Below are 48483 nucleotides of genomic sequence, written 5' to 3' on the forward strand. Positions count from 1 at the left end.
AAAGAACCAAAAGCATTTGTCATCCGCGAAACCTGTTCACTTTCTGCACTTAAACGGCTTTCGTTGCAAAAACAGTCCATTTCAAAGATCCGGCAGGTTGCGGATGACGCTTCCGCGTATCAAATAAAATTTAGAGTTTAAAAATAAAATGCCAGTCAGTTTCTTAACTGACTGGCATTAAATCCGGAGATTGGCTTTGCATGAGGGCAGAGGAAACTTCAGAACAGATAAATCAGCCCGGCTGCGAGTCCGGTTAGCGCAGTAATGGCCGCGATTTTTTTAATCTTAGTTTCTAAATAGCTCAGGCACAGTCCCGTAAATAAAGCGGCAAAAGTCAGCGCGCCCAGCCAGTAGCTGATCATGTTGCTGACTGAACCGGATAAGATGCAGATCAGTAGGGCAATCAGCAGCAGGATCCAGCCGCAGGCTGCAGCGGCCCGGGTTTTTCCGGCGTCCAGCTCATGTCCAAAAATCTGCTTCTGATGCTTGGACATAGAACTGGCCAAGGCGAAAAATCCTAAAGCGCTGAGCGACCAGATCAACAGGAAGAACATCATGCTTCAGACTCCTTGGCCGCGGCTTTAGGCGCTCTGGCTTTTTTCACCGGCAGGCCTTTGTGCTTTTTCACTTTATAGAATGAGCAGGCGAACAGCGCCGCAAATACCCACATGGCCAAGTCCACGCTGGCAATCATCCATTGTCCATGCGCAATGCTGTTCCACAGCGCCTGACCGCCGGTCATAAAGTTGATGACGGGCAGCAGGGCAAAGGCCACCGTGGCCAGGGCTAAAAGTTCCAGCCAGGCTTGGCGGTGGGTGCGCAGCAGGGCGTAGACTAAAGTCAGCAGCCAGACAATAAAGAAACTGCGGATTTCCCATTCCAGGCGGTTTTCCAAATTCACGGAAATGAAGCGGTTGGCGTAGAAATAGGCTGCGCAGGCAATCGGCAGGCCAATGATGGCGGCCACATTCAGCACCTCAACGGTGCGGTAGCCGAAAGACTTATAGCCTTGTTTCTGCTGTTGCGGAGCGCGCTTCACGCACCAGAGAATCAGGCCGGTTGCGACCATCATGGTGCCGACGATGCCCGATAAAAACAGCAGCCAGCGCAGGGCGGTGGCCGCGCCTTGGGCCTCATGCAGCGAAGTGAAGACATTGTAAATGCCCATCGGAATAGACGGATTCTTTAAGCGGGCATGTTCATCGCTGATATTTTTGCCGGTTACGCCGTCATACTGCAGGCTTGGATAGATATTGCGGTGCGCCACGCTTTCGCCGTACAGGGCGCGCAGCTCCACTTCAGCCTGATCGGTATTCGGCGCAATAATCGTGATGCTTCCAATCGGATTGTTTTTCCATTCCAGCTGCGCATTGACCAGCATTGGGCTTAAATCGGCCAGCGGCGCAGGTTGGGCTTCCGGCTTCTGGCGTTCAGCGCCGCTGCCGCGCGGCCCATGCGCTTGAGCAGAGCCAGTCTGGCCGGCTGCATTATTGCCTTTGCCGTTTTCTTTCGCGCGGCCTTGCGTTAGGGCGCGGCTCTGCTCCTGCAGGAATTGCCCGCGGTTTTCATAAATCTGCTCAACGCCCCACGGCATCAGCATAAACATCAGCAGCAGCAGGCCGCTGAAAGTAATCATAATATGAAAGGGCAGGGCAAATACCGCAGTGGCATTGTGCGCATCCAGCCAAGAGCGCTGGCCTTTGCCTGAACGGAAAGTGAAGAAGTCCTTAAAGATTTTTTTATGGGTAATCACGCCGCTGATAATGGCCACCAGCATGAATAAAGTCGCGATTCCCACCAGCCAGCGCGTCCACAGGCGAGGCATGCCGTACAGTTCAAAATGGAAGCGGTACAGGAAGCTGCCGCCGCGGGTATCGCGCGCTTCCAGCACTTCACCGGTTGCGCTGTCAATGGTAATCCGCTGGCCGCCTCTGCGCGAACGCGGGTCTTCACCCTGTTCGCGGATGGTCAGCTGGGTGGTGTTCTGGCGCGCGTCCGGCAGCAGGATGTTCCAGCTTCCTGCATTCGGGTGGTTCTGCTGCAGATAGTTCAGCGCCACCTGCGTCTGCTGAATTTGCGAGGCCTGAGGCACAGACTGATGCAGTTCCGGCTTCATCCAAACTGTGATTTCATTTTGGAAGAAGCTCAGCGTGCCGGTCAGGAAAATTGCATACAGCAGCCAGCCTAAAATCAAGCTGGCCCAGGTATGCAGCCATGACATGGACTGGCGCGGCCCTTCCGCTTTAGCATCTGGACGCATGTTAATTTCCTACAGCTTTGAGTAATGCAAACAGCGCAAGGCAGGGCACAATAATGCCCAGGCTGGCTTTCAGGGTTTTATTGACCATAAAGACCCAGATAAAAGCTGCCGCATTCAGCGTGAAGGCGATCAGCGTGGCGCTCATGGCGGCGCTGGCGCGGTAGTCCACAAAGTATTGCGCAATCAGCATGGCGCTTAAGCTTGCAAGAACATAGCCGCCAACCAGCGCCAAAGCAAAGCGGTAAAAAATCATCAGGCGGTAAGCCAGCAGCGGGGCGCTTTCCTTGCGCTTGCTGGAGGATGCCGCCGCATCAGGCTTAACCGCCGCAGCATCTAGAGGAGGGCTGTTCATCATTGTAATGTCAAGTCTTCAGAAGGCTAATTCAAAAATAACGCAAATGATAACAATTAACATTTAGATTTGAAATATGCGGATGGAAAAAACCTTAAAATTTAAGAAAAAATAAATAAAATAAGGATATGCAGAATTCAGCGCATTTGGCAGCTGGGTGAATAAGGTATTGGAAGGCTTGACTTGCCGTGTAAATAATCCGCTTGAATCATCATCTGCGCAAGCATCGGCGGATTTTCATCTGGTCTTGCTCTGCAGATAAAAATATCTGCGGATAAAAAACAGCGGCCTAAGCCGCTGTTTTCTTGACGCTGAAGCATCAGCTCTCTTGCTGGATGCCTGCAACCAGCCAGTCTTGATCAGAACCGGCAGGCTTCACAAAGTGCCAGATTTCCGCAAAAGGCTGCGGCAGGCTGTTCAGGTCTTCACTCACAGTGCCGGTAAAGCGGACACTGACAACATGCTGGCCATTTTCAGTAGCGGAGTCTGCAACCATTGCATTCAGGTTGGAGAACTCAGCAACGTCCTGATCCTGATTGCCCATAATGTCATTGCGCATCGACTGATAAAGGTCAGGCGTTAAATAGCGCTGAATTTCCGCAATGTTGCTTGCAGAGTTCATGGACTGGATATGGTTGAAGCGCTGGCGGGCAATGCGCAGGAAGGCAGCAGGCTCTGAACCGTCCGGCAGCTGGCTGCCTGAATTGGTGTAAGCACCGCCGCCAAACGGCGCATTGGCTGCAGCGGAACCGCCTACAGACTGGCCAAAGATATTGCTGTTGTCTCCGGCAGGGCCGCGCGGCGCTGCATTTTGCTGGCCAAACGGCGCGCTGTTCGGCGTGCTGCTGTTTGGCGCATAGGGATTACTGGCTAGTTTTTTTTTTGCACCCATCTTGCGGAAAATAAAGAAGGCAGCGCCGGCAGCCAGCAGCATCCAGATCCAGCTTGGAATGCCGCCTTTTTCCTCTTCGGCCTGAGCCTGGGCTTCAGAAGCAGCCTGAGTATTCTTGTCATCCGCCATCGCGTTTGCAGCGACTGCGCCAATGGCAGCGCCCGCTACGCCGGCAGCGACCATGCCGCCGACATTAGAGCCGGATTTTGCCGGCGCACCGGCAGGCTGTTGAACTGGAGCGGCTGGACGAGGCTGTTGGTGAGGCTGAGCTGGAGCAGCTTGACGGCTCATGCCGTGGCTTTTGCCGCCGCCTGCGCGTTTCGCTTCTGCAGTCAAAGGCGCAACCAATAAAGCTGCGGTCAAAACACCCGCAATCAACCCACGCTGTCGAACTTCCATTAATTTTTCCTATCTGAAAATAAAATATAGCCCTGCATTTATGCAGGCATTTCCCCTGAATTTCAATACAAAAAGCGTACTTTTTCGTGAAAGTTCCGGAGAATTGGCCTAAATAAAACTAGTTCAGCTCATCGCTTAGGCTCATGGCTTCAGTTAAGGCTTCATGCAGGCGCGCAACCGAAATGATGTTGACGCCCGGAATCGGGCTTTGCGGCGCGTTGCCGCGCGGCAGAATAATATGCTTAAAGCCGTGCTTCACCGCTTCCTTCAAGCGTTCCTGCCCGTTGGGCACGGGGCGGATTTCGCCGGACAGGCCGACTTCGCCAAAGACCGCCAGCTGCTGCGGCAGCGCCTTGCCGCGGATGCTGGAAGCGCAGGCCAGCAGCACCGCAAGGTCAGAGCCTGTTTCAGTAATTTTCAGGCCGCCGACAATATTGACATAGACATCCTGCCCAGATGTCTGCACGCCGCCGTGGCGGTGCATCACCGCCAGCAGCATATTCAGGCGGTTCTGGTCCAGGCCTAAAGCCACGCGCCTAGGCTGGCCCTGCGAGTCATCGACCAGCGCCTGCACTTCAACCAGCAGCGGACGCGTGCCTTCACGGCTGATCAGCACAATAGAGCCGGGAATGGCTTCATCATAGCGGCTGAGGAAAATCGCCGACGGATTGGACACTTCGCGCAGGCCTTTATCGGTCATGCCGAAAACGCCCAGTTCATTGACCGCGCCAAAGCGGTTTTTCACTGCGCGGATCATGCGGAAGCGCGAATCTGACTGGCCTTCAAAATACAGCACGCAGTCCACCATATGCTCTAAAACCCGTGGCCCGGCCAGCGCGCCTTCTTTGGTCACATGGCCGACAATGAACAGCGATGTGCCGCTGTTTTTGGCAAAGCGGGTCAGCAGTGCGGCCGATTCACGGATTTGCGATACGCCGCCCGGCGCTGACTGCAGGGTTTCGGTATATAAGGTCTGAATGGAGTCTAAAATGGCCACAGCAGGGCGTTCGTGCGCCAAAACCTCGCAAATCCGCTCTACGCAGGTTTCCGCCATGACTTTCAGCTGATCGGTCGGCAAGTCCAGGCGCTGCGCGCGCAGGGCCACCTGCGACAGCGATTCCTCGCCCGTGACATACAGCGCGGAACTGCGGGCAGCCGCCATGTATGTTGCAGTCTGCAGCAGAATGGTGGATTTTCCGATGCCGGGGTCGCCGCCAATCAAGACCACTGAGCCGGTCACCAAGCCGCCGCCCAGCACGCGGTCAAACTCGCCAATGCCTGTCGCTAAGCGCGATTCACGCGAGACAGAAACTTTATTTAAGGTGGTGATGGCCGCCGCTTGGCCTGCATAGCCGCCGCCTGCGCCCATTTTCGGCTGCGCCCGGTGGCTCACTGCAGGGGCAAGGCTGACTTCGCTGAGGCAATTCCATTCACCGCAGTCCGTACATTGGCCTGCCCATTTGGGATGATCAGTCCCGCATTGTTCGCAGCGGTAAACAGTTTTGACTTTACTCATATAGCTTTTTATCTGTATAAGAAATTATGGATGGGGAGAATGTAGCAATAGCCGCCTGCAAAAACAATTTTTTGCCGGCTTTCCCACTATAATTTAAGTTGGCACGCAAACTGCTGACTTTTTCAGGGACAGAGCAAAACAGAAAAGGATACAGATGGCATTGTTTAAAAAAGCAGCTTAAAGCGCGGTCAGGCGTAAGAAATATTGACGAATCGTCCAAAAAGCTTTTTTTATTTTAATTTTTTGGGCTACTTTTAAATACTGAATTCTGAGAGACAAAATAACAATGTCAAATGAAAACCTCAGTTCAACTAGCGAAGATAGTGAACTAAAGCGAAGTTTATCCAACCGGCACCTGCAGCTGATTGCAATCGGCGGCGCGATTGGTACAGGTTTATTCATGGGGTCAGGTAAAACGATCAGCCTGGCTGGGCCATCTATTCTGCTGATTTACATGATTATTGGCTTCATGGTGTTTTTCGTCATGCGCGCGCTTGGCGAGCTGCTCTTGTCCAATCTGCAATACAAATCCTTCATCGATTTTTCGACAGACCTGATTGGCCCATGGGCCGGCTATTTTGTCGGATGGACTTATTGGCTGTGCTGGATCACCATCGGCATTGCCGACCTTTCCGCAATTATTTACTACCTGCAGTTCTTTAATGGAGGCAACCCGTTCTCGCCGGAAGAAGGGGTGATGATCAGCGTTGCTGCCATCGTCTTCATCATGGGCCTGAACTTGGTGACGGTAAAGCTGTTCGGTGAGCTGGAATTCTGGTTTGCTTTAATCAAGATCGTTGCCATTGTGGTGTTGATTGGCGTGGGCTTATGGATGATCTTTACCGGCTTTACTTCAACGGCCGGCGAAGTGGCGTCATTCACCCACCTTTGGTCGCATGGCGGGCTATTCCCTACCGGCGTAACCGGCTTCCTGGCTGGCTTCCAGATTGCCATCTTTGCCTTTGTCGGGGTTGAGCTGGTCGGCACCACTGCAGCGGAAACCAAAGATCCTGAGAAAAACCTGCCGAAAGCGGTGAACTCGATTCCCATCCGCATCATTGTGTTCTATGTGCTGGCGCTGGTGATTGTCATGTCAGTTACGCCGTGGAATAAGATTGATCCAAGCATTTCGCCTTTCGTGAACTTATTCAGCCAGGCGGGCATCGCCGCGGCGGCCATTATCATGAACATGGTGGTGCTGTCTTCGGTAATGTCCTCCATGAACAGCGGCGTATTTTCGACCAGCCGCATGCTGTTCGGCCTGTCGCGTGAAAAGCAGGGCCCGAAAGCCTTTGGCCATTTGAACAAGCGCGCAGTTCCCGCCAATGCGCTGTATTTCTCTGCAGTGTGCCTATTGCTGGGCGCAGCGCTGCAGTATTTTGTGCCGAATACGGTTGAAGCCTTCACATTGGCAACCACTTTATCGACCATTTTATTCATCTGCGTCTGGCTGATGATTATCTGGAGCTATATTGTCTATTATAAAACCCGTCCAGAGCTGCATGCGAAATCAACATTCAAGCTGCCGGGCGGCTTGTTTACCTGCTGGGTGCTGATCATCTTCTTTATCGGCATGATTTACGTGCTGTCTTTAGAAGCGGATACCATGAAAGCGCTGATGGTCAGCCCAATCTGGTTCATTGTCCTGATTATCGGCTACTTCGGCTTCTATAAGCCAAGGCATAAATAATACGGTCTTTGCCGTCAGAAAGCTGTTCCATCCGGAGCAGCTTTTTTTTGCGTCAAAAGCTGGCGCGCGGATGCAGGCTGCCATTTTCACGGCGCTTTTATCTGCATATAATGCAATGATCTAAGGCGCTTTTTTGAGCATGCTATGCAAAATTCATATCAAGCTGTTCTGCACAGTGTAGACGGTTATTGCGCATTAAAAATAGAAACTGAAAGCTGCACTTTGCGCGAAGTCTTAAAGCGCCATCTGGCGCAAAAAATGCAGCCCGCGCAGGACTATCTGCAGCAGCTGCACCGGCAGCGCCATGCCGATGAGCGTTTGCTGAATGATGCCTTGGCGCAGCCCGAAGCGGTCTGGCAAACTTTGATGGATCCTGAGCAGCATTTGGCCTATGCCATTGAGCTTTTTCAAAGCAAGGCTTTCATTGCCTTAGTGGATGGCCGGCAAATTTCCGATGCCGATGAAGCATTTTTATGGATGCCGCACTCGCAGATTCAATTCATTCGCTTGACGCCATTGGCGGGTCAATAATTTTCACTGGGGAATAATAAGATGCAGACGCAGCAGGAATTTGAACAGAAATTGCAGAATAATATCCGCATTGTACACATGGAGCACAATCAGCATTTAAGGGATTACCGCCAGCGCCAAATTGAACTTGCGCAGCAGCTGTCCGTTCAGGGCATTGCGGAAGCGCTGCAGCAGTTATGGTGTGATTATATTGATTCTTATGAGTCCAATATTCCCTTAGAGGAGCAGCATTTGGGCTTGTCGGCCCGGCTGCGGGCATTAGCCGATTATTACCGGCTGCATCCTGAGCAGCGGTCAGCCATACAGCGCATCTTCCGCCAGCTGGAAAAGATTGATCAGGCCTATGGCTTTGCCCCTTCTGTCGGCAGAGGCGTGAGCACGCTGAAAACCGCATGCGACGGCATTGACCAGTTTGATGCGCTGCAGAAACTGTGGCAGCGGGAACAGCCGCGTATTCCAGCAGCGGCTTTATCGGCGCTGCAGCAGCTCAGTCAGGCATCCTGCTATTTTCATCCGGACAGCAAGGGAAGCTATGCAGAGCTGAGAAGGCTTGCCGGCGCGCAGCTGGGCGCCATGCCGGATGCAGAGGCTGCCGGCCTGCTGTATTGGGTGATGCAGGCCTTGGTTGAAATTCAGCCGAAGAATTTACCGAGTCACGATGCGCCGCACAGCTTCTCTACGCTGCTGGAAAAAATGCTGGCGGCGCTGCTCGGCGCGGCTGTGGCAAATGAGCATGCTGCGCTTGCAGAAGCGGCTGTATTTATGTCCTTAACTGAACACTTTCATGTGCTTTTGCGCGCCATTCATGACCGCAAGCTGATTCAGCTGCTGGCTAAGCTCACTGCGCAAAAAGGCAAGAAAAAACAGCTGACGCCGGAAATGCAGTCTTTGCTGCTGAAGCTGGATTTCATCTGCCTGAATTTGAAGGGCTATTTTCCGGCTAAACAGCTCGAAAAATATCAGCAGAAAATTGCTGAAACCGCGGGCATCGCGCAGCGGGAACAGGCAGCGGCCTTAAGCCCGGCAGGCGCGGCGCATCCGGCGGAAACTGCTTATGCTTTGCCGTTTTCTGAAACTGAAGCCGCCGTAGGGGCTTTTATTCAGCAGGGCCGGCAGAAACTGGCGTGGGTGGCGCAGCTGCAGCGGGAGTTTGACGCGCTGCCGGCCGGTGAAAAGCATCAGTGGATGCAGTTCTGGCAGCATATAGACAGCCAAAAATCGGGCAAGCCCAGCAAAAAATGGCTGACTGAGGCGGAAAAGATCTGGAAAAACAGTGCTGTGGGCGAAAATTATCTGGCGCAGCTGCAGCATTGGCTGGGCGTCATTCAGAAAGCCTCACCGCGTGATACGCGCCCTTTTGATACTAAAAATGAAAACACTTTAAGAGGCGTGCTGTGGTTCAGCCAATTCCAGCAGCATCAGCAAGCGGAACTCTTGAGCCTGCTTAGCGGTTTCAGCCAGTTTTGCTGGCGTAAAATTGAGGGTGTTGGCGCAGCCAGCGCCGTAATTGGCGGCGTATGCCTGAATCTGCTGGCGCAGCGCGGCTTGGCAGGCCTTGCCAAGCTGAGCTTTCTGCAGAGAAAAATCCGCTATGAACTCGGGCAAAAACAGATCCGCAAAGCTTTAAATGAGGCGGCGCAGGCGAATGGCCTGAGTGCAGATGAAATTAAAGAAACCGTTGCTGAAGATTTTGGCTTTGCGGCCGGGCAAAGCGCTGCAGCGCTTTGGGGGGACTGCCAGCTGAGCCTGCATTGCAGCGGCGATAAGCGCTGCAGTGTTCAGGTGCAGGACGCGCAGCAGCTTTCCATCGATGTTTTGCCGAAAGGCATGCAAAGCTCCGGCATATTCAAGGATTTAAAGAAGCAGGCCCTTGCGGTTGAAAAGCAGCTCCATGTCTATGCGCAAAATTTTGAAGAAAACATGCTGCAAGAGCGTCAATGGCCTTATGCGTTCTGGCGGGAATACGTGATTGCGCATGGCTTGCTGGGCTGGATGGCCAGCCGGATGATTTGGCAGCTGCATTTAAGCAATGGCGCAGTGCATGCGGCTATTTACCATAATCAGGCTTGGCAGGATGCGCAGCAGGTACTGGATATTGATCCGGCGCAGATTGAAAAAGTCAGCTTATGGCATCCGGTTTTTTCAGCCGCCGCTGCAGTGAAGGCATGGCGCGGGTTTTTAATGGCGCAAAAAATTCAGCAGCCGTTTAAGCAGGCTTTCCGCGAAGTGTATGCGGTGAATGAAACTGAAGCGGCAGGCGCGCAATCTTTGCGTTTCGCTTACCATTATCTGCAGCAGCCGAAGTTTAAGGCGGTTGCCCATGCGCGCGGCTGGCATTATGACATTCAAGGCGGCTGGGACAATTTTAGCATGCCAAGCCGCTATTTCAGCCGGCAGAAAATTCTGGCGGCGCTGCGCATCGGCTTGCCGGAAGGCAATGACTTGATTGGCGCATCGGGCGTTTACCTCTATATAAAAACGCAGGAAGTTGTATTTAAAGCCGGGCAGGGCGCTGAACTGAATCTGGCGGAGGTGCCTAAGCTGGTCTTTTCTGAGGCCATGCGCGATATTGACTATTTCATACAGGGCTGCTCAATCGGCATGGATTTAGCGCTTGAGCTGACGGGCTTCCCGGATGAAATGCGCAATTATTATGCTTCAGGCTGCCGCCAGTCCAATAGCCAGATCTGGGCCAACCGCCATTACAGTCTGGATGCGGTTTTATCGCAGCTGGATATCGCAGCGCAGTGCCGCTTGGATCAGCATTTTGTGTATGTCACAGGCAAGCTGCATGAATATAAAATCCACATCGGCACTGGGCACAGCTTCATGTCGCCGAATGACCAGTTTCTGTGCATTGTGCCTGAGCGGAAAATTCAGGCGGTGCATGCCGCGCATCTGTTTCTACCTTTTGATGATGATGCAATGCTGAGTTTGATTTTGAGCAAGGTGCTTCTGCTCAGCCAGGATGACCAGATTCAGGATGCCTTGATTCAAAAGCAAATTAAAGTTGCTTAAATTTACAGCAGAATAGGATGAAGCCCGGCAATTCCTGCCGGGCTTTTCTTTTATCCGTGTGTTGATCACGTTATACTCGGAAAAATCGTTTCATCAGGTACGTTTATGTATCGCTTCATGAATTATAAAACCGCCGCGCTTGCGGCCAGCCTTTTGCTGACAGCCTGCGGCCAGTCCGGCGCTTTGCAGCTGCCTAATGATCCAAATTACGACAAGCGCGCGAAATACCTGCTTTATTCAGATGCAGAAAAGCCGCAAAAGGCGGAGGAAAACAGCGGACAGGCTCCGGCTCAGCAGCCTGCCGCCGCGGAATAACCGATTCAAGCGCTATACCTTAACTCTTTAAAGCAAGGATACATTCATGAGCTTCACCCGCATTAATGGGGTTCTGCACGCCGAGCAGTGTTCACTGCAGCAGCTTGCAGCGCAATATGGCACGCCGCTGTATGTCTATTCAAAAAATACTTTGGCCAAGCATTATTTGGATATGGACCGCGCATTCAGCTTTATCGGCCATCAAATCTGCTTTGCGGTAAAGTCCAACTCCAATCTTGCGGTTCTGAATGTATTGGCCAAGCTGGGCGCCGGTTTTGATATTGTCACCGGCGGCGAGCTGGCGCGCGTGCTGAAAGCCGGCGGGGACGCTTCCAAAATCGTTTTTTCGGGTTTGGGTAAAACCGAAGCGGATATTAAAACTGCGCTGCAGGCCGGCATTGCCTGCTTCAATGTGGAATCCTATGCAGAGCTGGACCGCATTCAGCGGGTCGCTGCCGGGCTTGGCAAGCAGGCGCCGATTTCACTGCGGGTCAATCCGGACGTAGACGCGAAAACCCATCCCTATATTTCAACCGGCCTGAAAGAAAACAAATTCGGCATTCCGTCCGACACGGTGTTTGAAACCTATCAGTACGCCGCTTCTTTGCCGAACTTGGATGTGATTGGCATTGACTGCCATATCGGTTCGCAATTGACGGAAACCCAGCCTTTTGTCGACGCTTTAGACCGCGTGATTGTCATGATTGAAAAGCTGAAAGAGCTGGGCATCAATCTGAAGCATATTGATATCGGCGGCGGCTTAGGCGTGACCTATAAAGATGAAACCCCGCCAACGGTTGAAGAATACGCCAATGCGCTGAAGCCGGCTTTGGAAAAGCTTGGCTTGAAAGTCTATATGGAGCCGGGGCGCAGCATATCCGCCAATGCCGGCGTGCTGCTGGCCAAAGTTGATTTGCTCAAGCCGACCAGCCACCGCAATTTCGCCATTATTGACGCTGCCATGAATGACTTGATCCGCCCGGCTTTATATGAAGCGTGGATGGACATCCAGCCGGTCACGCCGCGCACAGACACTGAAGCGAAGCAGTGGGATGTGGTCGGCGCAATCTGCGAAACCGGTGACTTTATAGGCAAAGAGCGCGAGCTGGCGCTGCAGGAAAATGACCTGCTCGCGGTGCTGGGCGCAGGCGCTTACGGCTTTGTGATGAGTTCGAACTACAACAGCCGCGGCCGCGCGGCCGAAGTGATGGTGGATGGCGCGCAATCTTATTTGATCCGTGAGCGCGAAACCATTGAGTCGCTGTGGGAACGTGAACGCTTGCTGCCAGAGGAATAATTCAGGATGCTATTGGAATTTACTAAAATGCATGGTCTGGGCAACGACTTTCTGGTGCTCGACCTGATCAGCCAGCGCGCTTATTTGGATGCCTTGACGATTCAGCGCCTGGCGGACCGCCATTTCGGCATCGGCTTTGATCAGCTGCTGATTGTTGAACCGCCGGATTTCCCCAATGCGGACTTCAAATACCGCATTTTCAATGCCGACGGTTCCGAAGTGGAGCAGTGCGGCAACGGAGTGCGCTGTTTTGCGCGCTTTGTGCATGAGCGCAAGCTCACCGCAAAAACCAAAATCAAGGTGCAGACCAAAGCCGGCATTGTAGAGCCGGAATTGGGGAAAAACGGCTGGGTCCGCGTAAACATGGGCTATCCGAAATTCCTGCCGGATGAAATTCCGTTTATTGCCGAAGAGCCGGAAAATCTGTATGACATCCGCTTGCCGGACGGCGAGCAGCTGACCATTGATGTGGTTAATATGGGCAATCCGCATGTGGTGACCATTGTTCCCGATGTCATTAAGGCCGATGTGGCGCGCCTTGGCCCGCAGCTGGAATCGCATGAGCGTTTTCCTGCCCGTGTCAATGCCGGCTTTATGCAGATTATTGACGATAAGCATGCGCGCCTGCGCGTATTTGAGCGCGGCGTCGGCGAGACTTTGGCCTGCGGCACAGGCGCCTGCGCGGCTGCGGTTTCAGGCATGCGCCGCGGCCTGCTGTCCAATGCAGTGGAAATAGAACTGGCCGGCGGCAAGCTGCAGATTGAATGGCGCGAAGGCGATGTGGTCTGGATGACTGGCCCAACCGCCAACGTGTATGAAGGCCGCTTGAACTTGGAATATTTCCAGGGCTGATGGGCTGGATATTGAAAAAGCGCTGTCATTCTGATGGCGCTTTTTTATGGGCGCGCTTTTTTCCTGCGCTAAATAGGCTATGCTGTGTCCATCTCCGCATTTGCCTAGAGGCTGAATGAAACATCTTATTTTCCTTCCGGGCGCTTCGGGCAATACGGCATTCTGGCATCCCTTAATGGCGCTGCTGCCCGCCGGCTATTCTATGCAGGTGATCGCCTATCCTGAATTCGGCGATGCGCCGGCGCATCCGGAGGTAGCGGACTTTGCAAGCCTCAGCCGCCATGTGCTGGGGCAGATTGAACAGGAATCCATTATTATTGCCCAATCGATGGGCGGCATTTTTGCGGTGCAGGTTGCCTTGCAGAAGCCTGAACTGGTTAAAGGCCTGGTGCTGATTGCCACGTCCGGCGGCATTGATTTAAGCCCATTTAAAGCAGAAGACTGGCGGACGGCCTATAAAAGCCAGTTTTTAAATTATCCGGACTGGTTTACCGCAGTACAGCTGGACTATTCAGCGCAGCTGCCGGACATACAGCAGAAAGTCCTGCTGCTGTGGGGCGATGCTGACCCGGTCAGCCCCGTTGCCGTAGGGCAGCATTTGAAGCAGCAATTCGCAGATTCATCCCTGCAGATTATTCCGGGCGGAGACCATTTATTCGCGCAGCAGCATGCGCCGGAAACGGCCGTGCGGATTTCTGAATATCTGCAGCATTTCGCCCAGCGCGCGCATTGAGGCGGTTGAATGTTCTTTGAAAATGATCCCGCCGCATTGCTGGCCATGTGGCTCAAAGAAAGAAAAGTGCAAAATCAGTCTGAACATACCCTGCTTGCCTATGAGCGCGATGTCTCGGACTTCCTCAGCTTTTGCGGCGGCAAAAAACTGGCGCTGGCTGATGTCGAAACTTCAGACCTGCGCGAATATCTGGCCTTTAAAGTTGAGCATCAGCAGCTCAGCCCGAGCAGCCTGCAGCGCATGCTGTCCGCCGTCCGCCAGTTTATGAAGTGGGCGGAGCACAGCCAGTTTATGCGCTTTAATCCTGCCGATGACTTTCAGCTCAAGCGCCAGTCGCGTCCGCTGCCGGGCATGGTGGATATTGAAACGGTGAATATGATTCTGGATCAGCCGGAGCCGGAAACTGAAGCGCAGCGGCAAATGTGGCTGCGCGATAAAGCCATTCTGGAATTGCTGTACTCCAGCGGCCTGCGTTTGGCCGAAGTGCAGGCATTGCGCATTAAGGATGTCGATTTTAACCGCCAGCTGCTGCGCATTACCGGCAAGGGCAATAAAACCCGCATTGTGCCTTTCGGCAGCAAAGCCAAGCATGCCGTGATGAACTGGCTGCAGCTTTATCCCTTATGGCATGGCGATTTTGTGCCGGATGGCCATGTCTTCATCACCTCAAAAGGCAGCCCTTTAGGCGCGAGGCAAATTGAAAACCGGGTGAAGTTTCAGGCGCAGCGCGCCGGCGTCAATGTCGACTTGCATCCGCACCTGCTGCGCCACTGCTTTGCCAGCCACATGCTGTCGAACAGCGGCGATTTGCGCGCCGTGCAGGAGATGCTGGGGCACAGCAATTTAACCACCACGCAAATTTATACCCATGTGGATTTTGACCGCTTGGCGCAGGTGTATGATCAGGCGCATCCGCGGGCGGCCAAAAAATAAAAAGGCGCGTTCAGCTGCGGCGGTTTCCGCATATGGCTGGATGCGCTGATTTTACTGTTGCGTCTTTTCCAGCCGGCGCTTTTTATTTCATGCTTGGCTGAGCACCTGCAGGCTGACGCGGATAAATTCAGGCAGGTCATCGGGCGCGCGCGAGGTAATGTATAAATTATTGTCATTCACCACCGGCTCATCATAATACACGGCGCCGGCATTCAGCAGGTCAATAATCACCGGCTTGACCGTGGTCATTCTGCGCCCTTTAACCACTTTGGCATTGATCAGCAGCTGCGGGCCGTGGCAGATGCACATGATCGGCTTCTGCGCGCCGGCAAAGTCGCGGACAAACTCGACGTAGCGGTCATCGGCGCGGAGCCGGTCAGGCGAATAGCCGCCGGGGATCAGCAAGGCATCAAAATCATGAATGGAAACATGGTCTATACTTTGGTCGATGGTCACTGAAGATTTGCGCCGCTTGCCGTAAACCACATTCCCGGCCTGATGCTCTATATTGGAAATGCAATGGCGGGCGGCGCGGAAAGCTTCCACTGGTTCGGTATATTCCGAGTCTTCAAAATCATGTGTGACCAGAACAGCAATTCTTTTAGGCATGGTGATTTCTCCGGCATTGCATTCTTAAAAATACTATAGATAAATCATTAAAAATTGGTGATTTGTTTGTTGCGTCTCGGTCTAAAAACGTAATTGAAACGCGTTTTTCCGCCTCAGAAAGCAGCAATTCAGCCTGCGGCAAATGATTATTTTTGTGAACTGTTTTCCATAAAATTAAATGGCTTTTGCCTGCTGGCTGGCATTTTTATAATGAATCTCTTATAGATAATAGTTCTGTGCTGATCGGAAAATCATGATTAATCACTTATTTTTCTCCGCATACAATCAGGGGCATGCGCTTTACAAATCTCTTTTGCTTCAAGCTGCGGTTTTTATATTTGTTTTGCTTATGCCGGTATTAAGCGCTGCTGATGGTTTAAACAACTGTATGTTTTTAAGGCTGAATCAATCAAAGTCTTATTGCGCAACATTTGAAAGCTAACTATTGTTATACTGTTTGCAACCACGTTTTTGAAGGGCGACATAACAATGATCAATGACGATCAAAACACAACGGCTTCTCCAGACCTAGCTCAAATCCGCGAAGATATTGACTCGGTTGACATGCAGATTCAGCAGCTGATTAACCGCCGCGCTAAGCTGGCGGAAGCGGTGGCAAAAGCAAAATTCGCTTCTGAAGAGAACCCGCTGTTTTACCGTCCTGAACGTGAAGCGCAAGTTTTACGCAATGTTATGGAGCGCAATGAAGGGCCGTTGTCAGATGTCACAATGGCGCGCCTGTTCCGCGAAATTATGTCCGCCTGCCTGGCGCTTGAAGCGCCGCAAAGCATCGCATTTTTAGGCCCTGTCGGCACGTATACGCACTCTGCGGTTTTAAAGCATTTTGGGCAGGACGCCGTGGTGCGCCCGCTGCCGACTATTGACGAAGTATTCCGTGAAGTGGAAGCCGGCAGCGCGCATTATGGCTTGGTGCCTGTAGAAAACTCCTCCGAAGGGGTGGTGAACCACACGCTGGACTGCTTTAAATCATCGCACTTGAACGTGATTGGCGAAGTGGAGCTGCGCATTCATCATCAGTTCTTAGTGTCGGAAAATACCCGCAAAGACAGCATTAAGCAGATTTACGCCCATCAGCAGACTTTGGCGCAATGCCGCGGCTGGCTGGATGCGCACTATCCGGGCGTAGAGCGCGTTGCGCTCAGCTCAAATGCGGAAGCTGCGCGCCGCATCCGCAATGAATGGCATTCGGCAGCCATCGCTTCTGAAGTGGCGGCCAATATCTACAATCTGGAAATTCTGCACGGCAATATTGAAGACAATCCGGAAAATACCACGCGCTTTCTTGTAATTGGCCGTGAAAAGATTCCGCAAAGCGGCAATGACAAAACTTCGCTGCTGATTTCGGCGCATGACCGCGCCGGCGCTCTGCTGGAAATTCTGGCGCCGTTTGCCAAGCACAATATCAGCCTGACCAGCATTGAAACCCGTCCGGCCCTGCCTGAAAAATGGGCCTATGTGTTCTTTGTAGACTTGGAAGGGCATGTAGAGCAGGAAAATGTGAAGGCCGCCATTGAAGAAATCCGCCCGCTGGTGAAGGAAATCCGCGTACTGGGTTCATATCCTATGGCTGTCCTGTAAGAAGCCGCAGCGGCGCTCAATTTTGCTGTGAAATTGGGCGCCTTTATCACGTGAAATTATCGGAAGTGTAAAATGACTTTTGTGCCAGCCAATCAGGGCATCGAAAAATTAAAGCCTTATCAGCCCGGTAAACCGGTCAGTGAGCTTGAGCGTGAATTGGGGATTACGGATATCGTCAAATTAGCCTCAAATGAAAACCCTTTAGGCTGTTCTGATCAGGTGAAAAAGGCGGTTGCCGCTGAACTTGCTGAAATTGGACGCTATCCGGACGGCGGCGGCTTTATTTTAAAAGATCAGATTCATGCGCAGTTCGGTTTTGAGCATCAGCAGATTACCTTGGGCAATGGCTCGAATGACCTGCTGGAGATTTTTGCGCGCGCTTTTGTTTCCGAAAAAGATTCCGTGGTTTACAGCCAGCATGCCTTTGCGGTGTATGGCTTGGTGACGCAGGCAATTAATGCCGAGGCGATTGAAGTGCCGGCCAAAGGCTTTGCGCATGACTTGGACGCCATGGCTGCCGCTGTTAAAGCCAATACCAAATTAATCTTCATTGCCAACCCGAACAATCCGACCGGCACATGGTTTGAAGAAGCTGAATTTGACGCCTTCATGCAGAAAGTGCCTGCTAATGTGATTGTGGTGCTGGATGAAGCCTATGTGGAATATTATCCGGAAAACTTCAACAGCCTGAAGTTTCTGGCGCAATATCCGAACCTGATTGTCAGCCGCACCCTGTCCAAATGCTATGGCCTGGCGGCGCTGCGTGTCGGTTTTGCGCTGGCTTCAGCGGAAGTGACCGATTTCTTAAACCGCATCCGCCAGCCCTTCAACGTCAACCATTTGGCGATGGTGGCTGCTGTGGCTGCCCTGAAAGATGAAGCGTTCATTGAAAAATCCCGCGCCGTGAACAAAGCGGGCATGGCGCAGCTGCAGGCCGGCTTTGAACAGCTGGGCCTGAACTATGTGCCTTCGCGCGCGAACTTTATTTTGGTCGATATTCAGGCCGACCCTGCGCAAACCTTCAACGCCTTGCTGAAACAAGGCGTGATTGTGCGCCCTGTCGGCATTGCCGATCATCTCCGGGTGTCGATTGGCACCGAAGCGGAAAACGCGAAGTTTCTGGCCGCATTGGCGGAAGTTTTGGCTTTAGAGGTGCAGGCCTAAGTTATGTCTCAGCCGCTGTTTGAAAAAGTCGCTTTTATTGGGCTTGGGCTGATTGGCTCAAGCCTTGCCCGCGTCATTGCCGCTGAAAATCTGGCAAAGCAGGTGGTTGCATCCACCCGTTCGCAAAAAACCTTGGAAGACGCCAAGGCCCTTGGCTTAATTCAGCAGGGCTACAGCAATCCTGCCGAAGCGGTGCAGGGCGCTGACCTGGTGGTGCTGGCGCTTCCTGTGCGGGCAACGCAAAAAGTTCTGGAAATCATAAAGCCTTATCTTGAAGAACATGCCATTCTGACCGATGTCGGCAGCACCAAAGGCAATGTGGTGGCCGCCGCCGAAGCGGTGTATGGCGGCAATCTTCCGGCAGGCTTTGTGCCGGGCCACCCGATTGCCGGTTCAGAGCATACCGGCGTGCATGCCGGCACGGCGGATCTGTTCGCCAATCACAAAGTCATTCTGACCCCGCTGCCGAGCAGCGCGGATTGGGCGGTGCAAAAACTGACCCAGCTGTGGCAGGCGGCCAGGGCGGAAGTGATCTGCATGGATGTGGAAAAGCACGATGAAGTGCTGGCGCATACCAGCCACCTGCCGCATTTAATGGCGTTCAATCTGGTGGAGCAGCTGGCCAACCGCGAAGACAATTTAGATATATTCCGTTATGCCGCCGGCGGCTTCCGCGATTTTTCCCGGATCGCGGCCAGCGACCCGCAAATGTGGCATGACATCTTTTTTGCCAATAAAAAGGCGATTTTAAATGCAGTCGACGGCTTTGAAAAACAGCTGGCGACTTTGCGCAAACTGATTGAGGATGAAAACTCGCAGGCGCTGATGGGCCTGCTCGGGCATGCTCAGGCGGCGCGCCAGCACTTCAATCATATGCTTGCCAATAAACCTCTGATGGAGAAAAACAAAGTGACGACACAGCAGTTCAGGATTTTACCGGGGCAGAAAGCGTTCCAAGGTAAGTTTAGCGTGCCAGGCGATAAATCTGTGTCGCACCGTTCCATCATGTTTGGCGCGATTGCGGAAGGCACCACGCATGTCACTGGCTTCCTTGAAGGCGAAGACGCTTTGGCGACCCTGCAGGCGTTCCGCGATATGGGTGTAAGCATTGAAGGGCCGAAAAACGGTGAAGTGACGATTCACGGTGTCGGCATGCAGGGCTTAAAAGCGCCAGCGGGCGCGCTGTATATGGGCAATTCAGGCACGTCCATGCGCCTGCTGTCCGGCATGCTGGCGGCGCAGCGTTTTGATTCGGTGATGACCGGCGATGCATCGCTGTCCAAGCGCCCAATGGAGCGCATAGCCAAGCCTTTGCGTGAAATGGGCGCGCAGATTCAAACTACAGGCGAGCGCGGCACGCCGCCGGTTTCCATTACTGGCAGTCAGCCTTTAAAGGGCATTCAGTATGATTTGCCGATGGCTTCCGCACAGGTGAAATCAGGCATCCTGCTGGCGGGGCTGTGGGCCGAAGGCGAAACGTCAGTTACAGAGCCGGAACCGACGCGCGACCATACAGAGCGCATGCTCCGCGCATTCGGCTATGAAGTGAAAACAGAAGGCAGCCGCATTTCACTGCAGGGCGGCGGCAAATTAACCGCAACTGAAATTCAGGTGCCGTCGGATATTTCCTCCGCAGCTTTCTTTATGGTGGGCGCGGCCATTACTGAAGGTTCAGATGTGACGCTGGAAGCGGTCGGCATCAACCCGACACGCACCGGCGTGATTGAAATCCTGAAGCAGATGGGCGCTGACCTGACAGTTGAAAATGAGCGCATTGCCGGCGGCGAGCCGATTGCGGATATCCGCATCCGCGGCACGCGCACCTTGAAAGGCATTCACATGCCAGAAGATCAGGTGCCGCTGGCGATTGATGAATTCCCGGCATTATTCATCGCCGCCGCCTGCGCGGAAGGCCAAACGGTTTTGACTGGCGCTGCTGAGCTTCGCGTTAAAGAATCTGACCGCATTCAGGTCATGGCGGATGGCCTGAAGATTATGGGCATTGACTGCACGCCAACGGATGACGGCATCATTATTGAAGGCAAAGGCAAAGCCGGCGATTGGTCTGCAGTCTTTGGCGGCGGTGAAATTGAATCGCATCATGACCACCGCATTGCCATGAGCTTTGCGATGGCGGGCCTGCGCACTTCCGGCGAGATTAAAATTGCCGGAACGGAAACGGTAGCGACCAGTTTCCCGACATTTACAGAATTGGCTGCTCAGGCCGGATTGCCTATTCAGGTCACTGAATAAAAAATTCTGTAAAATTGAATGTTTATTGAAAAACAGCCAAGCTTTTGCTTGGCTGTTTTGCGTTTATTGCTTATTCTAAAACCATACAACAAAAAAGCCTTTGGATAACGCAATGAGAAAACTACAATTTGCAGCGGACTGCAAGCATCAGGCTGAAACGGATGGCTGCTGCGCTGCGCAGAAGCAGGTCGCTGATTTGCTGGTCAGCAGGCTGGGCCAATACGGCTTTCAAACTTTGCCGCAAAGCGGTGACCAAGTGGCAGTCAGCGTGGATAAGCATGCGCTGCCGCTGTCCATTACCTGCCAAGGCCATGATCAGGATGGCCAGCTGGTGTGTGAAATTACTTCTTATCCAGATGAAGGCCAGGATTGGCTGGAGCGCATTGCGGAACAGAGCCTGCTGAATCAATTGGCGCAGGCGGTTGAAAATACTTTGAAGGAAGATGAATCATTCAGTAAGTTTCAATGGAAGAACAGTTAAGATAAAAGCCTTTAAAACTTCAAAATAAGAAAATGGCTTCTAAATTTTCACTCTATATTGCGGTATTTTTATTTTTCCTGTCATGGTGCCTGCCTGCATACGAAGGAATGATCGGCGCAGGCGTCATGCTGATGGCTTTCGTCTGCCACTTCATGATTTTCCCTATATTTATCGTCTTTCCGGTCTGGGCAAATGTATCTTTTTTGCTGGCCTGCAAGAACTATCAGCGCTATCCCGTGCAAAGCGGAAAAGGGCGGAATTATGCAGTAATTACCTTTGTGCTGATGCTGATAGGAGTCATCAGCACATCATCGAAAATCAATGCGGGCGCATTGGTTTGGCTGTTATCGTCGATTTTTCTGCTGGCTTCATTCAGTTTTAAAAGAATTGCGGAAGCCTATGCGCGTATTCTGCTGCTGGTGCTGATTATCCTCATACTGATCGGCGCTTGTTTGCTGTATGTATATGAAAAACAACAATCACGCTATCAAAGTCCCCGAAGCTTTGATTTGAAGCACTACCTGTTTAAGCCCAAAGACAGCCAGGTTGAGATCCCGCTGCTGACGCAGGTGCAGCAAAATAACGCTTACCGCATATCTCAGAAAATTCCTGTAGACCCTAAAGCGCTGGATTTGGCTTTTTTGCTGCAGGAAGCGGTTGAGCTGGATTTTGGTGAAACTTTATATATTCCAAGCAATAAAGATAAAAAATTGAACTGCAGCTTAAAGCCCAATCAGCAGCATGATTTATTTTATCCGCCTAAATACCTGCAGGATGGCTATGCCTGGGTACGCTACTTTAATTCAGGCGATGTCGCTGTCGGCCATCCCAGCAATGCGCAAGGCGCAGTCATTTACCGCGCTAAAAACCTGGATCCGCAGCATACGCTGCTGCAGCTGATTCGGAAGTCAGATCAGCATGTGCTTTATGAGCAAAAGCTTTTGGTGGATTCCGGCTTTGAAAAATGCAGCTACTTCCCCAAAGGCTATAAGCAGGAACTGAACGCTGTATTTGAGCTGGATGCCGGCAGCCTAGATCGGGAATTCGGCAGTTTCATGCCTCAGGCAAGGCTGGATGAGCTGGAACAGCTGACTGAACAATGCAGCTGGAAAAAGCTGGCGCACAATACCTATGAATTTGAAGGCAAAAGAATAAATTTTCTGGATACGAAAACCTTCAGTCCGCAGCTGTTATGCTCCGGCAAGTATTTAGCGGTGGGGTCATTAACGGAATATCATGCGCAGGATATTGAAAACAGCCTAAAGATAGAAACTTTCAGGCGCGACACATTGGAGCCTGTGCCTTGCGGATTGGTGAGCTATAGGCTGACTGACAGCCAAAAGCAGGCCTTTTATGTGGGCAAACTGAAGATGGAAGCGCTAAAGGCCATTCAGGCAGATGAATTTCATTCCCAAGATGACCGCTGCCCAGTCGTAGAGCTGCGTTTAAATGACGGTGAGGTAAAAATAGATCATAACTTTCTCAGCAAAAATAAAGAATGATGAATAGCTGCGGTATAGCTAAGTTCTAAAGTATGTATTACACATAATTGTCTATAAAATATGATTGCACTCGATTTTAGTTGCGTTAACTATTTAGTTAGGCAGTTAACGATAATGCTTGTACTGCCTCATTTTTGTTTTAAAAGTTTCAATGCCTTTGCGCAGGCAAAATTTTACTTTGGAAAGACCCAAAGTAAAACAAAAGTCTTTTGTTGCCCATACACGGCATCCTTGCCGTGATGGGCAACGTGCGGCATCCATGCCGCACCCGCGTATCCGAAGTTTATTTTACTTAAAGGCCTAGGAAGCTGAAGGGGGGGCGCAGAGCCGCTTAAGAAAACTTAGCTATATAACTAAGTTTTGAAATCTGTATGACACATAATTTCCCATAAAAGATGCTTTCATTAGGTTCTATGTGTGGTAACTATTGAGGTAATTAGCTATAGCAGCTGAAGTGCGGCATTGTATTTTTGCGGGCATATCCGATTTCGGCATTTCTATTGCGGAATCAAACCACCACTGTGGGAAAATCCGTTTTTGGCGGAAAGCCGGCTATAAAAAAAGCCATGATCAACATGGCTTTCAGCATTAAGCAGGCAGCTTGCGCATTCAGGCTGGAATCAAAAAGCGTGAAATCGCAATCCGCAGCTGCTTTAAATAGCCGGTAAAGAAATGGTTTGCGCCGGGCAGAACCGTTACTAGGTGGCGCTGCGGCTTGGCCCATGCAATCATATCCGGCAGCAGGGTCACTTCATCGGCTTCGCCGTGAATGAACAGAATGTCGCCTTTAATGGCTGGCGTTACATAATGGCGCACGCCGGCAACGGTTGCAGTCGGCAAGCCGCATAAAATAGTCTGCACCGGGCGCAGTGCCTCAGGCAAAGCATGGAAGCTTTTGGCCATGACATGCGCGCCAAAGCTGAAGCCGCCGGCATAGAACGGTAAGGCCGGATGCAGCTTGCGCGCATACTCAATCAGCTGCAGAATGTCATCTGTTTCGCCATGGCCTTCATCATGAACGCCGGCGCTTTGGCCTGAACCGCGGAAACTTGGACGGTAAACAATGCAGCCGGATTCCTGCAGCATTTGCGCCAGCAGGGCCGGAACCTTATGCTGCGGCGTGCCGCCTTGCAGAGGATGGGGGTGGCAAATAACCGCGAATCCTTTCACTTCACCCTGTGGATAATCTACAAAAACTTCAATTTGGCCAGCAGCGCCCTGAATGAAAATTTGTTCAGACATAAAAAATAGATTAGATAGCAGGAGAAAGGGCGCTATTCTACCGATATTGTCCAGCGAAAACACAGATTGGCAATAAAATAAGTCTACTGTTATAGTTTGATTACTTATATTTTAATCAAGTTATTTATGCTCGCTCTTATTTCTCCAGCCAAAACACTCGATTACAGTACGGCATTGCCGACAGATAAAAGTACATTACCAAGACTGCTGGAGCATTCGCAAGCGCTTATCGACGTTAGTCGTAAGCTGTCTGCTTCAGATATCGCCAATTTAATGAGCGTCAGTGAAAAAATCGCCCATTTGAATGCCGAACGCTTCAGAGACTGGCAGGCGGACCTGAATTTTTCCAATGCCCGCCAGGCGCTGTTCGCCTTCAAAGGCGATGTCTATACCGGCTTGGATGCCTACAGCCTGAATGCGCAGCAGATTGACAGCGCGCAGCAGCGCCTGCGCATGCTGTCCGGCCTGTACGGCCTGCTGCGCCCTCTGGATTTAATGATGCCGTACCGCCTGGAAATGGGCACCCGGCTGCAGAATCCGCGCGGCCATAATCTGTATGAATTCTGGGGCGATGAAATCACCCAAATGATCAATCAGGATTTGGCTGCCGCCGGCTCAGCGCTGTTGGTGAACATTGCATCGGATGAGTATTACCGGTCAGTCAAAGAGAGCAAAATTCAGGCGGAGATTATTAAGCCGGTGTTTTTAGACCAGAAAAATGAAAAGTATAAAGTCATCAGCTTTTATGCGAAAAAAGCCCGCGGCTTAATGGCGCGCTACATCATTGAAAACAAAATTGACCGGGCGGAAGATTTAAAAGCCTTCAATGCCGGCGGCTATTATTTCGATGCGGACAGTTCGCTGCCAGGCGAGCTGGTGTTTAAGCGTGATGAGCAGGCTGCCGCCTAATCCGGTTTGGGAGCATATTCAATGCAGGACAGCCCGAAGCTGCTGAGGCGTCATTGGGAGGAACTCTCCAGACGCTGCGTTTTTCCTGAGCAGCGCAGCCAAGCTGTTTTTCAGCTGCTGCTGCAGGCCTATGCTGAGCCGCAGCGCCATTACCATACGGCGCAGCACATTGCGGAATGCCTGGCGCTGTACAGCCAGATTCAGCATTTGCTGGACGATGCGCCAAGTCTGGCTCTGGCGCTGTGGTTTCACGATGCGGTCTATGACCCTCAGGCGCCTGACAATGAAGAGCGCAGCGCCGCCTTGATGATGCAGGCGTGCGCCGGCCTGCTTTCAGAGGCGCAGCTGCGCAAGGCATCCGCCTGGATTGCGGCCACCAAGCTGCATTTATGCACCGATGAGCCGGATTTGCAGTACCTGCTGGACATAGACCTTGCAGTTCTGGCGGCCGGCGCTGCCCGTTTTGCAGAGTACGAAGCCCAAATCTGCAAGGAATATGCCTGGGTGGATGCCGCGCAGTATCAAAGGCGCAGGCGCGAAGTGCTCAGCAGTTTTTATCAGGCCCAGCCTTTATATCAGACTGTGTATTTTCAGCAGCGCTTTGAGCAGCAGGCCAAGCGCAATTTAGCGGCGCGGCTGGTTCAGGAAAAAATAAGCCGGCTGCTGATTTCTTCCCTCAAAAAATAATTGAAAAAATATCCTTCCTTGCTGCAAATAAAGCATTAAAAAGAACAGGAAATGTGAAGTTAAGCGCATAGTGGGTTTTATTTTGTTATTATAATGAAAAAAAATGTTAACAATAAAAAGGGATGGTTATGAAAGGTCTGATGATTCCAATCTTTATCTTCCTCGTGGGCGTGCTTGGTTTTATGGTCTATAAGGATACCGAAACAAAAAAGCAGGCGGAACTGAACCGGCTGATTCATGAATCTTCGCAGCCGCACAGGCGCATTGCGCCCGGTCAGGGAATTCATGCTGAACATTTTGAAGCCGCGGAAAACTAAGCGCATCCGCCGGGAAATGGTTTTCAGGTTTTTCTTTATAAAATTGGATATCTTTTAAATAAAACCAATATGTTAAATATATTTTATTTATCCAGAAAATAAAATTTAGAAACAATAAAAATCAATGTGTTATAATTCGCGCTATGTATTATTAGATCGGTTTATAGCTTGCTAAGCTTCTGATTTAATTCAGGTAAATAAAGCTGCATAAGAGTTATGCAGCTTTTTTGTTGACGCTGTTTAAGCAATTCAATGAATAATGCTTAACCAATTGATTATTCAAATATATTTTCCTGCAGTACGAAAGTGCTGGCATGCAGATTGCTAGAACATCCGCAAAATTAATGATAATCATCATTATGATTAATTTTGCGGAGTGCTTAAGGCATAAAGTTTACTAAATAGGGGCTAGGTCATGACGACTCCTAATCCATCTTCAGAAAATATACTGGAGCGGCTGTTCAAGCTGAGTGAAAACAAAACCACCTTCAGAACAGAAGTGCTCGCAGGTGTAACCACATTCCTTGCGATGTGCTACATCATTATTGTCAATCCAATGATTTTGTCCGAAACCGGCATGGATCATGGGGCTGTCTTTGTAGCCACTTGCCTTGCCGCCGCAATCGGCTGCCTGGTGATGGGCCTGATTGCAAACTATCCGATTGCGCTTGCGCCCGGCATGGGCCTGAATGCCTACTTTACCTATTCGGTCTGCCTGGGCATGGGCGTGCCTTGGCAGACGGCATTGGCGGCGGTTTTTGTCTCAGGCTTAATCTTTATTGCAATCAGCATGTTTAAAATCCGCGAAGCAATTGTCAATTCCATCCCAATGTCGCTGAAGCTGGCGATTGGCGGCGGCATCGGCTTGTTCCTTGCGCTGGTTGCGCTGAAAAACGCAGGCATTATTGTTAAAAATGACGCCACTTTGGTCGGCTTGGGCGACCTGAGCCAGCCTTCAGTGCTTTTGGCGCTGCTGGGTTTCCTGCTGATTGTGATCATGCATCAGTTCAAAGTGCGCGGCGCAATCATCATCAGTATTCTGCTGATTACGGCGATTGCTACAGCCTTCGGCTTTAATGAGTTTAAAGGCGTGGTGGGCGAGGTTCCTTCAATTGCGCCGACCTTCATGCAGATGGATTTCTCCGGCTTATTTGAAGCCAGCCTGATTGGCGTGATCTTTGTCTTCTTTCTGGTCGATCTGTTTGACTCTACAGGCACACTGGTCGGGGTTTCGCACCGCGCCGGCCTGCTGCAGGACGGCAAGCTGCCGCGCCTGAAAAAAGCGCTGTTTGCAGATTCTACCGCAATTGTCGCCGGCGCTGCTTTGGGCACGTCTTCGACTACGCCTTATATTGAATCTTCTGCAGGCGTGGCTGCCGGCGGCCGCACCGGCCTGACCGCTGTGGTGGTTGCGGTGCTTTTCATCCTATGCCTGTTTTTAGCGCCATTAGCGCAGTCTGTGCCAAGCTTTGCTACTGCGCCGGCGCTGCTGTTTGTCGGCGTGCTGATGATTCAGGGCATCATTCATATTGAGTGGGACGACATTACTGAAGCGGCTCCGGCATTTTTGACCGTTGTGTTTATGCCGTTTACCTATTCAATCTCTGACGGCATTGCCATGGGCTTCATCAGCTATGCGCTGATTAAGCTGTTTACCGGCAAGGCGAAAACTGTGCCGTATATGGTGTGGATTGTCGCTGCGCTTTGGGCCATAAAATTTGCAGTCTTCGGCGGCTGATCCGCCAAGCTGGACAAAGGGTGTAAACTCAGTTTGCGCCCTTTTTTTATTGATACGAGGACAACAGATGAATCAACTTGAGCTGATTCGCGCTTTGCCGAAAGCAGAGCTGCATGTGCATATTGAGGGGACTTTTGAACCCGGATTGATGTTTGAAATCGCGCAGCGCAACCGGATTGCCATTCCTTACCATTCCGTGGAAGAAGTCAAGCAGGCTTACAACTTTCATAATTTGCAGTCCTTTTTAGATATTTACTATGCGGGCGCAAATGTGCTGATTCATGAGCAGGATTTTTATGATCTGGCTTGGGCGTATTTTGAGAAATGCGCTGCGGATTATGTCGTGCATACGGAAATGTTCTTTGACCCGCAAACCCATACCGACCGCGGTATTGCGTTTGCAACCGTGATCAATGGCCTGCAGCGCGCCTGTGACGACGCGCAGCGGAAGCTGGGCATCAGTTCGCGCTTAATCATGTGCTTCCTGCGCCATTTGAGCGAAGAAGCTGCTTTTGAAACTTTAGAGCAGGCTTTGCCGTTTAAAGCGCAGATTATTGCTGTCGGCTTGGACTCCAGCGAGTTGGGCCATCCGCCGTCGAAATTTGAGCGGGTTTTTGCCAAAGCGCGTGAATTGGGTTTCCTGACGGTAGCGCATGCGGGCGAAGAAGGGCCGGCTGAATATGTCTGGGAAGCTTTGGATGTATTGAAAGTGAACCGTATTGACCATGGGGTGCGCTCGGAAGAAGATCCTCAGCTGATGCAGCGCCTGATTGAGGAAAAAATGCCGCTGACGGTTTGCCCGCTCAGCAACCTGAAGCTGTGCGTGGTGAATGACATGGCGGAGCACAATATCCGCCGCCTGCTGCAGCAGGGCGTGCAGGTTACAGTCAACTCGGATGACCCGTCCTACTTTGGCGGCTATATGAATGATAACTTCATTGCGGTTGCCGAAGCACTGGATTTAAGCAACGAAGAGCTGAAGCAGCTGGCTGTGAACTCTTTTGAAGCTTCGTTTATTTCTGATGCGGAAAAGCAGCAGTGGAAAGCTCAGATTGAGAAGCTGGCTTAAGATTTGCGGTAATTTTTCAAGAGTTGAAAGGCGGCAGGGTTGTATTGCTGTCCCATAGTCGAGTAAACAAACTTCTGATACGCGGTGCGGCATGGATGCCGCATGTTACCCATCACGGCAAGGACGCCGTGTATGGGTAACAAAAGACTTTTGCCTACTTTGGGTCTTTCCAAAGTAGGGCCTTGCCTGCGCAAAGGCTTTTAAACTTTTAAAGCAAAAATGAGGCAGTGCAAGCTCTAAAGCTTAAGAGCGCATAAATTATCTGCCTTTTTTATTTTCAAGCAGTTGCAATAAAAACTATATTAAAAAGCAGGCGCAGCCCAGCGCAAGGCATTGGCCGCTGAACCTGGCAGCCTTATTTCCCCTGTCTAGTCATGCTGGTTAAAACATTGTCTTTATCAATAAAATGATGCTTCAAGGCTGCCAGAATATGACCCGCAAGCAGCAGGCCGGCTGCCCAGGAAATATAGACATGCAGCGGTTTAACAACGGCCAGCAGATCCGGATCTTCCGGCACCAGGCTCGGAATATCAAATAAATACAGCACAGGCGCAGGATGGCCCGCGCTCCAGCTGAACAGACAGCCGGTAATCGGCAAGGCCAGCAGCACAAAATACAGGCCCAGATGCCCCAGATGCGCCAGCTTTTTCATCATCGGCGACATGCTGTCCGGCAGTTCAGGCGCAGGGTGAGTGTAGCGCCAGAAAATCCGGACCACCACTAAAAAGATGATGGTCGTGGCGATATTCTTGTGCAGGGTAATGACATCGCCTTTAAAGCTGCCGTCGGTTTCATAGTTTAAAAAATTGCCGCTGTAAAACCCGATCAGCCAGGCTGCAATAAAAATAATGGCCATGAGCCAATGCAGCAGCTGCGCCGTCCGTGTGTAGTATCCCGTGGTGTTTTTCATTTTGAATATCGAGCTGGTTCAGATTGATAAATGTTATTTTATTTGTTTCCGGATAAAAAGCGCAATTCAGCAACATAGCGTTGAAATTCTGCAACGCTTCCAGATGTATTTTTAATGTGCAAATGGCATGGATTGATGAATTTAGTATTTCCTCTGGATTCAACTTTGCGCAAAATAGTCGCATTCAATTCAAGCGAGATGAGGAAAGAACGTGAATAAATTAATTGCTGTGATGGCGCCGCTGGCGATGGTTCTATCGGCCTGTACGGCAACCGGCACATCTACCGGCGCCAATACGGCAGGAACGCAGGCCACAGCGCAGCAGCTCGGCTCGGCTGCGGTTAAAATTGCCATCAATGCAAAATGCACAACTGAAATCAATAATATTCCTGCATGGCAGGCTGCGACCAAGCTCATGACGCAAACGCAAAAGCAGAATATTCAAGCCGATATTTGCGGATGCGTCAGTGAAAAAGCGCCGGAAAGCGTAACAGCGGTTGATTTGGCAGTGGCGGCAATGGACCCTGCAGCGCGCGCTGCATTGGTCAGCAGTGTGGTGTCCAAAACCATCAATGCCTGCGTGCAGGAAGCTGTGCGCTAAGCATTTTGAAAATTGAAGGCAGGCTGGCAGCTTCAGCCTGTTTTTTTTGCTGCTGTACAGGTGGAAATGATGAAAATTGCTGGTGTAGATGAGGCAGGCCGCGGCCCCTTGGTCGGTTCTGTGGTGGCTGCTGCGGTTATTCTGGATCCGGAAAACCCGATTGAGGGCTTGAACGATTCAAAGAAACTCAGTGAAAAAAAGCGTGAAAAGCTGTTTGCTGAAATTCAGGAAAAAGCGCTGGCCTGGGCGGTTGCGGAAGCTTCAGCTGCGGAAATTGATGAGCTTAATATTCTGCAGGCTTCGCTGCTGGCGATGCGCCGCGCTGTAGAGAAGCTGGGCGTGCAGCCGGAGCATGTGCTGGTGGACGGCAATAAAATTCCGCAAGGGCTGAGCGTGAGCTGCGATGCGGTAGTGGGCGGGGATGCTATTCACCCAGAAATTTCAGCGGCCAGTATTCTGGCGAAAGTCAGCCGTGACCGTGAAATGGCTGAGCTGGACCGGCAGCATCCGCAATTCGGCTTTGCCAAGCACAAAGGCTACCCAACTAAGGCGCATTTTGAAGCGATTGCCGAGCATGGCGTGATTGCTGAGCACCGGCGCAGTTTTGGGCCGGTGCGCAAGGCGCTGGAGCAGATGGTCGGCGGGACAGCCGGCTGATGCGGAAAAATTTAAAGCGGCTGAATAGCCGCTTTATTTTCTGCAAAATACTTAATCTTAGCGATTAAAGTTATTTTGTGAGAGATTATCATCTTCAAAAGAAGGCTGGTAATCTTGATCAAGATGCTGCAGATGCTCGTGCATAGCGCGTTCGTGCTGAATGCGCTGGTAAATTTCTTCACGGTGAACGGATACTTCTTTTGGAGCATTTACGCCAATACGCACCTGATTGCCTTTAACCCCAAGCACAGTCACGCTGACTTGGTCCCCAATCATCAATGTTTCTCCGACACGTCGAGTCAGAATCAGCATGTTTATCTCCTTGCAAAACGCTAAACCTGCAATTGATCTAAAATATAAAAATATAACCTGAAAAAGCAAAGGAAATTTTACCAGATGTCAGTAATAACAGACGGCTGCAGATGCAGCGCTGATTGAATTTCCTCAAAAATCCTCAGGGTTAATATAGCAGAGCCACTATAAAAAAAACTATAGTGGCTCAGCATTTTTATGGTGTTTTTCAAAAACTGTCTAACAATGACATTTTCCGACACATTTAGTTACGCGCGTACACTTGACTCGCCGTGCTCGCGGTCTAAGCCAAATGCGGTATGCAATGCGCGCACAGCAAGCTCTAAGTAATTTTCTTCAATAATGACTGAAATTTTGATCTCAGAGGTGGAAATCATCAGGATATTGATGCTTTCTTCCGCCAAAGCGGTGAACATTTTGCTGGCAACACCTGCGTGCGAGCGCATGCCTACGCCGACAATTGAAACTTTCACAATGTCGTCGCGGGTGGCAACTTCACGCGCGCCAATGGCTTTTGCCGTGGCTTCCAGAATCGCTTTGGCTTTTGCCAGTTCGCCGCGGTTTACTGTGAAAGTGAAGTCAGTGGTGCCGTCTTCTTCAACATTCTGAATGATCATGTCTACTTCGATATTGGCAGCGCCAATCGGAGACAGAATTTTAGAGGCGATGCCCGGTTCGTCAGGAACGCCTAAAATAGTTAATTTTGCTTCGTCACGGTTAAACGCGATGCCTGAGATAATTGGTTGTTCCATGTTGTCTTCCGCCTCAGTGGTGATTAGTGTTCCGTCGAATGCGCCATCATCGTCATTATCAAAACTTGATAATACGCGTAAAGGCACCTGGTATTTGCCGGCAAATTCTACAGAGCGGATTTGCAGGACTTTAGAACCAAGTGATGCCATTTCCAGCATTTCTTCAAATGAAATGCGGTCAACTTTTCTGGCTTTAGGCGCAACGCGCGGGTCAGTGGTGTAAACGCCGTCTACATCTGTATAGATCTGGCATTCATCCGCCTTGAGCGCCGCCGCCAGCGCCACACCCGAAGTGTCAGAACCGCCGCGGCCTAATGTGGTGGTGTTGCCTTCATCATCAAAGCCCTGGAAGCCGGCAACCACAATAACGCGGCCTGCATCCAGATGGCCAGTCATGACATCGGTATCAATCGATTCAATGCGGGCCTTAGTGTATGCGCTGTCGGTTTTAATGCCAACTTGGCGGCCTGTCAGCGATTTAGCTTCAACGCCAATCGAATTCAGCGCCATCGCCAGCATGGAAATCGTTACCTGTTCACCGGTAGACACCATCTGGTCGAGTTCACGCGGATCCGGGGTTGCGCTAATGGCTTTCGCTAAAGCAAGCAGGCGATTGGTTTCGCCACTCATGGCTGATACGACAACCACAACTTTGTGGCCGTGATCATGCCAGCGCTTTACACGGCGAGCAACATTTAAAATGCGCTCGGGAGTACCCATAGAGGTGCCGCCATATTTTTGAACGATTAATGCCATAACTATCCTTACCAAGTAAATAAGTCTAAAGACTTAAAGCACTTACACATATTTTGAAGCCGCCTTGAGCGGGCGGTTTCAATATACCACGTAGCTCATAAAATTCCCCTTTTTTCAAAGCGGGAAGCTTATATTGATACTTTGCGTCAGAGAGCCGGATTGCTTGAACCCGGCCCTTTGGACTCCATAACTGCAGTCCTGTTAATGGCTTGGAATCTTTGCGGATGAATTCCAGTTTTACAGGCTGCTTGATGTGAATTCGATTGTAGACTTCGGTGACGACAATCTTTTTGTCAACATAGTCAAACGGCATAAATTCGCAGTAAGGCATGGGCCTGCTTGGCACTGTCAACTGATAATGTGTCCCGGCATGCAGCATTGGGCTTATTAAAGCAGTGATCAGCAGGCTCAGCCTTAGCATTAAATTTTAACCCTGCTGTTTCTGTTCCAGCCAAGCCGTCAGGCTGGCCATTACAGGGGCCAGCTTATCGTTCAGCGGCGCGCCGCCTTGCGCCAAGTCCGGCTTGCCGCCGCCTTTGCCGCCCAGCTCTTGGCCCAAGTGCTTGATAATGTCGCCGGCTTTGACTGCAGCTGTAAACTCTTTGGCTACAGAAGCAATTAAGCTGACTTTGTCGCCATCGACAGCGGCAATCACAATCACGGCATTTTCCAGCTTAGACTTTACGCCGTCATGCAGGCTGCGCAGTGATTTTGCATCTGTGTTTTGCACTGTGGTGATTAAAGTCGCGCGGCCGGCAATGGTCTGCACTTGGCTGAGCAGTTCAGCCGCCTGGAAGCTGGCAAGCTTCTGGTTCAGCTGCTCAATCTGCTTCTGCAGGCTGGAGGCTGTAGACGCCAGGCTTTCAACTTTTTCCACAGTCTGATCTTTCTGCGCTTTCAGCAAATCGTTGATTGCATGAATGTCGCGGTCGGCTTTTTGCGCAGCTTCAACTGCTTTCACGCCTGTGACCGCTTCAATGCGGCGCACGCCGGCAGCTACGCCGCCTTCAGAGGTGATTTTGAACAGGCCGATATCGCCTGTGAGCTTAACGTGAATACCGCCGCACAGCTCAATCGAGAAGTTTTGCTCTTCAATAACTGAACCCATAGACAGGACGCGGACTTCATCGCCGTATTTTTCGCCGAACAGCATCATCGCGCCTTTTTCTTTGGCAGCGTCAATGTCCAGCAGTTCGGTAGATACGGCCGTATTGGCAATTACTTCACGGTTAACAATGCGTTCAATTTCCTGCAGCTGTGCAAATGTCACCGGCTGGTCATTGGCAAAGTCAAAACGCAGCAGCTCGCTGGCAACCAGTGAACCTTTCTGCTGTACATGCGCGCCTAAAACTTGGCGCAGCGCAGCGTGCAGCAGGTGAGTCGCAGAGTGGTTGCGCGCAGTGGCTGCGCGCAGATCCGCTTCCACAGCCGCTTCTACGCTTTGCGATGCTTTCAGGCTGCCCACGGTCACAATGCCCTGATGCACGAATGCGCCACCGGACTTTTTAGTGTCCTGAACTTCAAAGATGCCGGTCTCATTTTTGAGAATACCGGTGTCGCCGACTTGGCCGCCGCTTTCCGCATAGAAAGGCGTCTGGTTCAGCACGATCAGCGCTTCATCGCCCTCAACAACTTCATCCACCTGTTCGCCGTCTTTATACAGGGCAATAATTTGACCTTGGCCTTGAGTTGCGTCATAGCCGTCAAATTGGGTTTCACCTTCAACTTTCACAATGCTGTTGTAGTCAACGGCGAATTTGCCTGCATCGCGCGCGCGCTGGCGCTGCGCAGCCATTTCAATTTCAAAGCCGGCTTCGTCAATGGTTAAATCGCGTTCGCGGGCAATGTCAGCGGTTAAATCGGTCGGGAAGCCGTAAGTGTCATACAGCTTGAATACTGTTTCGCCCGCAATCACAGAACCTTTCAAGTTTGCCAATTCGCCTTCAAGCAGCTTCAAGCCCTGCTCTAAAGTTTTAGCGAACTGTTCTTCTTCTTTCAGCAGCTGCGCTTCAATGCGCGCTTTATTGGCTTCAAGCTCAGGATAGGCAGCGCCCATCACGGCAATCAGCGGCTGCAGCATTTTATGGAAGAATGAGCCGGTTGCGCCCAATTTGTTGCCGTGGCGCACTGCGCGGCGGATGATGCGGCGCAGCACATAGCCGCGGCCTTCATTTGACGGGTTCACGCCGTCCGCAATCAGGAAGCAGCATGAGCGCGCATGGTCAGCGACAACTTTCAGCGATGCAGGGTAGTCAGCAGTTGCGCCTTTCGCCTGGGCATCCGCTTCGGCTTGGTTCATGTCTACGCCGATAATTTCAGCGGCGGATTTCAATAGGTGCTCGAACAGGTCAATTTCGTAGTTTGAATTGACGTGCTGCAGAACTGCTGAAATGCGCTCTAAGCCCATGCCGGTATCAACAGACGGGGCCGGGAGGTTATGCAGCACGCCGTCCGCAGTGCGGTTGAACTGCATGAATACGTTGTTCCAGATTTCAATGAAGCGGTCGCCGTCTTCTTCAGGTGTGCCCGGCAGGCCGCCCCAGATGTGGTCGCCATGGTCAAAGAAAATTTCAGAACATGGGCCGCAAGGGCCGGTATCGCCCATTGCCCAGAAGTTGTCTGATGCGTATTTTCCGCCTTTATTGTCGCCAATGCGGATAATGCGGCTGGCGTCCAGGCCAATTTCCTTGTTCCAGATTTCAAACGCTTCGTCATCGGTGTGGTAAACGGTGGCGTATAATTTGTCTTTCGGCAGCGCCAGCCATTCATCGCCGGTTAAAAATTCCCAGGCGAATTTGATGGCGTCGCGCTTAAAGTAGTCGCCAAACGAGAAGTTGCCCAGCATTTCAAAAAAAGTATGGTGGCGCGCTGTATAGCCGACATTGTCCAAGTCGTTGTGCTTTCCGCCCGCGCGCACGCATTTTTGTGATGTTGTTGCGCGTACATAATCGCGTTTTTCCAATCCAAGGAAGCAGTCTTTAAACTGGTTCATCCCTGCATTGGTGAAAAGCAGAGTAGGGTCATTGGCAGGTACAAGTGAACTCGACGCGACACGTGTATGTCCTTGCGATTCAAAGTAACGCAAAAAAGCTTCACGTATTTCAGCAGTTGTCATAATACGAGTACTCACAACCAAGTCACTCCTTAATTTCCGGTTTGGCTTATAGTTTCTCAGGCAGGGCTGGCTTTTTATCAGGCTGGCTTGAGAGACTGGCTTAAAATTTTTAAAACGCCAAATTATAACGGAAAAAGCCGTATCGACCAATGTTTTTCAATGAACTATGCTGCTTTTTGCGCAATTCAAAAAATCCGGCTATTGCGCTGAAAAAAGCGGACAAATCAATTGAAACTGGCGGCAATTCCGGCTGAGCTGTGCGGATTTTTGCGCTGGCGGCTGGGCATCCGCGGCGCCGGCCGTTTTCTTCAGGCTGCGCGCAGCAGGGCTGTCCAGGCCAATAAAATTCAAGAGCTTGCATTGCAGCGGCTGGATATTTTGCGCAAAGCGGGCTGCAGGGCGGGAAATACAGCCAGGCTGAATAAGCCTTAATTGAATAAATGATAACGGTTTGCGCAGGAAATCCATTAACATATAGGCGCTTTGTAATTGTTCCAAAATGAAGGATAAGTCATGCAGCGAGTGGCAATTAATGGATTTGGCCGAATTGGGCGCAACGTTCTGCGCGCGTGGTTTGAAAATCCTCAACAATTCCATTTTGAAATTGCCGCCATCAATGATATTGCGGATGCGGAAACGCTGCTGCATCTGTTCAAATACGATTCAACCCACGGGCGCTTTCATGGCGCGGCGGCCATAGAAGCCGAAGCGGGCCGGCAGTATTTAAGCATCCGGGCGGGCGCATCGGCTTTGCGGGTGCAGATCCTGTGCGAAGCCCAGCCGGCGCAGCTGCCGTGGCGCGGGCTGAATATTGATGTGGTTTTGGAATGCACCGGGCTGTTCCGCTCGCGCGAAGCGGCGACACAGCATATTGCAGCTGGCGCCAAGCGGGTGATTATCGGGGCGGCGCCTTTTGACAGCGTAGATGCGGCCATTGTGTATGGCGTCAACCATCATGATGTGAAAGCTGCCGATCAGATTATTTCCAGCGTGTCCTGCACCACGCAGGCTTTGGTGCCGCTGGTGAAAATCATTGATGACGCCTTCGGTATAGAATCCGCCATGATGACGGAAATTCACGCAGTGACGGCAGACCAGTCCGTGCTGGACCATGCGCACCGTGATCTGCGCCGCGCGCGCGCGTCCGGGCAGAACATTATTCCGACCACATCGTCCGCGCTGGGCGCGCTGAAGCAGGTGATGCCGAAAATGGAAAACCGCATTGACGGCTTTTCAATCCGGGTGCCGACCATTAATGTGGCGGCGATAGATCTGACCTTTATTTCGCAATCGCCCGTTACGGTGCATAAAATGAATGAAGTGCTGGTGAAATCCGCCGAACAGGATTATGCCTCAATTATGGCTGTGACCGATGAGCCGCTGGTGTCCAGCGATTTCAATCATTCGCCTTATTCGCTGATTGTGGATTTGAGCCAGACCATGGCGGTTGGGCGCCAGGCCAAAGTATTTGCCTGGTATGACAATGAATGGGGCTATGCAAACCGGCTGCTGGATTTATGTGAATCATTTGCATCATGAGCCGCATAGAGCGCCGTCAGGCGCTTTATTTTTGCCGGCGCGCGCTGAAAAAGCATGCGGGAGGCTGGCTTAAAGGGGCCATGCGTACTGGGCAGGCTGCTTTTGATCGCAAAAAGAGTGAATTGCTGTTTTTTCTCAGAATATTGACGCGGATTTTGGTTAAGATAAGCCTGATTAAATCTATAAAGAGTAGCGCTGATGATTTTATTATGGGGATTTATTTTTTTACTGTCGCTGGCGGTTATTTTCCTGATCTGGCTGCAGTTCAAGAATCAGGAAGATAATGCGGAAGTTGCAGCGAACTTTCATCTGGAAGAAAAAATTGTTCATCTGGAAGAGAACCTGAGAAAAACGCTGGAAATCATGCAGGACTTGGCCAAAAAAATGCATGTGCAGCAGGAAGCGCTGGATCAGACCTCGCATAAGCTGCAGCAGGTGGAGCTGCAGAATGCGGAGCTGGTGACTTTGCTGGCAAAAGTGGTCAGCCCTAAAGACTGATTCAATCTGAAATTTTTTTGAAAATAAAAGTGTTAAAAGCCCCTTTGCATGATCTGCAAAGGGGCTTTCTTATCGATTAGGCCAGAGCCAGCCTTAACACGGCTGCCGAGGCCATGCTGACGGCAACCGTCGGCAGCAGGGAAAAGCGCGAGGCTGCCAGCAGGGCAACGGCAATAGCGATCAGGTCAGCCGGATTGTTCCTGACAAAATAAGGCGCGATCACTGAGATCAGCACGCAGCCGGGAACCACTTCTAAAATCTGGCGCTGCTTAGCGCTCAGGGTTTTATTTTTCAGCAGGACATAGCCTAGGATGCGGGTCAGGTAAGTCGTGGCTGCAATAAACAGGATGGCGCTCAGCGTGGCGGAATGAATCATGCGTCATCTCCGGTTAAAAGCAGCGCGGAAGCAATGCCGCAGACTGCGCCTATAGGCACATGCCAGCCGGCAGGCAGGTACAGATAAGCCAAAGCCGCCGCGGCTAAGCTGACCAGCCACGGGCGCGCCGCCCGCAGGCCTTTCCACATGCCGCGCAGCAGCACTAAAAATACTGCCGGAAAAGCCATGTCAAAGCCGAAACGGTTAATGTCGCCCAATACCGGGCCAATCACCGCGCCTAAAGCGGTAAATCCGACCCACATCACATATAAAGCGAAGCATAAGCCGGCATAAAACATCATGCTGAAGGCGCGCTGCTGGCCCAGAAAGCTTTGCTTCTTTTGCGCATCGGCCAAGCCCAGCGCCCAGCTTTCATCGCACATGAAAAACAGCGCGGAAAAAGCGGTTTTATTGGGCAAGTGGCGCAGATAAGGCGCCAGGCTGGCGCCCATCAGCAAATGCCGGCTGTTGACTAAAAAAGTAATGAATATCAGCATGATGATATTAGGCGGATTGGTCCAGACCTCTAAAATGGCAAATTCAGAGCCGCCGGCGAAATTTAGCCCGGTCAGCAGCGGCACTTCAAGCGCTGAAAAGCCTTTTTGCGCGGCTTGCGCACCAAGCACCAAGGCAAAGGGGATAATCGCCAGCAGCAGCGGAATGGATATTTTCAGGCCGCGCTTGAATTCTGAAAATTTATCCGATGCTGTTAAATCCGCTGAGGCGGTTCGGAACGTCAGCATGAGGTTTTGCCCAATCAAAAAAACTGAAGCATTGATTTTAGGGCGCCGGCTTTGGCATGGGGCGCCTAATTTTATTTTTAAAACCGTGTTTTTAGCATAAAATTGCGCTAACTGAATAAAAAGCGGCAGTTGATGCTGAGGTTAAGCATGGATCAAATTGATAAAAGAATACTTCAGGCGCTGCAGCGCAACGGCAAGCTGCAGAATGTGGAGCTGGCGCAAATAGTCGGACTGTCGCCATCGCCGTGCCTGCGCCGCGTCAAGCAGCTGGAGGATGACGGCATTATTGAAAAATATGTGGCGCTGCTGAATCCGCAGAAAGTGAATTTAGGCTTGACGGTTTTTGCGCGGATCTGGCTGAAAGGGCAGGATGCAAAAACCGTAAACGCTTTTGTCGAGGCCATTCAGTCCATGGATGAAGTGGTGGAGTGCCAGCTGATGGCGGGCGACTGTGATTTTTTCCTGCGCATTATGGTGGCGGATCTGGATGCCTACCGGAAATTTCAGATTCAGCGCTTGAATAAAATCTCTAGCATTCAAAATGTCAAAACCGAAATTCCCCTGCAGAAGATCAAGCAGACGACAGCGCTGCCGCTGCTTTAAGGGGGCTGGAAGAGTGCGGTAGAGCGGCGCTGGTTTGAGGGGAGAGTTCCCCCCTCAGGCGGAATTCAGTCGTTCCGGTTTAAAAAGCCTTCCTTGATTTTTTCCGGCATATCGGCATGCCACCATGCGTAAACATTGGCTTTGATTTCTTCGTCTTCTTCCGGGTCATTCAGCGGTTCATCATCTTCGCGGATCAGCTCATCGCCTTCAAACTTAAACCAGAATTCCCACGGGTCGTCATCGCCGCAGCCCCAGGCCTGCGCATGAATGTCCGGAACCAGCGCTTTAATGAAGAACAGGATGGCTTCCATAAATTCATCGCCGGCTGAGCCGTGCACAAAATGCGCAACTGAATAGCCTTCGACTGGGTATAAAAGTTCCGGCCCAAGGTCGTATTCAAGACTGTCCACGCTGTCTATAATTTCAGCGGCCAGTTCGGCGCCATGCTGCGGATTGATTTCGCTGGCGAGCGCAATGAATTTATCCGCATCGCCTCGATGCGTTTCAAATAGGCGGCCAAGCTTCGCCATGACTTCAGCATCGGCGTGCCTGTAGTATAAGTTGCTGTGCAGTTCCATAGCTTTCCCCTGTAACATTAAGGCTTGAAAATCAGTAAATATATTTGTTGGATTTGATTGTTTATTGGGCTTGAATGACAAGAATTATAGGGTAATTTTTTCCGGAAGCAATTTTTTATTGAATAAAAAAAGCACCGCAAGCCAAGGCGCAGCGGAACCGCTGGCGCTGATTTGCTGGAAGCCGCGAAGTGCTGATTTTGCATGATTTTTTCAGCAGTTTATGCCGGTGCAGCGCAGCCCGGGCGCTGCGGGGCGGATTTGAGCCGATAAATCATAATTTTCCTGAATTGGCGGGTGCATGGCCAAAACGAACGTGCTACACTAGGAGAAATCGGGTGTGCTCCCGATTTTTTTATGCGGATTATTTCCGCGCTGACCAGTATTTAGGCTTACAACATGCCCATTTCAGAGACATGGTTATTACCTGATGGTGTAGCTGATGTATTACCAGAACAGGCGCAAGTCATTGAAGCTTTGCGCCGTGAAGCATTGGATTTCCTCGCATCCCGGGGCTATCAGCTGGTGTACACGCCATTTATCGAATACATTGAATCTCTTTCTTCTCTTTCAGAATCGAATCAAGATTTAGACTTAGCCACTTTTAAAGTCATTGACCAGCTTTCTGGCCGTCTGCTTGGCGTGCGCGCTGATATGACGCCGCAAGTGGCACGCATTGATGCGCATGTGCATCCGGTCGAAGGCGTGGCGCGCTACTGCTATGCCGGCACAGTTTTGCATACTAAGCCGCAGGGCTTTAATACTACGCGCGCGCCGCTGCAGCTGGGCGCGGAGCTGTTCGGTTCAGACAGCATTGATGCAGACGTTGAAATGGTTGACGTCATGCTCAGCCTGATTCAAAACGCCGGCTTGGCTGACGGCATCCATCTGGATTTGGGCCATGTCGGGCTGTTCCGCAGCCTGGTGAAGCAGGCGGATTTATCCAAAGCGGCGGAACGCCAGCTTTCAGATTTGTATCAGCGCAAAGCTTTGCCGGAACTGGCTGAATTTACGCAAGAATTAAAGTTCGGCGCAGATTTCTATACGCTGGGCCGCTATGCCAGCGATCTGGATGCGCTTCAGGCGAATTTAAGCGCAGAAATTATTGCAGACGCAGAGTTCAAGCACGCTTTTGATGCCGTGAAAAAGACGCAGGCAGAAATTCAGGCGCGCTGGCCGGAGCTGCATATCGGCATTGATGTGGTGGAGCTGCGTTCATATCACTATCATACCGGCTTAATGTATGCGGTATATGCGCCAAACCGCGCAGCGCCATTGGCTCAAGGCGGGCGCTATGACGGCATTGGCGAGCACTTTGGACGCGCGCGTCCGGCAACGGGCTTTTCCTGCGACTTGTACGCGCTGTGCGCAGGCCAGTTCAAGCAGATTGAAACCGTTGTTGCGCCGAAGGGCGCAGATAAGGCATTGCTTCAAGCCATTGCTGCCGTGCGTGCGCAAGGCTCAAGCGTGATCCAGTTATTAGGTAATGATGATTTAAGCTCTGTGCCGAATGCAACGCACCAATTGGTTCTTGCTGCCGGCGAGTGGACAGTCGAAACAGTTTAATTGCAGAGCTGAATGTTCATGTCATTCAGTTCCGCTTTCAATTTTAACAGCATGATGTAATGAGGCTATTTATGGGCAAGAATGTTGTGGTACTGGGTACCCAATGGGGCGACGAAGGCAAAGGCAAGATCGTCGACCTGCTCACAGATCAGGCGGCTGCGGTTGTCCGTTATCAAGGCGGGCATAACGCGGGTCACACACTTGTAGTTGGCGGTAAGAAAACTGTATTGCACCTCATTCCATCAGGTATTTTACGTGAAAACGTACTGTGCTTAATTGGTAACGGTGTTGTGCTTTCACCTGCTGCTTTAATCGAAGAAATGGACATTCTTGAAAAAGAAGGCGTGCCGGTTAAAGCGCGTTTGCGCATTTCTCCAAACTGCCCGCTGATTCTTCCGAATCATATTGCACTGGATCAGGCGCGTGAGAAAAAGCGCGGCAATGCAAAAATCGGCACCACAGGCCGCGGCATTGGCCCTGCGTATGAAGACAAAGTCGCGCGCCGCGCAATCCGTGTTGCGGACTTGGTGCGCGGCGGCGAGCATTTGAAAGCTCAGCTGACTGAGCTTCTTGAATACCATAACTTCCAGCTGACTCAATTCTACGGCGTAGAAGCGGTTAATCTGGAAGATGTGATTGCGCTGTGTGACCAATGGCGCGAAGTTGTCGCTCCGCTGGTTGTGGATGTAACAACTGAACTGCATAACTACCGTAAAAACGGCGACAACATCATGTTTGAAGGCGCGCAAGGTTCACTTCTTGACGTAGACCACGGCACATATCCGTATGTGACTTCTTCAAACACGACTGCTGGCGGCGTAAGCTCAGGTTCAGGCCTTGGCCCATTGCACCTTGACTATGTCTTGGGCATTACCAAAGCCTATACAACGCGTGTAGGCGCTGGCCCGTTCCCGACTGAGCTGGTCTATGACGCAGCCAATGACGTGGGCGATGCCATTGGCAAGCACCTCGGCACCAAAGGTTCTGAGTTCGGCGCATCTACTGGCCGTCAGCGCCGCTGCGGCTGGTTCGATGCTGAAATCCTGCGCCGTTCTGTAGATGTGAACTCGCTTTCAGGCATTTGCTTGACTAAGCTTGACGTTCTTGACGGCTTGGAAGAAGTGAAAATCTGTGTAGGCTACGAAGCTGCGGATTCCGGCTGTGTCGGTTCTTCAGATGCGCTGGCATTTGAAACTTTAAAGCCAATCTACGAAACAATGCCGGGCTGGTCTGAGTCGACTTTCGGCGCGAAAAGCCTTGATCAGCTGCCGCAAAATGCGATTGACTACATCAAGCGCATTGAACAGCTGATTGAATGCCCAATCGACATTATTTCTACCGGTCCAGACCGTGAAGAAACCATGATCTTGCGCCATCCGTTCCAGGCTTAATCTCCGCTTGAACTGAGATGATCAAAAGCCCCGCCCGTGCGGGGCTTTTTTACGGCTGCTTGATGCAAAAAATCAGCGGGCTGGATGGGTCAAGACTAAAGTTGCAGGACTGCCTGCTGTACAGATTGGGCGGAGTTGCTAAAATGCAAGCCTAGTCATATTTCAGGCTATGCAGGATGCAGAAAAATATTTCCGGAACCATCTTTTATTCCTTGCTGTTTGCCATGGGCGGCGCGCCGACGATTGCGATGATGATCATCCGCGCGCAAACGCAAGACCCCGCGATTATTTACAATGCGCTGATCGGGCTGTCCGTGATTATTGCCTGCATTCTGGTGCCGCTGATTCTGATCCAGAACGCCTATCTGTTTTTTAAGCGCAAAGATGAAGTGCTGGAAGCCCGGATTGAGCCTTTGTGCCGGTTTTATCTGGTTTTAAATGGCGGCTGTTTGGCCTACTGGCTGTATATTCAGTTCTTAGCATAAATATCTTTACATAATTCCTATGATAATGCGCTTTATCTCCGTTTCCCCTTCAAATCTAAAGAATATAATTGCGGATAATTTCATATTGCTTCCGTACAGGTTTTGGAGTCCTGAATAATGAATAAAAATATTTTGATGAGCTTATGCACTGCCGGCACTGTGGCGCTTTCCGGCTGTACAACTGTTGCCGAGATGGCCGGGGCGGATACTGCAACTTTAAATGCATCAGCAGCGCAGAACTATACGAAAATGGTAGCGGATGCGAGATCCAAGAATCAGCTGGATATGTCATCCAGCACCTATAAGCGCGTCAACAATGTCTTTATGCGCTTAAAGCCTTATGCAGATCAAATGAACCAGACTGGCCAGGCATTCCAATGGCAATTGGCGGTCATGAAGTCCAGCGAGCTGAATGCTTTTGTTGCGCCGGGCGGTAAAGTTGTGGTGTATACCGGCATTGTTGAGCGCCTGAATTTAACCGATGCTGAAATTGCAGCGATTATGGGCCATGAAATGGTGCATGCTTTGGAAGAGCATTCTAAGCAGAAAATCGGCGCTCAGGCGCTGACTGATTTGGCGCTGAATATTGGCCTGAGCGCAGCCGGCGATAGCGTTGGCCAGTTTGGCACTGCAGCGGCGCAGCTGGGCAGCCAGATTGGCATTGGCTTGCCGTATTCACGCAGCCTGGAAAGCCGCGCTGACCAGGGCGGCCTGCTGCTGATGGCGAAAGCCGGCTATAATCCGCAGGCAGCCATTACGCTGTGGGAAAAAATGAACAAGCTTGAAGGCGCAGGCGGTTCATCCTTCCTGTCGACTCACCCGTCCAATGGCCAGCGCATTGAAGCGATGCGCAAAAACCTGCCGGCGGCGCAGCAGATTTACAATCAGCGCAGATAAGCTGCAGCGTAAATTTTCAGCTGAAAAGCAGAGCATCCGCTCTGCTTTTTTTATGCCGATTTAACCGCATGCGCAGCTGGGCGTATTAAACATGCAGGCATTAAAAAAGGCAAAGCCGCTGGCTTTGCCTTTTGTTCAGACCGTTTGGGTCTTAGTGGTGATGACCGCCAGCGCCGTGCACATGGCCGTGATCCAGCTCTTCTTGAGAAGCATCGCGGATTTCGATGATTTCAACTTCAAAAGTCAGGTCTTGGCCTGCAAGCGGGAAGTTAGCGTCAACGACAATGTTGTCGCCTTCAACTGCTTTAACAGTAACAATTTGAACGCCGTCATCAGTCTGCGCTTGGAACTGCATGCCAGCTTGAATGTTGTCAACGCCTTGGAACATTTGCGCAGGAACTTCCTGCACCAGGTCAGGGTTGTATTCGCCGTAGCCTTCAGCAGCAGGAACGTTTACTGTGAATTTTTCGCCTACAGTTTTGCCTTCTAATGCTTTTTCCAAGCCAGGAATGATGTTGCCTGCACCGTGCAAATAGGCAAGTGGTTCACCTTGAGATTGGTCAAGCGTTTCACCTTCAGCATTGGTCAATGTGTAGTGGAAAGAAACCACAAGGTTATTTGCAATAGCAGTCATGTTATTGATCCATTCAATTTTTTAAGGGTACATCATAAAGTGAAATTGCTTTTTTGTAGACCGAATTTACGAAAAAAAGCAGTTTCAGCATTTATATGCTGGTTTTTTCATTAATAAGGGTGAATCTGAAAATTTCAATGCAATTTTATTTTGGGCGCGCTTTTTTTGCTTAAAAAATCTTGAACTGTCCGCCCGCAGCTGTATTTTTGCGCTAAAAAGGAAGATGGCGTATTTCAGCCATCTTCCTTTTCAGCAGCTGCATGCATTGTTCTGCAGCGCGCATAATACCGTCACGGCTGCAGCGGGTAAGTTTTTACGGTATTGGCGTCAGCGGAAAGAATGCCGAACAGGCTTTTGACCCAGAACAGGAAGCGTTCAAATACATTGGCTTCTTCAATCTTGACTTCATCTTCAATATCAATGCTGTTGATCAGCTGATTGTTTTGATACACATTGATGGTGGCCAGCTTCATAACTTGCGCTAAGGGCGCAGTCAGCAGCTTTTCGTTGATTTCAAGATTCATGCGGGTCTGCGTCTGCTGCAGCGGCTCAATGCTCTGCACGATGCCATTGCCCATATCCAGCATAATGCGCTGATGCGGCTGGTCAAAGGTGTTCATATCAATGGTTAATGCAGGGTCATACAGCGAAGTAGTAATCAGCTGCGGTTTTTTGGTTTCAACCTTGAACATCTTCAGCGTTGACTTGATGACCGGCAGCTCGGCAATCAGCTGCTTATCCTTAATGGCCACTTCATTGCGGGTATAGGCATAAGCCAGATTCAGCAGCTTATGCGCAGTTTCAGCCCGCTTGGCGGCGCTTTGGGTGCCCATCACCACAACAATCAGGCGGCGGTCCAGCTGATTGTACAGGCCGGTCGGGCGGCTGGCGGTGAGCGCTAAATTATAGCCGGCAGCTTTGGTAAAGCCGGTTTTCATGCCGTCGACCGTCGGGTCCTGATTCAGCAGGATATTGGTCGCTTTGTGAAAGCGGTTGTTGTAGCTGAAACTGGTCTGTTTGGAATACGTCAGGTATTCAGGCGTTTCCTGCACCAGCGCGCGCCCTAAGCGGGCTAAGTCAGAGGCCGAAGAATAATGTTCCGGCATGGTGATGCCGGCCGGGTTCTGAAAATGGGTGTCATTCATGCCCAGCGCTTTGGCTTCTTGATTCATCCGCTGAACAAATTGAGGAACGCCGCCGGAGATCTTCTCTGCCAGCGTGACCGCGGCGTCATTGGCGGACATGACAACCAGGCCAGCCAGAAGGTGGTCTACCGTAATCTGTTCGCCTTCTTTCAGGCGCATCTGCGATTCATCCCACTGCACCGTATTCACCACAGGGGTTGCCGTCAGCATTTCATTTTTATTCAGGCGGCCGGCCTGAATTTCTTTCAGCGCAACATAGGCCACCATCATTTTGGTTAACGATGCGGGAGCGCGCTGAACATGGCTGTTGTGTTCGGCAACCACCTGGCCTGACTGCGGGTCAAGGATGGTCCAAGCCTCGGCTTCTACGGTTGCAGGGTTAATGTTGAGCAGGGCAGCATTGGCTATCGTGGAGCATAAAGCGCACAGCGCCACGATAAAGTAGATCACGCGTTTCAATGAAGTTCCTTAAGGCTCATCCCTGAGCCCACAAATACAAAAAATTGCAGGAATGCTATGCCTTTTTCTTTCTGCTGACTAGTGCTAATTGCAGACAATTGGCGCAGTTGCGCATCACTGCAGCAAAAAATGTTAAGCTTAGGGCCAAGTTAGCTTTTTTTATTTTGTATTGCCCATTATGCTGCATTATCAAATCGAATTTGACGATTACCGTCAGCACCTTATTCATGTCACCGCGCGCTTTTTAGCAGATCCGACTCAGGTGCTTTCCCTGCCTTCCTGGATTCCGGGCAGCTATTTAATCCGTGAATTTTCCAAGCATATTGAATCTGTGCGCGCTTATGATGAAGATGGGCGGCTGCTGAAAATTCAGAAATTTGAAAAGAATAAATGGCGCCTGTTCAATACCGATCATGAGCTGATTACCGTTGAATATGATGTGTACGCCTATGATCTGTCGGTGCGCGGCGCCTATGCGGATCAGTCGCGCCTCTATGTCAATCCGGCCTGCGCATGCCTCGGCTTGGACGGGCAGCAGGACAAGGCCATTGAGGTTGAGGTATTCCTGCCGGATGAATTGAAGCATTTTCAGCTGGCCACGGGCCTGAAGTCTAAAAGCCTGGTGAAAGGGCGCTATACCTTATATGCGGATAATTATGCCCAGCTGATTGATTCGCCGTTTGAACTGGCGGAGCAGAGCCGCTTCAGCTTTGAGGCCGGCGGCATTGCGCATGAGTTTGCTATTTCCGGCAAGCACGCCATGAATGCGCAGCGCATGCAGCAGGACCTTGAAAAAATCTGCGGCGCCGGCATTGCCATGTTCGGTTCAGCGCCATTTAAAGACTACAGCTTTATGACTATGGCGACGGGCAGCAGCTATGGCGGCCTGGAGCATGCGAACAGCACCAGCCTGATTACCCCGCGCGAAGACTTGCCGAAAGCGGATGAGCCTGCAGAGCCGTCGAAAGACTATCAGCGCTTTCTGGGCCTGTGCAGCCATGAATATTTCCACGCATGGCTGGTGAAATTCATCCGTCCGGAAAATTTCGTCAACTATGACCTGAACCGGGAGGGCTATACCTCTCTGCTGTGGATTTTTGAAGGCTTCACTTCGTATTATGATGATTTGATGCTGCTGCGCAGCGGCGTGATTAGTCAGGAGTCTTATCTGGTCCTGCTGAAAACCCAGATTGACCGCTATTTGCAGAATCCGGGCCGCTTTATCCAGCCGGTATCTGAATCCAGCTTTGACGCGTGGGTAAAATTCTACCGTCAGGATGAAAATTCCAATAATGCTGGCACCAGCTACTACAATAAAGGCTGCCTGGTGGCGCTCTGTCTGGATTTAGGCTTGCGCCTGCGCGGTTCCAGTCTGGACGTTTTAATACGTAAGCTGTATGAAAATGCGCAGAACGGCATTCAAGTGCATGAGCGCACGGTCTTTGAGCTGTGCCAGGAACTCACCGGCGACAGCTGGGTTGAACAGATTAATCACCTGATTAATACCACCGATGAATTGCCTTTGGACCAGCTGCTGCCGGAGTTTGGCCTGAGCTATGCCTTGCAGCACGACAAAACGCTGCCGTTTGGCTTAAAAGCGGCGGACAAGCCGGAAGGCGTGCTGGTGCAGTCAGCCCGCCGTGACGGCGCAGCGGCGCAGGCTGGACTTTCCGCCAATGACGTGATTATTGCGATAGACGGCTTAAAAGCTTCTGAAAAGCTGCTGGCGCAATATGCGAAACGGGCTGGCGAATATACTGTGCATGCCTTCCGCCGTGATGAGCTGATGCAGTTTGCAGTGCAGGGCGCTGAAACGGCGCTGGCGGTTGCCGAGCTTAAAGTGGCAGATCAGGCCAAAGCGGACAAATGGCTCAAGACCTGACCGGCTAGTGCTATGCCATTTCCATAAAAAAACCGGCGCTTAGGCGCCGGTTTCTTACTTTTATCATTAGGCACGCTTATTAAAAATAGGCCTGCCGGAAGAATAAAAAAACCGCACAATGTGTAATGCTGATCAGTTAAGGGGTTTCGCCGTAAATCTCTTAACCTCTTGGATTATTCACGGCGGAGTCTTACCGTTTTTAAATCGAATTTTTGGAGCTCGTTTTGTT

Annotated in this window: 46 protein-coding genes; 29 read left to right on the top strand and 17 right to left on the bottom strand. The window is 51.1% G+C overall.

Features of this window, described 5'->3' with window-relative positions:
* Positions 1 to 218: 218 nt before the first annotated feature.
* The 5 genes from RSA72_RS02505 to radA all read right to left on the bottom strand — a co-directional run bounded on the left by RSA72_RS02505 (position 219) and on the right by radA (position 5419).
* Complete coding sequence (locus RSA72_RS02505; protein ID WP_332621308.1) at positions 219 to 557, bottom strand: DUF3325 family protein; 339 nt, start codon at positions 555 to 557, stop codon at positions 219 to 221.
* Positions 554 to 2260, bottom strand: a complete 1707-nt coding sequence (locus tag RSA72_RS02510) for a PepSY-associated TM helix domain-containing protein (protein ID WP_332621309.1) — start codon at positions 2258 to 2260, stop codon at positions 554 to 556. The genes RSA72_RS02505 and RSA72_RS02510 overlap by 4 nt, the downstream gene beginning before the upstream one ends.
* Before the next feature lies 1 nt (position 2261).
* Positions 2262 to 2615, bottom strand: coding sequence for a hypothetical protein (locus RSA72_RS02515; RefSeq protein ID WP_332621311.1), 354 nt, complete (start codon positions 2613 to 2615; stop codon positions 2262 to 2264).
* A gap of 316 nt (positions 2616 to 2931) precedes the next feature.
* Positions 2932 to 3903 (bottom strand): Tim44 domain-containing protein, encoded by a 972-nt coding sequence (locus tag RSA72_RS02520; RefSeq protein WP_332632709.1) that lies wholly within the window; start codon positions 3901 to 3903, stop codon positions 2932 to 2934.
* A gap of 118 nt (positions 3904 to 4021) precedes the next feature.
* Positions 4022 to 5419 carry a DNA repair protein RadA gene (gene radA / locus RSA72_RS02525; RefSeq protein ID WP_332621314.1) on the bottom strand — a complete coding sequence of 466 codons (1398 nt, stop codon included), beginning with the start codon at positions 5417 to 5419 and terminating at the stop codon, positions 4022 to 4024.
* A 286-nt stretch (positions 5420 to 5705) separates the two neighbouring features.
* Here radA and RSA72_RS02530 point away from each other — a divergent pair, with 286 nt between their 5' ends.
* The 8 genes from RSA72_RS02530 to RSA72_RS02565 all read left to right on the top strand — a co-directional run bounded on the left by RSA72_RS02530 (position 5706) and on the right by RSA72_RS02565 (position 14788).
* Positions 5706 to 7109 (top strand): amino acid permease, encoded by a 1404-nt coding sequence (locus RSA72_RS02530; RefSeq protein ID WP_332621316.1) that lies wholly within the window; start codon positions 5706 to 5708, stop codon positions 7107 to 7109.
* Between the two features lie 144 nt (positions 7110 to 7253).
* Positions 7254 to 7640: a hypothetical protein gene (locus RSA72_RS02535; RefSeq protein WP_332621318.1), complete on the top strand. Its 387-nt coding sequence runs from the start codon at positions 7254 to 7256 to the stop codon at positions 7638 to 7640.
* A gap of 21 nt (positions 7641 to 7661) precedes the next feature.
* Positions 7662 to 10658, top strand: a complete 2997-nt coding sequence (locus tag RSA72_RS02540; RefSeq protein WP_332621320.1) for a DUF4132 domain-containing protein — start codon at positions 7662 to 7664, stop codon at positions 10656 to 10658.
* Positions 10659 to 10775: 117 nt separating this feature from the next.
* A complete protein-coding gene (lptM, locus tag RSA72_RS02545; RefSeq protein ID WP_443098282.1) occupies positions 10776 to 10973 on the top strand; it encodes an LPS translocon maturation chaperone LptM in 198 nt (65 codons plus the stop codon).
* 46 nt (positions 10974 to 11019) lie between these two features.
* Positions 11020 to 12270 carry a diaminopimelate decarboxylase gene (gene lysA / locus RSA72_RS02550; RefSeq protein ID WP_332621324.1) on the top strand — a complete coding sequence of 417 codons (1251 nt, stop codon included), beginning with the start codon at positions 11020 to 11022 and terminating at the stop codon, positions 12268 to 12270.
* Positions 12271 to 12276: 6 nt separating this feature from the next.
* Positions 12277 to 13122, top strand: coding sequence for a diaminopimelate epimerase (gene dapF, locus RSA72_RS02555; RefSeq protein WP_332621326.1), 846 nt, complete (start codon positions 12277 to 12279; stop codon positions 13120 to 13122).
* 115 nt (positions 13123 to 13237) lie between these two features.
* A complete protein-coding gene (locus RSA72_RS02560; RefSeq protein WP_332621328.1) occupies positions 13238 to 13855 on the top strand; it encodes an alpha/beta fold hydrolase in 618 nt (205 codons plus the stop codon).
* Between the two features lie 9 nt (positions 13856 to 13864).
* On the top strand, positions 13865 to 14788 hold the full coding sequence (locus RSA72_RS02565) for a tyrosine recombinase XerC (protein WP_332621329.1): 924 nt from the start codon (positions 13865 to 13867) through the stop codon (positions 14786 to 14788).
* Between the two features lie 87 nt (positions 14789 to 14875).
* Here the strand turns inward: RSA72_RS02565 and RSA72_RS02570 are convergent, their stop codons facing one another.
* The gene (locus RSA72_RS02570; protein ID WP_332621331.1) at positions 14876 to 15397 is read right to left on the bottom strand and encodes a type 1 glutamine amidotransferase domain-containing protein; all 522 of its coding nucleotides are present in this window, start codon (positions 15395 to 15397) and stop codon (positions 14876 to 14878) included.
* A gap of 489 nt (positions 15398 to 15886) precedes the next feature.
* Between RSA72_RS02570 and pheA the strand changes: the two genes are divergently transcribed.
* The 5 genes from pheA (at position 15887) to RSA72_RS02595 (ending at position 22396) form a co-directional block, all read left to right on the top strand.
* The gene (pheA, locus tag RSA72_RS02575) at positions 15887 to 16996 is read left to right on the top strand and encodes a prephenate dehydratase (protein ID WP_332621332.1); all 1110 of its coding nucleotides are present in this window, start codon (positions 15887 to 15889) and stop codon (positions 16994 to 16996) included.
* Positions 16997 to 17068: 72 nt separating this feature from the next.
* Positions 17069 to 18160, top strand: a complete 1092-nt coding sequence (gene hisC, locus RSA72_RS02580; RefSeq protein WP_332621333.1) for a histidinol-phosphate transaminase — start codon at positions 17069 to 17071, stop codon at positions 18158 to 18160.
* Between the two features lie 3 nt (positions 18161 to 18163).
* Positions 18164 to 20413: a bifunctional prephenate dehydrogenase/3-phosphoshikimate 1-carboxyvinyltransferase gene (locus RSA72_RS02585; protein WP_332621334.1), complete on the top strand. Its 2250-nt coding sequence runs from the start codon at positions 18164 to 18166 to the stop codon at positions 20411 to 20413.
* A gap of 112 nt (positions 20414 to 20525) precedes the next feature.
* Entirely contained in the window at positions 20526 to 20894 is a 369-nt protein-coding gene (locus RSA72_RS02590; RefSeq protein ID WP_332621335.1) for a hypothetical protein, read from the top strand.
* A 32-nt stretch (positions 20895 to 20926) separates the two neighbouring features.
* Positions 20927 to 22396, top strand: coding sequence for a hypothetical protein (locus RSA72_RS02595; RefSeq protein ID WP_332621336.1), 1470 nt, complete (start codon positions 20927 to 20929; stop codon positions 22394 to 22396).
* A 609-nt stretch (positions 22397 to 23005) separates the two neighbouring features.
* Here the strand turns inward: RSA72_RS02595 and RSA72_RS02600 are convergent.
* Complete coding sequence (locus RSA72_RS02600) at positions 23006 to 23638, bottom strand: alpha/beta hydrolase (RefSeq protein ID WP_332621337.1); 633 nt, start codon at positions 23636 to 23638, stop codon at positions 23006 to 23008.
* Between the two features lie 126 nt (positions 23639 to 23764).
* Between RSA72_RS02600 and yaaA the strand changes: the two genes are divergently transcribed.
* The 5 genes from yaaA to RSA72_RS02625 all read left to right on the top strand — a co-directional run bounded on the left by yaaA (position 23765) and on the right by RSA72_RS02625 (position 28358).
* Positions 23765 to 24547, top strand: a complete 783-nt coding sequence (gene yaaA, locus RSA72_RS02605; protein ID WP_332621338.1) for a peroxide stress protein YaaA — start codon at positions 23765 to 23767, stop codon at positions 24545 to 24547.
* 21 nt (positions 24548 to 24568) lie between these two features.
* Entirely contained in the window at positions 24569 to 25234 is a 666-nt protein-coding gene (locus tag RSA72_RS02610) for an HD domain-containing protein (protein WP_332621340.1), read from the top strand.
* Between the two features lie 128 nt (positions 25235 to 25362).
* On the top strand, positions 25363 to 25551 hold the full coding sequence (locus tag RSA72_RS02615) for a hypothetical protein (RefSeq protein ID WP_332621341.1): 189 nt from the start codon (positions 25363 to 25365) through the stop codon (positions 25549 to 25551).
* Between the two features lie 415 nt (positions 25552 to 25966).
* The gene (locus tag RSA72_RS02620) at positions 25967 to 27289 is read left to right on the top strand and encodes an NCS2 family permease (protein WP_332621342.1); all 1323 of its coding nucleotides are present in this window, start codon (positions 25967 to 25969) and stop codon (positions 27287 to 27289) included.
* A 67-nt stretch (positions 27290 to 27356) separates the two neighbouring features.
* Entirely contained in the window at positions 27357 to 28358 is a 1002-nt protein-coding gene (locus RSA72_RS02625) for an adenosine deaminase (protein ID WP_332621343.1), read from the top strand.
* Positions 28359 to 28713: 355 nt separating this feature from the next.
* Here RSA72_RS02625 and RSA72_RS02630 read toward each other — a convergent pair whose 3' ends face one another.
* Positions 28714 to 29268: a cytochrome b gene (locus RSA72_RS02630; RefSeq protein WP_332621344.1), complete on the bottom strand. Its 555-nt coding sequence runs from the start codon at positions 29266 to 29268 to the stop codon at positions 28714 to 28716.
* A gap of 211 nt (positions 29269 to 29479) precedes the next feature.
* Here RSA72_RS02630 and RSA72_RS02635 point away from each other — a divergent pair, with 211 nt between their 5' ends.
* Positions 29480 to 29869 (top strand): hypothetical protein, encoded by a 390-nt coding sequence (locus tag RSA72_RS02635; RefSeq protein WP_332632712.1) that lies wholly within the window; start codon positions 29480 to 29482, stop codon positions 29867 to 29869.
* Positions 29870 to 29938: 69 nt separating this feature from the next.
* Complete coding sequence (gene rnhB, locus RSA72_RS02640) at positions 29939 to 30526, top strand: ribonuclease HII (protein WP_332632721.1); 588 nt, start codon at positions 29939 to 29941, stop codon at positions 30524 to 30526.
* Between the two features lie 57 nt (positions 30527 to 30583).
* On the opposite strand, the gene csrA is transcribed toward rnhB, so the two are convergent.
* The 4 genes from csrA to alaS all read right to left on the bottom strand — a co-directional run bounded on the left by csrA (position 30584) and on the right by alaS (position 35476).
* The gene (gene csrA, locus RSA72_RS02645) at positions 30584 to 30838 is read right to left on the bottom strand and encodes a carbon storage regulator CsrA (protein ID WP_067670698.1); all 255 of its coding nucleotides are present in this window, start codon (positions 30836 to 30838) and stop codon (positions 30584 to 30586) included.
* Between the two features lie 248 nt (positions 30839 to 31086).
* On the bottom strand, positions 31087 to 32346 hold the full coding sequence (locus RSA72_RS02650) for an aspartate kinase (protein WP_332632716.1): 1260 nt from the start codon (positions 32344 to 32346) through the stop codon (positions 31087 to 31089).
* A 25-nt stretch (positions 32347 to 32371) separates the two neighbouring features.
* Positions 32372 to 32767, bottom strand: coding sequence for a hypothetical protein (locus RSA72_RS02655; RefSeq protein ID WP_332623185.1), 396 nt, complete (start codon positions 32765 to 32767; stop codon positions 32372 to 32374).
* 6 nt (positions 32768 to 32773) lie between these two features.
* Positions 32774 to 35476: an alanine--tRNA ligase gene (alaS, locus tag RSA72_RS02660; RefSeq protein ID WP_332623184.1), complete on the bottom strand. Its 2703-nt coding sequence runs from the start codon at positions 35474 to 35476 to the stop codon at positions 32774 to 32776.
* Between the two features lie 498 nt (positions 35477 to 35974).
* Here alaS and RSA72_RS02665 point away from each other — a divergent pair, with 498 nt between their 5' ends.
* From RSA72_RS02665 to RSA72_RS02675, 3 genes are read left to right on the top strand one after another with little or no spacing between them, the layout of a single operon-like run.
* Positions 35975 to 37000: a type I glyceraldehyde-3-phosphate dehydrogenase gene (locus tag RSA72_RS02665; RefSeq protein ID WP_332623182.1), complete on the top strand. Its 1026-nt coding sequence runs from the start codon at positions 35975 to 35977 to the stop codon at positions 36998 to 37000.
* Positions 36997 to 37284 carry a hypothetical protein gene (locus RSA72_RS02670; protein WP_332623181.1) on the top strand — a complete coding sequence of 96 codons (288 nt, stop codon included), beginning with the start codon at positions 36997 to 36999 and terminating at the stop codon, positions 37282 to 37284. Before RSA72_RS02665 ends, RSA72_RS02670 begins: the two co-directional genes overlap by 4 nt.
* The gene (locus RSA72_RS02675) at positions 37199 to 37498 is read left to right on the top strand and encodes a hypothetical protein (RefSeq protein WP_332623179.1); all 300 of its coding nucleotides are present in this window, start codon (positions 37199 to 37201) and stop codon (positions 37496 to 37498) included. Before RSA72_RS02670 ends, RSA72_RS02675 begins: the two co-directional genes overlap by 86 nt.
* 76 nt (positions 37499 to 37574) lie before the next feature.
* Here the strand turns inward: RSA72_RS02675 and RSA72_RS02680 are convergent, their stop codons facing one another.
* Both RSA72_RS02680 and RSA72_RS02685 read right to left on the bottom strand, forming a co-directional pair.
* On the bottom strand, positions 37575 to 37874 hold the full coding sequence (locus RSA72_RS02680; RefSeq protein ID WP_332623176.1) for an AzlD family protein: 300 nt from the start codon (positions 37872 to 37874) through the stop codon (positions 37575 to 37577).
* A complete protein-coding gene (locus RSA72_RS02685) occupies positions 37871 to 38617 on the bottom strand; it encodes an AzlC family ABC transporter permease (protein WP_332623174.1) in 747 nt (248 codons plus the stop codon). Before RSA72_RS02685 ends, RSA72_RS02680 begins: the two co-directional genes overlap by 4 nt.
* Positions 38618 to 38764: 147 nt before the next feature.
* On the opposite strand from RSA72_RS02685, the gene RSA72_RS02690 reads away from it, so the two are divergent.
* Complete coding sequence (locus RSA72_RS02690) at positions 38765 to 39220, top strand: Lrp/AsnC family transcriptional regulator (protein WP_332623173.1); 456 nt, start codon at positions 38765 to 38767, stop codon at positions 39218 to 39220.
* A gap of 65 nt (positions 39221 to 39285) precedes the next feature.
* On the opposite strand, the gene RSA72_RS02695 is transcribed toward RSA72_RS02690, so the two are convergent.
* The gene (locus RSA72_RS02695) at positions 39286 to 39798 is read right to left on the bottom strand and encodes a hypothetical protein (RefSeq protein ID WP_332623172.1); all 513 of its coding nucleotides are present in this window, start codon (positions 39796 to 39798) and stop codon (positions 39286 to 39288) included.
* 396 nt (positions 39799 to 40194) lie between these two features.
* Between RSA72_RS02695 and RSA72_RS02700 the strand changes: the two genes are divergently transcribed.
* The 4 genes from RSA72_RS02700 (at position 40195) to RSA72_RS02715 (ending at position 44134) form a co-directional block, all read left to right on the top strand.
* The gene (locus RSA72_RS02700) at positions 40195 to 41361 is read left to right on the top strand and encodes an ATP phosphoribosyltransferase regulatory subunit (RefSeq protein WP_332623170.1); all 1167 of its coding nucleotides are present in this window, start codon (positions 40195 to 40197) and stop codon (positions 41359 to 41361) included.
* A 71-nt stretch (positions 41362 to 41432) separates the two neighbouring features.
* Positions 41433 to 42752: an adenylosuccinate synthase gene (locus RSA72_RS02705; protein ID WP_332632719.1), complete on the top strand. Its 1320-nt coding sequence runs from the start codon at positions 41433 to 41435 to the stop codon at positions 42750 to 42752.
* Positions 42753 to 42928: 176 nt separating this feature from the next.
* Complete coding sequence (locus RSA72_RS02710) at positions 42929 to 43237, top strand: hypothetical protein (protein WP_332623955.1); 309 nt, start codon at positions 42929 to 42931, stop codon at positions 43235 to 43237.
* A 117-nt stretch (positions 43238 to 43354) separates the two neighbouring features.
* A complete protein-coding gene (locus tag RSA72_RS02715) occupies positions 43355 to 44134 on the top strand; it encodes a M48 family metallopeptidase (RefSeq protein ID WP_332623953.1) in 780 nt (259 codons plus the stop codon).
* Positions 44135 to 44285: 151 nt separating this feature from the next.
* On the opposite strand, the gene slyD is transcribed toward RSA72_RS02715, so the two are convergent.
* Both slyD and RSA72_RS02725 read right to left on the bottom strand, forming a co-directional pair.
* Positions 44286 to 44768 (bottom strand): peptidylprolyl isomerase, encoded by a 483-nt coding sequence (slyD, locus tag RSA72_RS02720; protein ID WP_332623951.1) that lies wholly within the window; start codon positions 44766 to 44768, stop codon positions 44286 to 44288.
* Positions 44769 to 45058: 290 nt separating this feature from the next.
* Positions 45059 to 46372: a D-alanyl-D-alanine carboxypeptidase PBP6B gene (locus RSA72_RS02725; RefSeq protein WP_332623950.1), complete on the bottom strand. Its 1314-nt coding sequence runs from the start codon at positions 46370 to 46372 to the stop codon at positions 45059 to 45061.
* A 178-nt stretch (positions 46373 to 46550) separates the two neighbouring features.
* Between RSA72_RS02725 and RSA72_RS02730 the strand changes: the two genes are divergently transcribed.
* Complete coding sequence (locus RSA72_RS02730) at positions 46551 to 48254, top strand: M61 family metallopeptidase (protein WP_332623949.1); 1704 nt, start codon at positions 46551 to 46553, stop codon at positions 48252 to 48254.
* Positions 48255 to 48483: the final 229 nt, after the last annotated feature.

Origin of the sequence: Acinetobacter sp. (assembly GCF_036659555.1) — a bacterium.
In the GTDB taxonomy this organism is placed as follows: Bacteria; Pseudomonadota; Gammaproteobacteria; order Pseudomonadales; family Moraxellaceae; genus Acinetobacter.

Excerpts from the sequence above, each read along its gene's own strand:
- csrA (WP_067670698.1), bottom strand. The coding sequence starts at position 30,838 with ATGCTGATTCTGACTCGACGTGTCGGAGAAACATTGATGATTGGGGAC.
- RSA72_RS02715 (WP_332623953.1), top strand. The coding sequence starts at position 43,355 with ATGAATAAAAATATTTTGATGAGCTTATGCACTGCCGGCACTGTGGCG.
- RSA72_RS02700 (WP_332623170.1), top strand. The coding sequence starts at position 40,195 with ATGCCCATTTCAGAGACATGGTTATTACCTGATGGTGTAGCTGATGTA.
- RSA72_RS02690 (WP_332623173.1), top strand. The coding sequence starts at position 38,765 with ATGGATCAAATTGATAAAAGAATACTTCAGGCGCTGCAGCGCAACGGC.
- RSA72_RS02695 (WP_332623172.1), bottom strand. The coding sequence starts at position 39,798 with ATGGAACTGCACAGCAACTTATACTACAGGCACGCCGATGCTGAAGTC.
- rnhB (WP_332632721.1), top strand. The coding sequence starts at position 29,939 with ATGAAAATTGCTGGTGTAGATGAGGCAGGCCGCGGCCCCTTGGTCGGT.
- RSA72_RS02665 (WP_332623182.1), top strand. The coding sequence starts at position 35,975 with ATGCAGCGAGTGGCAATTAATGGATTTGGCCGAATTGGGCGCAACGTT.
- slyD (WP_332623951.1), bottom strand. The coding sequence starts at position 44,768 with ATGACTGCTATTGCAAATAACCTTGTGGTTTCTTTCCACTACACATTG.
- RSA72_RS02505 (WP_332621308.1), bottom strand. The coding sequence starts at position 557 with ATGATGTTCTTCCTGTTGATCTGGTCGCTCAGCGCTTTAGGATTTTTC.
- RSA72_RS02515 (WP_332621311.1), bottom strand. The coding sequence starts at position 2,615 with ATGATGAACAGCCCTCCTCTAGATGCTGCGGCGGTTAAGCCTGATGCG.
- RSA72_RS02670 (WP_332623181.1), top strand. The coding sequence starts at position 36,997 with ATGAGCCGCATAGAGCGCCGTCAGGCGCTTTATTTTTGCCGGCGCGCG.
- RSA72_RS02540 (WP_332621320.1), top strand. The coding sequence starts at position 7,662 with ATGCAGACGCAGCAGGAATTTGAACAGAAATTGCAGAATAATATCCGC.
- pheA (WP_332621332.1), top strand. The coding sequence starts at position 15,887 with ATGATCAATGACGATCAAAACACAACGGCTTCTCCAGACCTAGCTCAA.
- RSA72_RS02675 (WP_332623179.1), top strand. The coding sequence starts at position 37,199 with ATGATTTTATTATGGGGATTTATTTTTTTACTGTCGCTGGCGGTTATT.
- radA (WP_332621314.1), bottom strand. The coding sequence starts at position 5,419 with ATGAGTAAAGTCAAAACTGTTTACCGCTGCGAACAATGCGGGACTGAT.
- RSA72_RS02590 (WP_332621335.1), top strand. The coding sequence starts at position 20,526 with ATGAGAAAACTACAATTTGCAGCGGACTGCAAGCATCAGGCTGAAACG.
- lysA (WP_332621324.1), top strand. The coding sequence starts at position 11,020 with ATGAGCTTCACCCGCATTAATGGGGTTCTGCACGCCGAGCAGTGTTCA.
- RSA72_RS02615 (WP_332621341.1), top strand. The coding sequence starts at position 25,363 with ATGAAAGGTCTGATGATTCCAATCTTTATCTTCCTCGTGGGCGTGCTT.
- lptM (WP_443098282.1), top strand. The coding sequence starts at position 10,776 with ATGAATTATAAAACCGCCGCGCTTGCGGCCAGCCTTTTGCTGACAGCC.
- RSA72_RS02520 (WP_332632709.1), bottom strand. The coding sequence starts at position 3,903 with ATGGAAGTTCGACAGCGTGGGTTGATTGCGGGTGTTTTGACCGCAGCT.
- RSA72_RS02600 (WP_332621337.1), bottom strand. The coding sequence starts at position 23,638 with ATGTCTGAACAAATTTTCATTCAGGGCGCTGCTGGCCAAATTGAAGTT.
- RSA72_RS02620 (WP_332621342.1), top strand. The coding sequence starts at position 25,967 with ATGACGACTCCTAATCCATCTTCAGAAAATATACTGGAGCGGCTGTTC.
- RSA72_RS02710 (WP_332623955.1), top strand. The coding sequence starts at position 42,929 with ATGCAGAAAAATATTTCCGGAACCATCTTTTATTCCTTGCTGTTTGCC.
- RSA72_RS02650 (WP_332632716.1), bottom strand. The coding sequence starts at position 32,346 with ATGGCATTAATCGTTCAAAAATATGGCGGCACCTCTATGGGTACTCCC.
- RSA72_RS02595 (WP_332621336.1), top strand. The coding sequence starts at position 20,927 with ATGGCTTCTAAATTTTCACTCTATATTGCGGTATTTTTATTTTTCCTG.
- RSA72_RS02730 (WP_332623949.1), top strand. The coding sequence starts at position 46,551 with ATGCTGCATTATCAAATCGAATTTGACGATTACCGTCAGCACCTTATT.
- hisC (WP_332621333.1), top strand. The coding sequence starts at position 17,069 with ATGACTTTTGTGCCAGCCAATCAGGGCATCGAAAAATTAAAGCCTTAT.
- RSA72_RS02680 (WP_332623176.1), bottom strand. The coding sequence starts at position 37,874 with ATGATTCATTCCGCCACGCTGAGCGCCATCCTGTTTATTGCAGCCACG.
- RSA72_RS02705 (WP_332632719.1), top strand. The coding sequence starts at position 41,433 with ATGGGCAAGAATGTTGTGGTACTGGGTACCCAATGGGGCGACGAAGGC.
- RSA72_RS02560 (WP_332621328.1), top strand. The coding sequence starts at position 13,238 with ATGAAACATCTTATTTTCCTTCCGGGCGCTTCGGGCAATACGGCATTC.
- RSA72_RS02530 (WP_332621316.1), top strand. The coding sequence starts at position 5,706 with ATGTCAAATGAAAACCTCAGTTCAACTAGCGAAGATAGTGAACTAAAG.
- RSA72_RS02535 (WP_332621318.1), top strand. The coding sequence starts at position 7,254 with ATGCAAAATTCATATCAAGCTGTTCTGCACAGTGTAGACGGTTATTGC.
- RSA72_RS02585 (WP_332621334.1), top strand. The coding sequence starts at position 18,164 with ATGTCTCAGCCGCTGTTTGAAAAAGTCGCTTTTATTGGGCTTGGGCTG.
- dapF (WP_332621326.1), top strand. The coding sequence starts at position 12,277 with ATGCTATTGGAATTTACTAAAATGCATGGTCTGGGCAACGACTTTCTG.
- RSA72_RS02565 (WP_332621329.1), top strand. The coding sequence starts at position 13,865 with ATGTTCTTTGAAAATGATCCCGCCGCATTGCTGGCCATGTGGCTCAAA.
- RSA72_RS02655 (WP_332623185.1), bottom strand. The coding sequence starts at position 32,767 with ATGCTAAGGCTGAGCCTGCTGATCACTGCTTTAATAAGCCCAATGCTG.
- RSA72_RS02630 (WP_332621344.1), bottom strand. The coding sequence starts at position 29,268 with ATGAAAAACACCACGGGATACTACACACGGACGGCGCAGCTGCTGCAT.
- RSA72_RS02570 (WP_332621331.1), bottom strand. The coding sequence starts at position 15,397 with ATGCCTAAAAGAATTGCTGTTCTGGTCACACATGATTTTGAAGACTCG.
- RSA72_RS02610 (WP_332621340.1), top strand. The coding sequence starts at position 24,569 with ATGCAGGACAGCCCGAAGCTGCTGAGGCGTCATTGGGAGGAACTCTCC.
- yaaA (WP_332621338.1), top strand. The coding sequence starts at position 23,765 with ATGCTCGCTCTTATTTCTCCAGCCAAAACACTCGATTACAGTACGGCA.
- RSA72_RS02510 (WP_332621309.1), bottom strand. The coding sequence starts at position 2,260 with ATGCGTCCAGATGCTAAAGCGGAAGGGCCGCGCCAGTCCATGTCATGG.
- RSA72_RS02685 (WP_332623174.1), bottom strand. The coding sequence starts at position 38,617 with ATGCTGACGTTCCGAACCGCCTCAGCGGATTTAACAGCATCGGATAAA.
- RSA72_RS02625 (WP_332621343.1), top strand. The coding sequence starts at position 27,357 with ATGAATCAACTTGAGCTGATTCGCGCTTTGCCGAAAGCAGAGCTGCAT.